General features: G+C 48.6%; 45 protein-coding genes, 2 tRNA genes, 5 rRNA genes and 2 pseudogenes (2 of these 54 cut by a window edge). 30 read left to right on the plus strand and 24 right to left on the minus strand.

From position 1 onward, the window contains the following. The 7 genes from R4537_RS06155 to R4537_RS06185 all read left to right on the plus strand — a co-directional run. A 23S ribosomal RNA gene (locus R4537_RS06155) occupies positions 1 to 1053 on the plus strand (it extends 1834 nt beyond the left edge of the window). 130 nt (positions 1054 to 1183) lie between these two features. Next, positions 1184 to 1299: ribosomal RNA gene (gene rrf / locus R4537_RS06160) — 5S ribosomal RNA — on the plus strand. Positions 1300 to 1658: 359 nt separating this feature from the next. Beyond that, positions 1659 to 3201, plus strand: a 16S ribosomal RNA gene (locus R4537_RS06165). A gap of 68 nt (positions 3202 to 3269) precedes the next feature. Continuing rightward, a tRNA-Glu gene (locus R4537_RS06170) sits at positions 3270 to 3345 on the plus strand. 287 nt (positions 3346 to 3632) lie between these two features. Then, a 23S ribosomal RNA gene (locus R4537_RS06175) occupies positions 3633 to 6519 on the plus strand. A 130-nt stretch (positions 6520 to 6649) separates the two neighbouring features. Further along, positions 6650 to 6765: ribosomal RNA gene (gene rrf, locus R4537_RS06180) — 5S ribosomal RNA — on the plus strand. The 16S, 23S and 5S rRNA genes sit together here with 2 tRNA genes alongside, the layout of an rRNA operon. Before the next feature lie 75 nt (positions 6766 to 6840). Next, positions 6841 to 6917 (plus strand) — tRNA-Asp (locus tag R4537_RS06185). Positions 6918 to 7128: 211 nt separating this feature from the next. On the opposite strand, the gene add is transcribed toward R4537_RS06185, so the two are convergent. The 6 genes from add to glnA all read right to left on the minus strand — a co-directional run bounded on the left by add (position 7129) and on the right by glnA (position 15598). Further along, entirely contained in the window at positions 7129 to 8133 is a 1005-nt protein-coding gene (add, locus tag R4537_RS06190) for an adenosine deaminase (RefSeq protein WP_071179356.1), read from the minus strand. Positions 8134 to 8224: 91 nt separating this feature from the next. Continuing rightward, positions 8225 to 10756 (minus strand): phosphodiesterase GepA, encoded by a 2532-nt coding sequence (gene gepA / locus R4537_RS06195; RefSeq protein WP_071179355.1) that lies wholly within the window; start codon positions 10754 to 10756, stop codon positions 8225 to 8227. 58 nt (positions 10757 to 10814) lie between these two features. Next, a complete protein-coding gene (glnG, locus tag R4537_RS06200; RefSeq protein WP_000086388.1) occupies positions 10815 to 12215 on the minus strand; it encodes a nitrogen regulation protein NR(I) in 1401 nt (466 codons plus the stop codon). A 9-nt stretch (positions 12216 to 12224) separates the two neighbouring features. Beyond that, positions 12225 to 13283, minus strand: a complete 1059-nt coding sequence (gene glnL / locus R4537_RS06205) for a nitrogen regulation protein NR(II) (protein ID WP_071179360.1) — start codon at positions 13281 to 13283, stop codon at positions 12225 to 12227. 138 nt (positions 13284 to 13421) lie between these two features. Further along, positions 13422 to 14012 carry a DUF4124 domain-containing protein gene (locus R4537_RS06210; RefSeq protein ID WP_071179354.1) on the minus strand — a complete coding sequence of 197 codons (591 nt, stop codon included), beginning with the start codon at positions 14010 to 14012 and terminating at the stop codon, positions 13422 to 13424. A 176-nt stretch (positions 14013 to 14188) separates the two neighbouring features. Continuing rightward, entirely contained in the window at positions 14189 to 15598 is a 1410-nt protein-coding gene (gene glnA / locus R4537_RS06215; RefSeq protein ID WP_000110149.1) for a glutamate--ammonia ligase, read from the minus strand. Between the two features lie 488 nt (positions 15599 to 16086). Here glnA and typA point away from each other — a divergent pair, with 488 nt between their 5' ends. The 5 genes from typA to R4537_RS06240 all read left to right on the plus strand — a co-directional run bounded on the left by typA (position 16087) and on the right by R4537_RS06240 (position 20915). Further along, a complete protein-coding gene (gene typA, locus R4537_RS06220) occupies positions 16087 to 17916 on the plus strand; it encodes a translational GTPase TypA (protein ID WP_000211149.1) in 1830 nt (609 codons plus the stop codon). Positions 17917 to 18023: 107 nt separating this feature from the next. After that, positions 18024 to 18554: an AAA family ATPase gene (locus R4537_RS06225; RefSeq protein ID WP_071179353.1), complete on the plus strand. Its 531-nt coding sequence runs from the start codon at positions 18024 to 18026 to the stop codon at positions 18552 to 18554. A 26-nt stretch (positions 18555 to 18580) separates the two neighbouring features. After that, a complete protein-coding gene (locus R4537_RS06230) occupies positions 18581 to 19510 on the plus strand; it encodes a virulence factor BrkB family protein (protein ID WP_071179352.1) in 930 nt (309 codons plus the stop codon). Further along, entirely contained in the window at positions 19482 to 19916 is a 435-nt protein-coding gene (gene dtd / locus R4537_RS06235) for a D-aminoacyl-tRNA deacylase (RefSeq protein WP_000560961.1), read from the plus strand. The genes R4537_RS06230 and dtd overlap by 29 nt, the downstream gene beginning before the upstream one ends. A gap of 72 nt (positions 19917 to 19988) precedes the next feature. Next, a complete protein-coding gene (locus tag R4537_RS06240; protein WP_000475468.1) occupies positions 19989 to 20915 on the plus strand; it encodes a bifunctional GNAT family N-acetyltransferase/hotdog fold thioesterase in 927 nt (308 codons plus the stop codon). Between the two features lie 41 nt (positions 20916 to 20956). On the opposite strand, the gene R4537_RS06245 is transcribed toward R4537_RS06240, so the two are convergent. The 4 genes from R4537_RS06245 to hslR all read right to left on the minus strand — a co-directional run bounded on the left by R4537_RS06245 (position 20957) and on the right by hslR (position 26281). Further along, on the minus strand, positions 20957 to 22843 hold the full coding sequence (locus R4537_RS06245) for an AsmA family protein (RefSeq protein ID WP_071179351.1): 1887 nt from the start codon (positions 22841 to 22843) through the stop codon (positions 20957 to 20959). A gap of 186 nt (positions 22844 to 23029) precedes the next feature. After that, entirely contained in the window at positions 23030 to 24658 is a 1629-nt protein-coding gene (gene pckA, locus R4537_RS06250) for a phosphoenolpyruvate carboxykinase (ATP) (RefSeq protein WP_071179350.1), read from the minus strand. Between the two features lie 336 nt (positions 24659 to 24994). Beyond that, the gene (gene hslO / locus R4537_RS06255; protein ID WP_071179359.1) at positions 24995 to 25870 is read right to left on the minus strand and encodes an Hsp33 family molecular chaperone HslO; all 876 of its coding nucleotides are present in this window, start codon (positions 25868 to 25870) and stop codon (positions 24995 to 24997) included. A gap of 33 nt (positions 25871 to 25903) precedes the next feature. Continuing rightward, positions 25904 to 26281 (minus strand): ribosome-associated heat shock protein Hsp15, encoded by a 378-nt coding sequence (gene hslR, locus R4537_RS06260; protein WP_071179349.1) that lies wholly within the window; start codon positions 26279 to 26281, stop codon positions 25904 to 25906. A 230-nt stretch (positions 26282 to 26511) separates the two neighbouring features. Here hslR and gspC point away from each other — a divergent pair, with 230 nt between their 5' ends. Genes gspC through R4537_RS06320 form a run of 12 tightly spaced genes read left to right on the plus strand, consistent with a single transcriptional unit; the run spans position 26512 to position 37771 of the window. After that, positions 26512 to 27429, plus strand: coding sequence for a type II secretion system protein GspC (gene gspC / locus R4537_RS06265; protein ID WP_000394686.1), 918 nt, complete (start codon positions 26512 to 26514; stop codon positions 27427 to 27429). 45 nt (positions 27430 to 27474) lie between these two features. Then, positions 27475 to 29502, plus strand: a complete 2028-nt coding sequence (gene gspD, locus R4537_RS06270) for a type II secretion system secretin GspD (protein ID WP_071179348.1) — start codon at positions 27475 to 27477, stop codon at positions 29500 to 29502. Continuing rightward, the gene (gspE, locus tag R4537_RS06275; RefSeq protein WP_071179347.1) at positions 29499 to 31010 is read left to right on the plus strand and encodes a type II secretion system ATPase GspE; all 1512 of its coding nucleotides are present in this window, start codon (positions 29499 to 29501) and stop codon (positions 31008 to 31010) included. The genes gspD and gspE overlap by 4 nt, the downstream gene beginning before the upstream one ends. Continuing rightward, a complete protein-coding gene (gene gspF, locus R4537_RS06280; protein WP_000718698.1) occupies positions 31010 to 32230 on the plus strand; it encodes a type II secretion system inner membrane protein GspF in 1221 nt (406 codons plus the stop codon). The genes gspE and gspF overlap by 1 nt, the downstream gene beginning before the upstream one ends. A 40-nt stretch (positions 32231 to 32270) precedes the next feature. Next, the gene (gspG, locus tag R4537_RS06285; RefSeq protein WP_000738784.1) at positions 32271 to 32711 is read left to right on the plus strand and encodes a type II secretion system major pseudopilin GspG; all 441 of its coding nucleotides are present in this window, start codon (positions 32271 to 32273) and stop codon (positions 32709 to 32711) included. A gap of 33 nt (positions 32712 to 32744) precedes the next feature. Continuing rightward, positions 32745 to 33329 carry a type II secretion system minor pseudopilin GspH gene (gene gspH / locus R4537_RS06290; protein WP_000127545.1) on the plus strand — a complete coding sequence of 195 codons (585 nt, stop codon included), beginning with the start codon at positions 32745 to 32747 and terminating at the stop codon, positions 33327 to 33329. Beyond that, positions 33319 to 33672, plus strand: a complete 354-nt coding sequence (gene gspI, locus R4537_RS06295; protein ID WP_000837699.1) for a type II secretion system minor pseudopilin GspI — start codon at positions 33319 to 33321, stop codon at positions 33670 to 33672. Before gspH ends, gspI begins: the two co-directional genes overlap by 11 nt. Beyond that, positions 33659 to 34324, plus strand: a complete 666-nt coding sequence (gene gspJ / locus R4537_RS06300; RefSeq protein ID WP_071179346.1) for a type II secretion system minor pseudopilin GspJ — start codon at positions 33659 to 33661, stop codon at positions 34322 to 34324. The genes gspI and gspJ overlap by 14 nt, the downstream gene beginning before the upstream one ends. After that, positions 34314 to 35324: a type II secretion system minor pseudopilin GspK gene (gspK, locus tag R4537_RS06305; RefSeq protein ID WP_071179345.1), complete on the plus strand. Its 1011-nt coding sequence runs from the start codon at positions 34314 to 34316 to the stop codon at positions 35322 to 35324. Before gspJ ends, gspK begins: the two co-directional genes overlap by 11 nt. Beyond that, a complete protein-coding gene (gene gspL, locus R4537_RS06310; RefSeq protein ID WP_071179344.1) occupies positions 35293 to 36504 on the plus strand; it encodes a type II secretion system protein GspL in 1212 nt (403 codons plus the stop codon). The genes gspK and gspL overlap by 32 nt, the downstream gene beginning before the upstream one ends. Positions 36505 to 36513: 9 nt before the next feature. Next, positions 36514 to 37011 (plus strand): type II secretion system protein M, encoded by a 498-nt coding sequence (locus tag R4537_RS06315; protein ID WP_071179343.1) that lies wholly within the window; start codon positions 36514 to 36516, stop codon positions 37009 to 37011. Position 37012: 1 nt separating this feature from the next. Beyond that, entirely contained in the window at positions 37013 to 37771 is a 759-nt protein-coding gene (locus R4537_RS06320) for a type II secretion system protein N (protein WP_057555112.1), read from the plus strand. A gap of 51 nt (positions 37772 to 37822) precedes the next feature. Here R4537_RS06320 and cysQ read toward each other — a convergent pair whose 3' ends face one another. From cysQ to R4537_RS06340, 4 genes are all read right to left on the minus strand, one after another. Next, on the minus strand, positions 37823 to 38650 hold the full coding sequence (gene cysQ, locus R4537_RS06325) for a 3'(2'),5'-bisphosphate nucleotidase CysQ (RefSeq protein WP_000106799.1): 828 nt from the start codon (positions 38648 to 38650) through the stop codon (positions 37823 to 37825). Between the two features lie 22 nt (positions 38651 to 38672). Continuing rightward, positions 38673 to 39221, minus strand: a complete 549-nt coding sequence (gene nudE, locus R4537_RS06330; RefSeq protein ID WP_000095816.1) for an ADP compounds hydrolase NudE — start codon at positions 39219 to 39221, stop codon at positions 38673 to 38675. A 138-nt stretch (positions 39222 to 39359) separates the two neighbouring features. Next, on the minus strand, positions 39360 to 39947 hold the full coding sequence (gene nfuA, locus R4537_RS06335) for a Fe-S biogenesis protein NfuA (RefSeq protein WP_000070178.1): 588 nt from the start codon (positions 39945 to 39947) through the stop codon (positions 39360 to 39362). 87 nt (positions 39948 to 40034) lie between these two features. Further along, positions 40035 to 40895 (minus strand): phosphoribosyltransferase family protein, encoded by an 861-nt coding sequence (locus tag R4537_RS06340; protein ID WP_080483554.1) that lies wholly within the window; start codon positions 40893 to 40895, stop codon positions 40035 to 40037. On the opposite strand from R4537_RS06340, the gene bioH reads away from it, so the two are divergent. Beyond that, entirely contained in the window at positions 40831 to 41592 is a 762-nt protein-coding gene (bioH, locus tag R4537_RS06345; RefSeq protein WP_071179342.1) for a pimeloyl-ACP methyl ester esterase BioH, read from the plus strand. The two genes, R4537_RS06340 and bioH, sit on opposite strands and share 65 nt — an antisense overlap. 161 nt (positions 41593 to 41753) lie before the next feature. Next, the gene (locus R4537_RS06350; RefSeq protein ID WP_000961396.1) at positions 41754 to 42224 is read left to right on the plus strand and encodes a hypothetical protein; all 471 of its coding nucleotides are present in this window, start codon (positions 41754 to 41756) and stop codon (positions 42222 to 42224) included. Positions 42225 to 42318: 94 nt separating this feature from the next. On the opposite strand, the gene R4537_RS06355 is transcribed toward R4537_RS06350, so the two are convergent. Further along, a complete protein-coding gene (locus tag R4537_RS06355) occupies positions 42319 to 44640 on the minus strand; it encodes a Tex family protein (protein WP_071179341.1) in 2322 nt (773 codons plus the stop codon). Positions 44641 to 44884: 244 nt separating this feature from the next. On the opposite strand from R4537_RS06355, the pseudogene R4537_RS06360 reads away from it, so the two are divergent. After that, a pseudogene (locus tag R4537_RS06360) lies at positions 44885 to 45025 on the plus strand (transcription elongation factor GreB); the annotation flags it as partial. Positions 45026 to 45739: 714 nt separating this feature from the next. On the opposite strand, the gene R4537_RS06365 reads toward R4537_RS06360, so the two are convergent. From R4537_RS06365 to R4537_RS06390, 6 genes and pseudogenes are all read right to left on the minus strand, one after another. Next, complete coding sequence (locus tag R4537_RS06365) at positions 45740 to 46525, minus strand: hypothetical protein (protein WP_000609952.1); 786 nt, start codon at positions 46523 to 46525, stop codon at positions 45740 to 45742. Beyond that, the gene (locus R4537_RS06370) at positions 46522 to 47031 is read right to left on the minus strand and encodes a hypothetical protein (protein ID WP_000849062.1); all 510 of its coding nucleotides are present in this window, start codon (positions 47029 to 47031) and stop codon (positions 46522 to 46524) included. Before R4537_RS06370 ends, R4537_RS06365 begins: the two co-directional genes overlap by 4 nt. After that, positions 47018 to 47446 carry a DCC1-like thiol-disulfide oxidoreductase family protein gene (locus R4537_RS06375; protein WP_001038665.1) on the minus strand — a complete coding sequence of 143 codons (429 nt, stop codon included), beginning with the start codon at positions 47444 to 47446 and terminating at the stop codon, positions 47018 to 47020. Before R4537_RS06375 ends, R4537_RS06370 begins: the two co-directional genes overlap by 14 nt. Next, a complete protein-coding gene (locus R4537_RS06380; RefSeq protein WP_000483409.1) occupies positions 47430 to 48626 on the minus strand; it encodes an MFS transporter in 1197 nt (398 codons plus the stop codon). The genes R4537_RS06375 and R4537_RS06380 overlap by 17 nt, the downstream gene beginning before the upstream one ends. Further along, entirely contained in the window at positions 48608 to 49654 is a 1047-nt protein-coding gene (locus R4537_RS06385) for a HesA/MoeB/ThiF family protein (RefSeq protein WP_057557102.1), read from the minus strand. The genes R4537_RS06380 and R4537_RS06385 overlap by 19 nt, the downstream gene beginning before the upstream one ends. 436 nt (positions 49655 to 50090) lie before the next feature. Beyond that, a pseudogene (locus tag R4537_RS06390) lies at positions 50091 to 50213 on the minus strand (IS5/IS1182 family transposase); the annotation flags it as partial. 271 nt (positions 50214 to 50484) lie between these two features. Here R4537_RS06390 and greB point away from each other — a divergent pair. From greB to envZ, 3 genes are all read left to right on the plus strand, one after another. Further along, positions 50485 to 50970, plus strand: coding sequence for a transcription elongation factor GreB (greB, locus tag R4537_RS06395; RefSeq protein WP_071179340.1), 486 nt, complete (start codon positions 50485 to 50487; stop codon positions 50968 to 50970). 318 nt (positions 50971 to 51288) lie between these two features. Continuing rightward, positions 51289 to 52011, plus strand: a complete 723-nt coding sequence (ompR, locus tag R4537_RS06400; protein ID WP_000230023.1) for an osmolarity response regulator transcription factor OmpR — start codon at positions 51289 to 51291, stop codon at positions 52009 to 52011. 68 nt (positions 52012 to 52079) lie between these two features. Beyond that, positions 52080 to 53396: a two-component system sensor histidine kinase EnvZ gene (gene envZ / locus R4537_RS06405; RefSeq protein ID WP_071179339.1), complete on the plus strand. Its 1317-nt coding sequence runs from the start codon at positions 52080 to 52082 to the stop codon at positions 53394 to 53396. Between the two features lie 24 nt (positions 53397 to 53420). Here envZ and R4537_RS06410 read toward each other — a convergent pair whose 3' ends face one another. The 3 genes from R4537_RS06410 to spoT all read right to left on the minus strand — a co-directional run. Then, positions 53421 to 54821, minus strand: a complete 1401-nt coding sequence (locus tag R4537_RS06410) for a uracil-xanthine permease family protein (RefSeq protein ID WP_000193491.1) — start codon at positions 54819 to 54821, stop codon at positions 53421 to 53423. 344 nt (positions 54822 to 55165) lie between these two features. Next, a complete protein-coding gene (recG, locus tag R4537_RS06415) occupies positions 55166 to 57244 on the minus strand; it encodes an ATP-dependent DNA helicase RecG (protein WP_071179338.1) in 2079 nt (692 codons plus the stop codon). A gap of 117 nt (positions 57245 to 57361) precedes the next feature. Beyond that, positions 57362 to 57671, minus strand: the 3' end of a protein-coding gene (gene spoT / locus R4537_RS06420; protein WP_029627710.1) for a bifunctional GTP diphosphokinase/guanosine-3',5'-bis pyrophosphate 3'-pyrophosphohydrolase. Its footprint extends 1808 nt past the window's final position; 310 of the gene's 2118 nt are visible here — the last part of the coding sequence; the start codon falls outside the window, past its right edge; its stop codon occupies positions 57362 to 57364.

Here is a 57671-nt window from a genome sequence, read left to right on the forward strand (position 1 = left end):
TAATTGATGGGGTTAGCGCAAGCGAAGCTCTTGATCGAAGCCCCGGTAAACGGCGGCCGTAACTATAACGGTCCTAAGGTAGCGAAATTCCTTGTCGGGTAAGTTCCGACCTGCACGAATGGCGTAATGATGGCCACGCTGTCTCCACCCGAGACTCAGTGAAATTGAAATCGCTGTGAAGATGCAGTGTACCCGCGGCTAGACGGAAAGACCCCGTGAACCTTTACTACAGCTTGGCACTGAACATTGAACCTACATGTGTAGGATAGGTGGGAGGCTATGAAGACGTGACGCTAGTTGCGTTGGAGCCGTCCTTGAAATACCACCCTTGTATGTTTGATGTTCTAACTTAGCCCCATTATCTGGGGTGAGGACAGTGCCTGGTGGGTAGTTTGACTGGGGCGGTCTCCTCCCAAAGAGTAACGGAGGAGCACGAAGGTGGGCTAATCACGGTTGGACATCGTGAGGTTAGTGCAATGGCATAAGCCCGCTTAACTGCGAGAATGACGGTTCGAGCAGGTGCGAAAGCAGGTCATAGTGATCCGGTGGTTCTGTATGGAAGGGCCATCGCTCAACGGATAAAAGGTACTCCGGGGATAACAGGCTGATACCGCCCAAGAGTTCATATCGACGGCGGTGTTTGGCACCTCGATGTCGGCTCATCACATCCTGGGGCTGAAGTCGGTCCCAAGGGTATGGCTGTTCGCCATTTAAAGTGGTACGCGAGCTGGGTTTAGAACGTCGTGAGACAGTTCGGTCCCTATCTGCCGTGGGCGTTGGAAGATTGAAGGGGGCTGCTCCTAGTACGAGAGGACCGGAGTGGACGAACCTCTGGTGTTCGGGTTGTGTCGCCAGACGCATTGCCCGGTAGCTAAGTTCGGAATTGATAAGCGCTGAAAGCATCTAAGCGCGAAGCGAGCCCTGAGATGAGTCTTCCCTGATACTTTAAGTATCCTAAAGGGTTGTTCGAGACTAGAACGTTGATAGGCAGGGTGTGTAAGCGTTGTGAGGCGTTGAGCTAACCTGTACTAATTGCCCGTGAGGCTTAACCATACAACACCCAAGGGGTTTTGTAGTGGACTCAAAGCTAAGCGCATAAGAATGTGTTGAGAGAACGAAAACAGCTTTCCAGAATTGTTGGTTATCACTTTTTAAGAAAAAGTGAAATCAAAAACAGAATTTGCTTGGCGACCATAGCGTTTTGGACCCACCTGACTCCATCCCGAACTCAGAAGTGAAACGAAACAGCGTCGATGGTAGTGTGGGGTCTCCCCATGTGAGAGTAGAGCATCGCCAGGCTCCTATTTATTTTCACTTTTTAAAAGTGAAGACAAAAGGTCCGACTGGTCTAGTAATAGACGAGTCACCATAAGGTTCTAAAAATTTTAGAGTTTTATGTTGACTTTCAAAGTGGGAAGCGTATTATACGCACCTCGCTGACGTGCTAAGGCACTGAAAGCCAAGCTCTTTAACAATGTAAACCAATCAATCTGTGTGGGCACTCGTTGATGATAATCAAAAAAGATTTATCAATGAACTGAGTGACCATTTGAATGAGCAATCATTCAGCACAGTCAATTCAACATTACTTCGCTTTTTATTAAGCAAAGAATGTAATCAGTATTCATTGAGCCGAAGCGAAAGCTTCACAAAACTTTTAATTGAAGAGTTTGATCATGGCTCAGATTGAACGCTGGCGGCAGGCCTAACACATGCAAGTCGAGCGGCAGCACAGAGGAACTTGTTCCTTGGGTGGCGAGCGGCGGACGGGTGAGTAATGCCTGGGAAATTGCCCGGTAGAGGGGGATAACCATTGGAAACGATGGCTAATACCGCATAACCTCGCAAGAGCAAAGCAGGGGACCTTCGGGCCTTGCGCTGCCGGATATGCCCAGGTGGGATTAGCTAGTTGGTGAGGTAAGGGCTCACCAAGGCGACGATCCCTAGCTGGTCTGAGAGGATGATCAGCCACACTGGAACTGAGACACGGTCCAGACTCCTACGGGAGGCAGCAGTGGGGAATATTGCACAATGGGCGCAAGCCTGATGCAGCCATGCCGCGTGTATGAAGAAGGCCTTCGGGTTGTAAAGTACTTTCAGTAGGGAGGAAGGTGGTTAAGTTAATACCTTAATCATTTGACGTTACCTACAGAAGAAGCACCGGCTAACTCCGTGCCAGCAGCCGCGGTAATACGGAGGGTGCAAGCGTTAATCGGAATTACTGGGCGTAAAGCGCATGCAGGTGGTTTGTTAAGTCAGATGTGAAAGCCCTGGGCTCAACCTAGGAGTTGCATTTGAAACTGACAAGCTAGAGTACTGTAGAGGGGGGTAGAATTTCAGGTGTAGCGGTGAAATGCGTAGAGATCTGAAGGAATACCGGTGGCGAAGGCGGCCCCCTGGACAGATACTGACACTCAGATGCGAAAGCGTGGGGAGCAAACAGGATTAGATACCCTGGTAGTCCACGCCGTAAACGATGTCTACTTGGAGGTTGTGCCCTAGAGGCGTGGCTTTCGGAGCTAACGCGTTAAGTAGACCGCCTGGGGAGTACGGTCGCAAGATTAAAACTCAAATGAATTGACGGGGGCCCGCACAAGCGGTGGAGCATGTGGTTTAATTCGATGCAACGCGAAGAACCTTACCTACTCTTGACTTCCAGAGAATCTAGCGGAGACGCTGGAGTGCCTTCGGGAACTCTGAGACAGGTGCTGCATGGCTGTCGTCAGCTCGTGTTGTGAAATGTTGGGTTAAGTCCCGCAACGAGCGCAACCCTTATCCTTGTTTGCCAGCACGTAATGGTGGGAACTCCAGGGAGACTGCCGGTGATAAACCGGAGGAAGGTGGGGACGACGTCAAGTCATCATGGCCCTTACGAGTAGGGCTACACACGTGCTACAATGGCGTATACAGAGGGCAGCGATACCGCGAGGTGGAGCGAATCTCACAAAGTACGTCGTAGTCCGGATTGGAGTCTGCAACTCGACTCCATGAAGTCGGAATCGCTAGTAATCGCAAATCAGAATGTTGCGGTGAATACGTTCCCGGGCCTTGTACACACCGCCCGTCACACCATGGGAGTGGGCTGCAAAAGAAGCAGGTAGTTTAACCTTCGGGAGGACGCTTGCCACTTTGTGGTTCATGACTGGGGTGAAGTCGTAACAAGGTAGCGCTAGGGGAACCTGGCGCTGGATCACCTCCTTACACGATGGTTATCGTGATGAGTGTCCACACAGATTGATTCGGTTTAGATTAGAGAAGAGTATCTTAGTGTCCCGTTCGTCTAGAGGCCTAGGACACCGCCCTTTCACGGCGGTAACAGGGGTTCGACTCCCCTACGGGATACCATCTTTAAGCGTTTTCGCTGAGAATGTTTAAAAATGGTTTTCATCAGAAAATCTTGCTCTTTAACAATTTGGAAAGCTGACAAAACAACAATTTATTGTTGTTTGTAAAGTTCTCAATGTTTATCGAAAGATAAACACCAACAACACATTCAAGTGTGCTTGGTATCGAATAAGACTTCGGTCTTGTTCAAATTTGAGTCCGGCAAAATCTGTCTCGCACTCATGTAAATTAAACGCGAGACAACTTAGGTTGTTTAAACAACAACCCGAAACTCCTTCGGGTTGTATGGTTAAGTGACTAAGCGTACACGGTGGATGCCTAGGCAGTCAGAGGCGATGAAGGACGTACTAACTTGCGATAAGCGCAGATAAGGCAGTAAGAGCCGTTTGAGTCTGCGATTTCCGAATGGGGAAACCCAACTGCATAAGCAGTTACTGTTAACTGAATACATAGGTTAACAGAGCAAACCGGGGGAACTGAAACATCTAAGTACCCCGAGGAGAAGAAATCAACCGAGATTCCGGTAGTAGCGGCGAGCGAACCTGGATTAGCCCTTAAGCACTCGGTGAAGTAGGTGAACAAGCTGGAAAGCTTGGCGATACAGGGTGATAGCCCCGTAACCGACGCTTCATCGAGCGTGAAATCGAGTAGGGCGGGACACGTGATATCCTGTCTGAATATGGGGGGACCATCCTCCAAGGCTAAATACTCCTGACTGACCGATAGTGAACCAGTACCGTGAGGGAAAGGCGAAAAGAACCCCTGTGAGGGGAGTGAAATAGAACCTGAAACCGTGTACGTACAAGCAGTAGGAGCACCTTCGTGGTGTGACTGCGTACCTTTTGTATAATGGGTCAGCGACTTATATTCAGTGGCAAGGTTAACCGTATAGGGGAGCCGTAGCGAAAGCGAGTCTTAACTGGGCGCTCAGTCTCTGGATATAGACCCGAAACCGGGTGATCTAGCCATGGGCAGGTTGAAGGTTGAGTAACATCAACTGGAGGACCGAACCGACTAATGTTGAAAAATTAGCGGATGACTTGTGGCTAGGGGTGAAAGGCCAATCAAACTCGGAGATAGCTGGTTCTCCCCGAAAGCTATTTAGGTAGCGCCTCGGACGAATACTACTGGGGGTAGAGCACTGTTAAGGCTAGGGGGTCATCCCGACTTACCAACCCTTTGCAAACTCCGAATACCAGTAAGTACTATCCGGGAGACACACGGCGGGTGCTAACGTCCGTCGTGGAGAGGGAAACAACCCAGACCGCCAGCTAAGGTCCCAAAGTATTGCTAAGTGGGAAACGATGTGGGAAGGCTCAGACAGCTAGGATGTTGGCTTAGAAGCAGCCATCATTTAAAGAAAGCGTAATAGCTCACTAGTCGAGTCGGCCTGCGCGGAAGATGTAACGGGGCTAAGCAATACACCGAAGCTGCGGCAATATCTTTTAGATATTGGGTAGGGGAGCGTTCTGTAAGCCGTTGAAGGTGGTCTGTAAGGGCTGCTGGAGGTATCAGAAGTGCGAATGCTGACATGAGTAACGACAAAGGGGGTGAAAAACCTCCTCGCCGGAAGACCAAGGGTTCCTGTCCAACGTTAATCGGGGCAGGGTGAGTCGACCCCTAAGGTGAGGCCGAAAGGCGTAATCGATGGGAAACGGGTTAATATTCCCGTACTTCTGACTATTGCGATGGGGGGACGGAGAAGGCTAGGTGGGCCAGGCGACGGTTGTCCTGGTTCAAGTGCGTAGGCTTAAGAGTTAGGTAAATCCGGCTCTTTCTAAGGCTGAGACACGACGTCGAGCTGCTACGGCAGTGAAGTCATTGATGCCATGCTTCCAGGAAAAGCCTCTAAGCTTCAGATAGTCAGGAATCGTACCCCAAACCGACACAGGTGGTCGGGTAGAGAATACCAAGGCGCTTGAGAGAACTCGGGTGAAGGAACTAGGCAAAATGGTACCGTAACTTCGGGAGAAGGTACGCTCTTGATGGTGAAGTCCCTTGCGGATGGAGCTGACGAGAGTCGCAGATACCAGGTGGCTGCAACTGTTTATTAAAAACACAGCACTGTGCAAAATCGCAAGATGACGTATACGGTGTGACGCCTGCCCGGTGCCGGAAGGTTAATTGATGGGGTTAGCGCAAGCGAAGCTCTTGATCGAAGCCCCGGTAAACGGCGGCCGTAACTATAACGGTCCTAAGGTAGCGAAATTCCTTGTCGGGTAAGTTCCGACCTGCACGAATGGCGTAATGATGGCCACGCTGTCTCCACCCGAGACTCAGTGAAATTGAAATCGCTGTGAAGATGCAGTGTACCCGCGGCTAGACGGAAAGACCCCGTGAACCTTTACTACAGCTTGGCACTGAACATTGAACCTACATGTGTAGGATAGGTGGGAGGCTATGAAGACGTGACGCTAGTTGCGTTGGAGCCGTCCTTGAAATACCACCCTTGTATGTTTGATGTTCTAACTTAGCCCCATTATCTGGGGTGAGGACAGTGCCTGGTGGGTAGTTTGACTGGGGCGGTCTCCTCCCAAAGAGTAACGGAGGAGCACGAAGGTGGGCTAATCACGGTTGGACATCGTGAGGTTAGTGCAATGGCATAAGCCCGCTTAACTGCGAGAATGACGGTTCGAGCAGGTGCGAAAGCAGGTCATAGTGATCCGGTGGTTCTGTATGGAAGGGCCATCGCTCAACGGATAAAAGGTACTCCGGGGATAACAGGCTGATACCGCCCAAGAGTTCATATCGACGGCGGTGTTTGGCACCTCGATGTCGGCTCATCACATCCTGGGGCTGAAGTCGGTCCCAAGGGTATGGCTGTTCGCCATTTAAAGTGGTACGCGAGCTGGGTTTAGAACGTCGTGAGACAGTTCGGTCCCTATCTGCCGTGGGCGTTGGAAGATTGAAGGGGGCTGCTCCTAGTACGAGAGGACCGGAGTGGACGAACCTCTGGTGTTCGGGTTGTGTCGCCAGACGCATTGCCCGGTAGCTAAGTTCGGAATTGATAAGCGCTGAAAGCATCTAAGCGCGAAGCGAGCCCTGAGATGAGTCTTCCCTGGCACTTTAAGTGTCCTAAAGGGTTGTTCGAGACTAGAACGTTGATAGGCAGGGTGTGTAAGCGTTGTGAGGCGTTGAGCTAACCTGTACTAATTGCCCGTGAGGCTTAACCATACAACACCCAAGGGGTTTTGTAGTGGACTCAAAGCTAAGCGCATAAGAATGTGTTGAGAGAACGAAAACAGCTTTCCAGAATTGTTGGTTATCACTTTTTAAGAAAAAGTGAAATCAAAAACAGAATTTGCTTGGCGACCATAGCGTTTTGGACCCACCTGACTCCATCCCGAACTCAGAAGTGAAACGAAACAGCGTCGATGGTAGTGTGGGGTCTCCCCATGTGAGAGTAGAACATCGCCAGGCTTTAACTTGTTGTTTTTAGATGTTAAAGAAAAATCTAAAGGCAAAAAAAGTAGACGAAATGTCTAACCAGACAGCGGAGCGGTAGTTCAGTCGGTTAGAATACCGGCCTGTCACGCCGGGGGTCGCGGGTTCGAGTCCCGTCCGCTCCGCCACTTATTACGAAACCCAGTCTTAGGACTGGGTTTTTTGCTTTCTGGAAGTTATTGAAAACCAGATTTAATTACCGCTTATCGTCTGTTCCTGTGTTCATCTTCTACGAAGTTCAACCATTCAAGACTGTCCGAACCTTATATAGCTATAGCCACATCGAGCAACAAAAAAGCCGATGCTTTGGCATCGGCTCGGATAGTGTTATGTGATTGATTAACCGCGTAGTGCCGCTTTGGCTAGAAGAGCTTTTTTCTCTGAATCAGAGAGGAAGGCCAATTCTAAACCGTTGAGCTGAGCTTGGCGGATCTGATCTTGGCTTAAGCCTGCTTGAGGTGCTGCGACTTCATATTCGTAAGGTAGTTCAATACCTTCTACAGCAGGGTCGTCGGTGTTAATGCAGGCTAAAATGCCATGCTCTAAGAAGCGCTTAAGTGGATGGGTAGCTAGGCTATCCACCGTGCTCGTCTGCAGGTTGGAAGTCAGGCATGATTCTATACCGATCCGATGTTGGGCGAGATAGTCCATCAGTTTTGGGTCATGGATGGCTTTGACGCCATGGCCAATCCTTGTTGCGCCCAGCTCTCTGATCGCTTGCCACATGCTTTCTGGCCCTGCCGCTTCACCTGCGTGAACTGTCACATGCAACCCTGCATCTCTGACTTGTTTAAAATGTTGGATAAAGCGGTCACCGGGTTGCCCCAATTCATCACCTGCGAGATCAACTGCCACAATGTGATTTTTCTGGCTTAGAATGGCGTCGAGCTCTTGTTGGCAAGCATCTGTACCAAAGGTGCGGCTCATGATGCCAATAAGGTTGGCTTGAATACCAAAATCACGCACACCAGCGCGGACTCCATCGACAACGGCTTCTACTACTCCTGCAACAGGTAAGCTGTGTTTCATGGCCATGTAATAAGGAGAGAAACGTAGCTCGGCATAGTCAATACGGGCGTTAAGCGCATCTTCGATGTTTTCGTAGGCAACACGACGGCAAGCATCAAGATCACCTAGTACCGCTACGCCCCAGTCTAGTTTGGATAAGAAGGCAACCAGAGAGGGTTCTGCTTCGACAATTTGTACATAAGGGGTAAGAGTTTCTACCGTGTTTGCAGGTAGCTTAACGCCAAATTTTTGTCCTAATTCCAAAATGGTTTGGGTGCGGATATTTCCATCAAGATGACGGTGCAAATCCGTTAAAGGGAGTGATGAAGTTATCATTATTGTTGTCCTTATCAGTATTTGCCGTTAAGTATAAAAACCAATCCACGGGCTGTCAGCTAAGCAAAAGAAAGAAAAGGACTTATTTTGTTTAGCTTTGCTTCATGTTAACCAGATCTGTTGGCCAATCCTGATAAGCCATTGGTTTACTGAATAGGAAGCCTTGCCCGCGTGGGCAACCGAGTTGGTTCAGTAAATCCACCTGCTCTTGAGTCTCTATGCCTTCAGCGACCAGCTCGACTTTAAAACCGCGAGTCATGTTAACGATCGCGGCTACCACGCTGTTTTCAATATTGTATGCATTGAGTTGAGAGACAAATTCTCTATCAATTTTTAGGGAATCGAAGGGCAGTTTGTGTAAGTAGGCGAGAGAGCTATAACCTGTACCAAAATCATCAATGGCAATGTGTATTCTTGCTTTTTTCAACTCAAGCATATTGTGCAATATGACGGGGTCATTATCGACAATTCGTGATTCGGTGATTTCAAGTGTAAGGTTGGCAGGTTGTAGGCCTGATTCGTCTAACACGCTGTGTAACTGGGCAATAAAATCGGGATGAGAGAGTTGATTAACCGATAGATTGACATGCATATGGAATGTCGATGGCCATTTATTTTCTGCAATACCACGAACGGTATCAGCACAGGCTTGACGTAAGATCTGCTCGCCAATCGCATTGATTAATCCGCTCTCTTCTGCAATCGGAATAAAATCCATCGGTGAGATTAAACCGAACTCTGGCGAGATCCAACGAGCAAGCGCCTCAGCACCTAATATTTCACCACTATTTAAATCGACGATTGGCTGATAAAAGGGAACGAACTCTTGATTATCGAGCGCCAGTTTTATCTGCGTGACCATGAGCATTCTTTTACGTGAAGCATTTGCCATTTCTGGTGAGTAAAAACTGATATGGGTATGCTCTGCCTTTGCGTTACTGAGGGCGATGCTGCCATTACGCAGCCAAACGGTCATATTCGGCTCTTTAAGGTTCACAATTCCGATAGAGACATTCACGGCAATATTGTCGCTTGGCATGCTAAATGGAGAGGCAAACAGCCTGAGAATATCGGTAGCCACACTTTTTAAATCATCTTGCTGATTCACATCTGGTAGGTAGATAGCAAATTCATCGCCACCAATCCGTGCAATCAGAGCGGGCTCGGGAAACGTTACTTTCAGTCTTTGAGCAATAGCAATCAGCAGTTGATCGGCCTGATGATGACCTAAACTGTCGTTAATATCGCGAAATTTATCAATCCCGATCAGTATCAGGCCGCCGTTCAGCTGCGGAATTTGATTACAGTGCTCAACTAACCCCTCTCGGCTTAGGAGTTGGGTTAGAGAATCGTAGACCAACTGTGAGCGCAATGCTTTAAATGAGGCTTTGAGGCTATTGGTCATCTCGATAAAGGCTTGTACAAGCAAGCTGGTCTCATAGATTTTACCTGGTTTGGGCATCTTGGCCGTCCAGTCACCATTAGCGAGTTGTCGAGCTGCTGAAGCGGTAGAAATGATCGGATTGGCGACTCGGTTTAATGCCATTAAGCCGAGCCCTAAACCTACTAAGCTCACTAATAATCCTATCGCCCAACTGTTTTTTTGATTTTCAGGTAAGCTGCCTAGGAGATCCCCTTCCGCGATGGAAACACTGATATACCAAGTAAGTCCATATTGATCGGTAAAGGCTGAGGCTTGATTGAAATAGCGCTGTTGATTGACGTAGGTAGTAAAAGTACCCACATTTAGGCCTTGCAGATCAAGTTGTGCGGCGCTGCTGCGAATGATGGGATTATGATTCTCGCTTGCAAGCAACCTTTCACCTTTAGGGCTTAACGGTGTCCCCCAAGAAACCACACTGCCATCACCAGAATGGGCAATCAAACGGTGCTGTTTGTCCATCACATAAACGTCAGCATTCATACGTTGTTTGAGTTCGGAGAGAAACAGGTTGAAAGTATTGAGTTTGACATCGGAAACCATGACGCCAATAAATGTTTTATCCTGAAAAACCGGGCTGAGTGCGGAGAGAGTTATCTCTTGCTTTTCATCCATATTGGTATAAACCGAAGACCATTGTGGTGATGGCTTCTGCGCGACGGGTGCAAACCAAGGTCGCACGCGAGGATCGTAGTTATCAATCACCGTACGCAATTGATCATTCATCACAGCAGTTTGATAAATCACCAGTTTATCGTCAGTGCGTGCATCTTTGAGCATTAAGCTGTATTGCTCTGGTGCATCTCGACGCAGCCCCACATATTCACCATTCACTCCACCAAAACCGACCACGTCGATTTGCTGGATATTGTTACCTATGGGATTGGCTGCCGAACGAATGAAGTCTTCAATTCGACTTACGTCATTGAGCTGATAAAGATGATGAAAGCCCACATTATAGGCAATCATCTGATTAGCAAAAAAGGGTCGATTAAGAAAGTCAGATAGGCGCTGTGAGATGCTATCGGTCAGGTAAGATAATTTCTTGGAACTAAGTTCTTTTACCGTTTGTTCATAACGATAGGTTTGCACCGCCGCCATCGCTAAAATCATGAACAGAAAGGTCAAGACAAACGGCAGTATGATGGCGGTTTTTAAGCGAATTTGGCGTTTTAAAGGCATACCCTTCTCTAATCTCACTTCCTGTGCAATAAAGTTGGGTAGGCCGTTAAGCTGACACTTAATATAACTCTTTGAGTTTACGTGTTAGCGTATTCCGTCCCCAGCCCAATACTTTGGCGGCTTCTTGTTTATGTCCATTGGTGTGGTGAAGTGCCGCTTCTAAAAGTATACGTTCAAATTCTGGGAGTGCGTAGGCAAGCAACTCGGTTTCACCGGAGGCCAGTGCAGATTTTGCCCATGTTTCTAACTGTTTCTGCCAACTTATATCATTATCAAAATGGCTGGCTTTCCTTTCTGATAATAATTCGGAAGGAAGATCACTTGGCAGCACTTCACTTCCACTTGCCATCACCGTGAGCCAGCGACACATGTTTTCGAGTTGGCGCACGTTGCCCGGCCAATCGAGCTTAGTCAGAATATCCACGGTGCGCGGGTTGAGTGTTTTCATCTCTACCCCGAGCTCTTTGGCTGCCAAGGCTAAAAAGTGCTTAGTGAGCTTTTCGATATCTTGTCGGCGTTCACGCAGCGACGGGATATGAATCCGAATAACGTTCAGACGATGGAATAAGTCTTCACGAAATTTGCCTTGATGGACCAGTTTTTCAAGATTTTGGTGAGTAGCCGCGACGATTCGCACATCAACTTTAATCGCGATATGGCCGCCAACGCGATAAAACTGACCATCCGCCAACACGCGCAATAACCGTGTTTGAATATCGAGCGGCATATCGCCAATTTCATCAAGAAATAAAGTGCCGCCATTGGCTTGTTCGAAGCGACCTTGGCGCACGGTATTGGCACCAGTAAACGCACCTTTTTCATGGCCAAACAGTTCAGATTCGATGAGATCTTTAGGAATCGCCGCCATGTTGAGGGCAATAAACGGCTTTTGCGCGCGTGGGCTGTGTCGATGCAGAGCATGAGCGACCAATTCCTTACCGGTTCCCGATTCTCCGTTGATCAATACCGAAATCGAAGAGCGTGATAAGCGACCAATCGCGCGAAATACTTCTTGCATAGCCGGCGCTTCGCCAATGATTTCAGGGGCGGAATAGTTTTCACTGGGACGATGAGATGTTTTGCGCTGCTCTTGACCATGAGCGATGGCGCGTTCGACTAAGGTGAGGGTTTCATCGACATCAAAAGGCTTGGGAAGATATTCAAAGGCACCTTGTTGGTAGGCATTGACGGCGGCATCCAGATCCGAATGCGCGGTCATAATGATCACCGGAAGTTCAGGAGTGCGTTGGTGCACTTGATTGAGCAGAGCAATGCCATCCATCCCTGGCATGCGAATGTCTGAGACGAGAACGTCGGGGGTTTCACGCTCCAGTGCCAGCAGTACGCTTTCCGCATCTGCGAAGGTTTCGCATTTTATATGGGCTGAAGAGAGCGTTTTCTCCATTACCCAGCGAATGGAACTATCATCATCGACAACCCAGACGTATCCTCTACTCATAGACAATCCTTAACAGCAATTCAAAATTGGCAAATAAATGGTAAACACGGTGCGTCCTGGCCAGCTTTGCACCTCTATTTTTCCCTGATGTTGATCGATCAGGTTTTGTGAAATGGATAACCCCAAGCCTGTGCCTCCTTCGCGGCCACTCACCATGGGATAAAACAGCGTATCTTGCAGCTCGGGAGGTATGCCGGGGCCGTTATCGATAATCTCGATGCTGGCGACGAGCTTATGACGTTGACCATGGATATTGGCTTGATGCACTGTTCTGGTGCGCAAGGTGATCACGCTGTGCGTTTGGTTAGCCAAAATTTGCGCCGCATTACTGACAATGTTCAGTAAGGCTTGTTCGATTTGATCTGTGTCCATCAAAATATTCGGCAGACTCGGGTCATAATCGCGCTCAAAGACCAAATTCGCGCCCGCTTCTAGCTCGACCAACTGACGCACCTTCTCCAAAATCAGGTGAAGGTTTTCCCATTTTTTCTCACCCGGCCGTTGTGGGCCGAGTAAGCGATCAACCAATCCCCGCAAGCGATCTGCCTGTTCGATGATGATTTGGGTATATTCCATCAGGGCCGGATCGGGAAGCATACGCTCTAAAAGCTGGGCCGCACCTCTTAAACCGCCCAAGGGATTTTTGATTTCATGAGCCAAGCCTCTGACCAATAACTTAGCTGCTTGTTGCTGAGCGTGTTGGTTGAGTTCTTGGGTTAGCCGGCGTTGTTGACCAATCGTGCGCATTTCGGCCAGTAACAGCAGCTCTTTGTGCCACGAAATCGGGCTGACAGTGACTTCGAGCATTAAGGGTTTGCTATCGATCACCAAGGTAACATCGCTGTCAGTAATGCTTTGTCCGCTCTGGAGTGGCTGCGTGAGCAGTTGTAAATCGAGAGAGGAGTGTTGTACTAAATGATTTAAGCTTTGATGCATCAAGCGTTTAGCACTTTGTGAAAACAATTGTTCAGCGGCAGGGTTAGCGTAGCGAATCATCAGCGACTCATCCAAAATGAGCACTGATGTGACCTGATTATTAATGATGGTTTGGCTTAATTCTGCACTCACACTCATTCTCGCTCGATGAACTTTAGGCTTGTTGGGTGATGCACAAAATTGGTGCATCGCCCAACAAGTATGGCGCAAGGGAGTGCAAACCAAAAGAGCAATCCCCTAGGCAATCGAGCTAATAGTCACATCTTGCGGTTATTTCACTGTAGCTCGATGCAAATGCACCGTGATAATCGAGGAAGATGCAATAATCTTGCCGCTTTCAATCGCTTGAATGGTAAAGGTGTGAGTGCCGCGATCGACATTTTTTAATTCCCAAACTGATTGGGTGGTGGGGGCACCATAGGGGCGGCCATCCATCATCAATTGCAATTGCTCACCGATTGAAAGTTTTCGATTGAGCTCAGAGCGAATGAAGAGAGTGCCACTGTTATTGCGTACCGTATCGTCATGCTTAGGTGAGATTAAACTGATTTTTAGCGGCTCAAGAGTTTCTGGTGCGCGAGACACGGTCGAATCGTTTGACTCTGTTTCAGAGGAGGTAACATTGCTAAGCCCTGTTTCAGCCTCCGTTTCTGTTGTGACCGGCTCCGTTGAGTCAAAACTTGGCGCAGGGGCTTGCGCTTGGTAATCCGGTAAATGGATGGATTTTGCTTTGTCACTTTGTGGCGTGTCGCTAAAGTGCAGAACCCCTTTTTCATCAACCCAAGTGTAAACATTTTGCGCGGCGAGCTGCGGCACCCAAAGCAGATTAATGAGTAGCCATAGCAGACGAGACGATGACATATATCACCCCAATGACCTTAGTGATTTACTTTATGGTTCATGAGCTTATGCTCATGGTAGAGTTGTAAGCTGCATGTTAAAACGAATACTCAAAGGACTGAATATGCAAAAGGCCCGCCTGCGAGGCGAGCCTTAATATTGATGTAACCTAAGTTACTTTTTACACAGACTGAGAATTACACTGAGTAGTACAGTTCAAACTCAAGTGGGTGAACGGCAACGTTCACGCGCTCAACATCTTTGGTTTTCAGCTCGATGTAAGAGTCGATGAAATCGTCAGAGAATACGCCACCAGCAGTGAGGAACTCACGATCTGCATCAAGGTACTGCAGAGCTTGTTGTAGCGATTCCGCTACTTTTGGAATCTCTGCTGCTTCTTCTGCTGGTAGATCGTACAGATCTTTATCCATAGCTTCTCCTGGATGGATCTTGTTCTTGATACCGTCAAGACCAGCCATCAGCAGTGCTGCAAACGCCAAGTATGGGTTAGCCGCAGGATCTGGGAAGCGAACTTCGATACGGCGTGCTTTCGGGCTCGGCACCACTGGGATACGGATAGACGCTGAACGGTTACGCGCAGAGTAAGCCAGCATTACTGGTGCTTCATAGTGAGGAACCAGACGCTTGTATGAGTTAGTGGATGGGTTAGTGATCGCATTCAGCGCACGAGCATGCTTGATAACACCACCGATGTAGTAAAGCGCCATTTCAGACAGACCGCCATACTTATCACCCGCAAACAGGTTTACACCGTCTTTCGCGAGAGATTGGTGAACGTGCATACCTGAGCCGTTATCACCAACCAGTGGCTTAGGCATAAAGGTGGCAGTTTTACCAAAAGCGTGTGCAACGTTGTGTACAACGTACTTGTAGATTTGGATCTCGTCTGCTTTCGTGGTTAGCGTGTTAAAGCGAGTTGCGATTTCGTTCTGACCCGCAGTGGCCACTTCATGGTGGTGCGCTTCAACGACAAGGCCCATTTCTTCCATGATCAAACACATCGCTGAGCGGATGTCTTGTGATGAGTCAACAGGAGCAACTGGGAAGTAACCACCTTTTACGCCTGGACGGTGACCTTTGTTACCATCTTCGTATTCAGTACCCGTGTTCCATGCCGCTTCTACGTCGTCAATTTTGAAGAATGAACCAGACATGTTGGTGGCGAATTTTACATCGTCAAACAGGAAGAATTCTGGCTCTGGACCCACAAGAACCGTGTCTGCGATACCCGTAGAGCGCATGTATTCTTCTGCGCGTTTTGCGATAGAACGTGGGTCACGGTCGTAACCTTGCATAGTCGCAGGTTCTAAGATGTCACAACGAATGTTCAGGGTAGCATCTTCAGTGAATGGGTCGAGCACAGCGGAAGATGGATCTGGCATCATTACCATGTCGGATTCGTTGATACCTTTCCAGCCAGCCACAGAAGAACCATCGAACATTTTACCGTCTTCAAAGAAGTCAGCATCAATTTGGTGAGCAGGGATAGAGATATGTTGTTCTTTACCCTTAGTGTCTGTGAAGCGTAGGTCAACAAACTTAACTTCGTTTTCTTGGATCAGCGATAAAACATTTTCTACTGACATCTTGGATAACCTCCGGTGTTAATAAGCGGTATGTGCTCGAGTCTTAAATAAAGTCGGCAAAGATTACTGCGTTGTACTATGGGTAACCGATGCTGAAATTAATAAAGCGAAAAGCGTGCCATGTTTATAAATCCAATATAATTCATGGTTTTGGTGCTGGGATATCTGATTTTTGATGGATTGATGCACCAAAAAGATCCCAGATTGCACTGTTGTGGTGCGGATGCTTATGCTCATGCACCATGTTCTACCAAAACGTTTGCTATTTCGCGCTCAATCACTGGTGATGTCAATGGCTCTTAAGCCAGAAACGTTAGAGATAAGTAAACATGGCGAGCGAAATGAAGAAAAAGTCGACGATTTCAGCGCGACAGATCACATATTTCTAGGTTTTCCGCTAAAATCTGGTACATTATTGGCCGTTTTTGAACCATGTTCGGCGACTGCTTTAAGCAGCCAGCCTCAATGAAAAAGTGAAGCAAACCCCGATGACCACTCCGCAAATTGAAAAATTAAGAAACATCGCGATTATCGCGCACGTTGACCACGGTAAGACGACCTTGGTTGACAAACTGCTCCAGCAATCCGGCACGTTAGAGTCTCGCGGTGATGTTGAAGAGCGAGTCATGGACTCGAACGACATTGAAAAAGAGCGTGGTATCACCATTTTGGCGAAAAACACCGCCATCAACTGGAATGATTACCGTATCAACATCGTAGACACCCCGGGACACGCGGACTTCGGTGGCGAAGTTGAGCGTATTATGTCGATGGTAGACTCAGTGCTGCTGATCGTTGACGCGGTAGATGGCCCGATGCCACAAACTCGTTTTGTAACCCAAAAAGCGTTTGCGCACGGTTTGAAGCCAATCGTTGTTATTAACAAAATTGACCGTCCGGGCGCACGTCCTGATTGGGTTATGGATCAGGTATTTGACCTGTTCGACAACCTAGGTGCGACGGATGAACAGCTCGACTTCCAAGTGGTATATGCTTCGGCTCTGAACGGTTGGGCAACCCTAGTGGAAGGCGAAACGGGCGAAAACATGGAGCCTCTGTTCCAAGCCATCGTGGATAACGTTGCGGCGCCACAAGTTGACCTTGATGGTCCACTGCAAATGCAAATTTCTCAGCTCGATTACAGCTCTTACGTAGGTGTTATCGGTGTTGGTCGTATCAAGCGCGGTAAAGTAAAACCAAACCAACAAGTGACCGTTATCGGTGCGGATGGTAAGAAGCGTAACGGCAAAATCGGTACGGTTCTGGGCTACCTTGGTCTGCAACGTTCAGAAACTGACCAAGCCACCGCAGGCGACATCGTTGCAGTAACGGGGCTGGGTGAGCTGAAAATCTCTGACACTATCTGTGATGTGAATGCTCTAGAAGCGCTGCCACCACTGAGCGTAGATGAGCCAACCGTAACCATGACCTTCCAGGTGAACACCTCTCCATTCGCGGGTAAAGAAGGTAAGTTCGTGACTTCACGTAACATCCTTGAACGTCTGGAAAAAGAACTGGTGCACAACGTTGCTCTACGTGTTGAAGCGACGGAAGACCCAGACAAATTCCGCGTTTCAGGTCGTGGTGAACTTCACCTATCGATCCTTATCGAAAACATGCGTCGTGAAGGCTTTGAACTGGCGGTATCTCGTCCAGAAGTTATCCTCAAGCATGAAGATGGTCAGTTGATGGAACCGTTTGAAACGGTCACTATCGACGTGCAAGAAGAGCATCAAGGCGGCATCATGGAGAAAATCGGCATGCGTAAAGGCGAGCTGAAAGATATGTCTCCAGATGGTAAAGGCCGTGTTCGTTTGGACTTTATGATGCCATCGCGTGGTCTGATTGGTTTCCAAACTGAGTTCATGACCCTGACTTCAGGCTCTGGTCTGCTATACCATACGTTTGATCATTATGGTCCACACAAAGGTGGTAATATCGGTCAACGTAATAACGGTGTACTGATTGCTAACGCAGCAGGTAAAGCGCTAACTAACGCACTATTTAACCTGCAAGAGCGTGGCCGCCTATTCATTGGTCACGGTGTTGAAGTCTACGAAGGTATGGTGATTGGTATCCACAGCCGTGATAACGATCTAACCGTTAACGCTCTGAAAGGTAAGCAGCTGACCAACGTTCGTGCTTCAGGTACCGATGATGCGCAGGTTCTGACACCACCTATCATCATGACACTAGAGCAAGCTCTGGAATTTATTGATGACGATGAACTGGTAGAAGTAACACCTGTGAGCATCCGTATCCGTAAACGCTTCCTGACCGAAAACGATCGTAAGCGTGCTTCTCGTGATGCGAAGTAATCACTGACTTTCGTTTGTTAAGATAAGTCAACTAAGCCCTTAGCTGTCGCCAGTTAGGGGCTTTATTTTTACCGCGAGAGAATGTACTGCGGGAGAGAAAGAATCGTATGTCGATCGTGATTATTTCTGGTGGTCCAGGTGCAGGGAAAACCACTTTATTAGATGCGCTGGCAGAGCGTGGCTATGCCACCTATCCAGAAATACCTCGCCAGTTGATTGAACAAGAAAGCTTAAAAAAAGATGGCATTTTACCTTGGTATGATTTGCCCGCCTTTGCTGAGCTCTGCTATGACGCCATGTTGGTGCAAAAGCAGTTTGCACAAAGCGAGTCGATGGCGTTTTTGGATCGGGCGATTCCCGATATTTGTGCATACTTATTGGGCGCAGAGTTGGCGGTACCTGCCAAATATTGGTCAGCGAGCTCGGGCTATCATCGCCAAGTATTGATGTGTGAACCCAACGCAATCACTTATCAACAAGATGAAGTACGTCCATACTCACTCGAAGAGGCAGTGCAAATCCACCATGGGTTAGTGAAGACTTACTCAGAGTTAGGCTATGAATGCATTGATGTACCAATGGCAAGTGTTGAGTATCGCGTGGCATTTGTGTTAACCACCTTATCCATGGCAGGATAATTCCAATTAACTGACAAGGATGAGCTATGAAATTGACTCACTCTTTTATTAAGCAGCAGGCCCTAGTAGGGTTGCACTTTGCCCGCTATTTATTGGCAAGGATGAACCATGACCGAGTCAATGTGAATGCCGGCTATCTGGCCTATATCACCTTGCTGTCTATGGTGCCCATGTTGACTGTTTTGCTGTCGATCCTCTCTTCTTTCTCTCTTTTTGCCAGTGCCGGAGATGTGATTCAAAATTTCGTGATCACCCATTTTGTGCCAACAGCCGGTGAAGTGGTCAAAACCGCCTTAATCGAGTTTGTTGCAAATACCGGCAAGATGACCGCAGTAGGCGGCGCATTTTTGTTTGTTGCCGCCATCATGCTGATTTCCAATATCGATAAAAATTTGAACTATATCTGGCGGGTTCAGCAAAAACGTCGCGTGGTGTTTTCATTTTCCATGTACTGGATGATTTTGACGCTTGGGCCAATTTTAGTTGGTGCAAGTATTGCTGCGACCTCGTATATCACGTCGCTCAAGATCTTGGACCATGAGGCACTTTCTGGGGCTTACCATCTACTGTTGCGTTGGCTGCCTTTTGTGCTCTCATTTTGTGCATTTGTTGGTTTGTATGTGCTCGTCCCTAACAAAAAGGTTTATGTGCGACATGCGATGATTGGTGCTTTGATTGCTGCTGTCTTATTTGAGTTGAGCAAAAAAGGCTTTGCGGCCTACATTACTCAGTTTCCTTCTTATCAGTTGATATACGGCGCTCTTGCTGCAATTCCCATCCTCTTTGTTTGGGTGTATTTATGTTGGCTAATTGTGTTGGTGGGCGCTGAGGTGACGGCTGCTTTGGGGGAGCGTGAACACTGGAGTGACTCACAAGACATGCTACACTTTGCGCCATTACCAAAGAATGAAGTAGAGGAAAAACAGAGTGATAGCACTGATCCAACGAGTAAGTGAAGCCGCAGTACGGGTTGATGGTGAAGTGGTCGGCGCAATTGATAAGGGACTTTTAGTGCTACTCGGTGTCGAACGTGAAGATGATGAAGCAAAAGCCAAGCGATTGGTTGAGCGAGTGACCAGCTATCGAGTGTTTGAAGATAGCGAAGGTAAGATGAATCTGAGCGTGAAAGATGTGGGTGGCAGTGTGTTAGTGGTGTCGCAATTTACGCTGCCAGCTGACACCAAAAAAGGGACTCGTGCTGGATTTTCGCGCGGCGCTGCCCCACAAGAGGCTGAGCGGTTATATGATTATTTCTCTGACCTGTGTGCCCAGATTTTGCCAACCGAGCGCGGCCGTTTTGCGGCAGATATGAAAGTGTCACTGATCAATGATGGGCCAGTGACGTTTTGGCTACAGGCTTAATTTGCCTCGTGTTACCAAATGAATAACCAAGCGTGTCTTGCGTAAGGCAAGGCACCTGTTCAGGGATTGAGTATGTTCAAACTTATTACGCCGACCACGGATAATCAGCTCAATAAGTACTTCCATTTTCGTTGGCAAATGTTGCGCGAGCCGTGGCGGATGCCGATCGGCTCTGAGCGTGATGAATACGATTCGATGAGTCACCACCGAATGATAGTCGACAGCCGTGGCTATCCGATGGCGATTGGTCGTCTCTACATTACCCCCGATTGTGAAGGGCAGATCCGCTATATGGCGGTGAAAGCCAATCGTCGCTCTAAAGGTATGGGGTCTTTGATTTTGGTCGCTTTGGAGTCCTTAGCGCGTCAAGAAGGCGCCAAGCGTTTAGTGTGTAATGCCCGTGAAGATGCGATTCCGTTTTATGCTAAAAATGGTTTTGAGCGTCGGGGTGAATTAACTGATGAACGTGGCCCGGTGCGCCATCAACAAATGGTGAAAACTCTCGACCCGATGGCCAATGTGCTGCGTAAGCCGGAATTGTGTACGGAACTGCAAGATCGCTGGGGCAAGCATATTCCGATCAGCGATAAGATGGGGATCAAGATCCAGCAATATACGGGCTACCAATTTCAGTGCTGCGCGCAGCTTAATCCGAATCTCAACCCACATAACACCTTATTTGCTGGCTCAGCCTTTACCCTCGCCACCTTGACTGGTTGGGGAATGGCGTGGCTATTAATGCGCGAGCGCGATCTGCAGGGGGATATTGTGCTGGTGGATAGTCATATTCGTTATCGCCACCCTGTGGTGCAAAATCCGGTGGCATCGACGTCGCTAGATGGGATCAGTGGCGATTTAGATCGCTTAGAGTCAGGGCGCAAAGCGCGTATTGTCGTGCGGGTTATCATCTCCAGTGGAGAGGTCGAAGCGATTGAGTTTATCGGGACCTATATGCTGATCCCGAACTACAAAGCGTTGGTGGCGCAAAAATCGTCATAGCTTCATCGTGTTCATCGCTTCCACTGCAAGTTCGCAGCGCATTATGGCGCGCTGCGACAATCTTGACTGACTAATTCCGCTTGTTGGAAGTCCCAGCTTAACCCCAAACACTGATCTGCCCATGCTTGTTGGATCGTCAACTGCCATTGGCCTTGCTCTGGTTCTAATAGGTCGGTACTTCCCCCTAACTGAGCGTTTAAATTTGGCCCTCTAAGCGGCGTTGGTGTGATGGTTATGCGTCCTCTATCGGCGCTTACCGCGAGATCGTCTAGCTCGAAAGGCTGGATGATCAGCGTGTTATCACTGCGCAGTGAGAGTAAGCCTTGACGCAGATTCAGTTGTAGTTGGCCATCAAGCGAATGAGCCAGCATGGTGCGATCTCCTGCCATGCCTTGCGCGGTCAAGCTAATGTCGGCCAGCGCTTCCAAACCAAACGGCAGTTTGAACCAAGATTGTAGCGGACCTATCGGCAAAGAATCGGCATCAAGAGAGAGCTGCCACGGGGCGCTGAGCGAGGTTAAGTCCCATTTTGCATGTGCTTCTACATAGCCTCGCTCAAGTGGCAGAAAGGCGCGGGTAAGCTGCCATACGCCTTGCTCACTGCGCATATTGAGCACTCCTTGTGTACTTAGAACGCCTGCATAGCTGGCGCTGTTGGCGGTCACTGAGAGTTGGCCTTGCCAAAAGCCCCATTGACCCTCTTTCACCCATTGTAGATTTTTGCCATCGGCATTCAGCCCTGAAGCTTGCCAAAATGGCCGATTAACGGTTTGGATCATCTGTAGGTTATTGATATCCAAAAGCTCAATCTGCAAGTTTTGCCAAGTGGGGAGCGGTTGAGAGAAAGGTAAGAGATCTTGCGGCTGTTCAGCAATCCATTTCACTCCAGTGATGGTTAATTGGGCAAGGTTGAGGCTCGTTTCCGTGATATGGCCTTTGACCTGCACATCGCCCTGCCAGACTTGACTGTGTCCATCTAACTCTATTCCTTGTGGGGTGAGGGTCAGTTCAGCACTCGGTTCGACCCATTGCGTAGCAAGCCACTGCGCTGAATCCGCATTCAAGGAGAGGTAAGCTTGCTGCTGTTGCCAGACACTGTGTCGCAAATCGTAGTCTTCCACAGAGAGATTGAGGTTCTCCCACGCCACACCATTGAGAGTGAGCTGGCTATTGAGCAGATCTAAACTGTTGATGTGATAAATGCTGGGCGCAATTTTTTGCCATAACGAGTGATGACGCCACTCATCGAGATTGAGGTTAAGACGACTGAGAGTGACATTGATCAGCGACCAGCCTTGCGGGTATTGTTCGGCTTGTCCTGAAATGGGGCCATTGTGCCAGTTGAACGAAAATCCATAAACAGTACTGTCTTGGGCTTGGTAATTAGCATCAATCAGCACTTGGTTAAATGCTTCACCATCGATAGTGATTTGGTCGGCAGCGAGCTGAATTTTTCCGTACGGTAACCGTTGCTGTGGCGAGTCCCAAACCGGCTGCTTGATCTGTAAGCTGACACCACGCGCGATAATCCCTTGATCAGCCCAGTCAATATTGTGCAGTGCCAGTTGGTTGAGATGGACAGATTCCGGCAGAGTAAAATCGGGTAAACCGTGAGCGAGGTTGGATCCATCAATCAATACGCTATCGATCTGTAATTTTTGTTCTAGTATCCCGTATGGATTGAGCCACAAATCCATTTGCTGTAATTCAATGGGAGGCTCGCTGGCGATTTGCACCCCGCTCAAGCGCAGTTTAAACGGATAAAGGTATTCGATTTTGGCAAAGCGCAGTGTCTCCGGCCACAACTGCTGCACAATCCATTGTGCGGAGGGGGTGAAGTAGCGAGTATGCATAATGCCAAACCCTGCCAAGACCAAAATCAGTAGTAGTGCGATGCCTGCGACACCAATCGCCAGTATTTTTCTCATAGTCCCTGCGTTGCCATCATCAAAATATTGCCAGCACAGAGGATACAGAGTGGCTGGCGGCCTGAGTTGCTAAATTGTACCGTATTCTTATCTTCAGCTTGGAGTAAAGCATGAGAGACAGCAACAAAAAAAGCCCCTCGAAAGAGGGGCTTGCTACTCAGTTATCACTTTTCGGTCAATTTGCCTTTAGTCGAGCTTTGGACCTGCGGCGACCAGTGTTTTACCTTCGGCGTTATCTGTGTACTTGTCGAAGTTGTTGATGAAGCGCGTTGCCAAGTCTTTGGCTTTGCTTTCCCACTGCAGTGGATCAACATAAGTATCACGTGGGTCGAGAATCATAGGGTCCACATCGTGCAGTGCGGTGGGCACTTGCAGATTAAAGATTGGGATCTGTTTGGTTTCCGCTTTTTCGATCGAACCATCCAAAATCGCATCTATGATGGCACGCGTATCTTTAATTGAGATACGCTTACCGCTGCCGTTCCAACCTGTGTTAACCAGATAGGCTTCGGCGCCCGCTGCTTCCATACGTTTTACTAGCACTTCTGCATACTGAGTTGGGTGCAGAGTGAGGAACGCTGCGCCAAAACAGGCGGAGAAGGTTGGGGTAGGTTCAGTAATGCCACGTTCAGTCCCCGCCAGTTTGGCCGTAAAGCCAGACAAGAAATGGTACTTAGTTTGCTCAGGCGTGAGCTTGGATACGGGAGGCAATACGCCAAACGCATCGGCAGACAGGAAGATAACCTTAGTCGCATGACCGCCTTTGGAAACTGGTTTTACGATGTTGTCGATGTGATAAATAGGGTAAGAAACGCGTGTGTTCTCAGTTTTTGAACCATCATCAAAATCAATCGAACCATCACTACGAACCGTGACGTTTTCCAGTAGAGCGTCACGGCGGATCGCGTTATAGATATCCGGCTCTGCTTCTTTAGACAGCTTGATGGTTTTCGCGTAGCAGCCGCCTTCAAAGTTGAACACGCCATCATCATCCCAGCCGTGCTCATCGTCACCAATTAACGCACGTTTTGGATCGGTGGATAGGGTGGTTTTACCCGTACCAGAAAGACCGAAGAAGATGGCGACATCGCCCGCGTTACCCATGTTGGCAGAGCAGTGCATAGAAGCAATGCCTTGTAGCGGCAGGAAGTAGTTCATCATCGCGAACATGCCTTTTTTCATCTCGCCGCCGTACCAAGTACCGCCGATGAGCTGCATGCGCTCGGTCAGGTTAAACACAGTGAAGTTTTCTGAGTTCAGGCCGTGCTCTTTCCACTTCGCATTGGTACATTTTGCGCCGTTCATTACGACAAAGTCTGGTTTAAAGTGCGCCAGCTCTTCTTCGCTTGGACGAATGAACATGTTTTTCACAAAGTGTGCTTGCCATGCTACTTCGGTGATGAAGCGAACACTTAAGCGAGTATCGGCGTTGGCACCACAGTAGCCATCGAGCACGAATACGCGTTTACCAGAAAGCTGCTTGGTCACCAAGGCTTTCAGGTCATTCCACACTTCTTGATTGATCGGTTTGTTGTCGTTTTTCGCTTTGTCTGACGTCCACCACAGCGTATCGCGAGTGGTATCATCTTTAACGATAAACTTATCTTTTGGTGAGCGGCCAGTGAAGATGCCAGTATCAACCGCAACAGCACCCAATTCAGTCACCACACCACGTTCATAACCTTCGAGATCTGAACGGGTTTCTTCGGCAAATAACATTTCATAGCTCGGGTTACGAACCAGTTCCGTTACGCCGGTGATCCCATATTGGGCTAGGTCGATTTGTGCAGCCTTAGTATGTTCCATAACGGTCATAGGTGCTCCTTGTAGGATTTTGTAGGGATTTTGTAAGAATTTATGTAATTGTTATCTATAGACCATGCTAGCAACGGACCAGAGATAAAACAGGGAGGCAGCTCAAATATTGCCCACCAAGTTTCTGTGGTTTTAGGTAACTCGTCACATATATTGGCATCGATATTTTATCGCGTGCGCAAACCTTTGCGCCAGTAGCGCAAGATTAATACTTTACAGAAATTAAGTACGGCGTACTGTCGTGGGGTTCTTTGATTTTATTGATTTTTTAGCATAAAAAAGCCAGCGGAAAGCTGGCTTTTTGGCGGTTTTTACGTGCTTGTTAAACGTAGCGAATTAATGCAAGGTTGAACCATTCACCGATGAGGGTGCATACAATTCAGCAACTTGCGCTGAGTCAAACGAGTAGGTCGTACCGCAATAATCACAATGCAGAGCAACGGCGCCTTCTTGAGCAAGAATGTCGTTAATCTCTTCACGTGCGACGGTCACAATGGCGGCAGCGCTGCGCTCACGTGAACAGCCACAACGGAAACTGATTGGCTGTGGTGTAAAGAGTTGCACCGTCTCTTGGTTGTAAAGACGATACAGCAACTCTTCTGCTGGCAGCGCAAAAAGCTCTTCATCCTTGATGGTGTTAGTTAATTGTTCTAAATGCTCGAAATCTTCAGCTGAACCTTTACCATCGGGTACGATTTGCAGCAGCATGCCCGCGGCACAAGCTTTACCATCGTGTTCGCCAACGCGGATCCACAAACGGGTCTTAAGCTGCTCCGAACGTTCAAAGTAACCTTCCAGCACTTGTGCTAAGGTGTCGCCTTCCAAACCGACCACACCTTGATAGCGCTCGCCTTGCTTAGGTTCAATAGTGATGACTAGATGACCTTTGCCAAGCAGGTCATGTAGATTCGCATTCTCCGCAATATCGCCTTTCCAGCGAGCCACGCCACGCACTTGTTGGTTGTTATCGCCGTTGATAACCACAAGAGAGACAGGTCCATTACCTTGCAGTTGCAGGGTGATTGAGCCTTCAAACTTCAGCGTCGCTGTGAGCAGTGAGGTGGCGACCAGTAGTTCACCGATGAGGTGTTGTACGGCAGCAGGGTATTCCTGACTGGAAATCATCTGTTGGTAAGTGTCGTCCAGCTGAACCAACTCACCACGTACAGAAAGGTCTTTAAATAGATAGCGATGTAGCATGTTGTTCGCCATTGATTGTGTCGTCATAAGGAATAATCCGGCTATTTACTGATGGATGAATTTGAGTAGATCTCGGCGCTGTTTCTTGTCAGGACGTCGATCAGGACTCGGGTTGAGTTGGCGCATCATGGCATTGCGTTCACGCTTGGTGATGCTTTCGGCTGTTTCGCGGTAGAGCTGTTGTGCTTCAGATGCTCCACGGCGTTGATCAGAGATCTTTTCGATAATGATCGTTTTCTCATCATGGCCTTGACGCAATGTGATCTGTGCTCCAAGTTCAACCGATTTACTGGGTTTGGCGCGCTGGCCATTATAGTGGACTTTGCCCCCTTCGACCATATTCCGCGCGAGCGAGCGTGTTTTGTAAAATCTTGCTGCCCACAGCCATTTATCCAGTCTTACCTCTTCTGCGCTGGAACTCATTGCCACATTGCCTCTCTAAGCTTATTGCGTTTGACTATTATTCATGCTTAACAATGGTGTTTGCAGGGCGGTTTTTCAAGCAAGTCGACAATTTAACGTTTGAGACACTTCGCTCCATTATGCTTGTGTTATATTGCGATGCCTGCATAAAGTCTTGAAAAACATCTGTACAGACAGATTTGCGCAATATGAAGCGTAAAAAGTACAGAAAGGAATTAACGTGGAAATTTATGGAATTTAAACAACTTCCTCCGTTGGCAACGTGGCCGCGTTTATTGAGCCAGAATGTACTGCGGTGGCAAAAACCGATCAGCGAAGGATTAACACTACTGTTATTAGTTGCTTCGGCGTGGACGCTGGGCAAGATGGTGTGGGTCGTCTCGGCTGAACAAACACCAGTGCCAACTTGGAGCCCCACATTATCAGGGCTTAAGGCCGAACGTCAGCCACTCGATATCAGTGTATTGCAAAAAGGTGAGCTGTTTGGCGTGTTTACTGAGCCGAAAGAAGCTCCGGTTGTGGAGCAACCTGTGGTGGTGGATGCTCCGAAAACGCGCTTGAGCCTTGTGCTGTCTGGTGTGGTGGCGAGTAATGATGTGCAAAAAAGTTTGGCTGTTATCGCCAATCGTGGCGTGCAAGCCACGTATGGCATTAATGAAGTGATTGAAGGGACTCAGGCCAAGCTAAAAGCGGTGATGCCGGATCGGGTTATCATCAGCAACTCCGGGCGTGATGAAACTTTGATGCTTGAAGGGTTAGACTACACCGCGCCTGCGACGGCTTCGGTATCCAACCCGCCGCGTCCGCGACCCAATCAACCTAATGCTGTGCCGCAGTTTGAGGATAAAGTGGATGCAATTCGTGAAGCAATCGCACGAAATCCGCAGGAAATTTTTCAATATGTGCGCCTATCTCAGGTAAAACGCGATGACAAAGTACTCGGCTATCGCGTCAGTCCCGGTAAAGATCCGGCACTGTTTGAATCAATAGGTTTACAAGATGGCGATATGGCAGTGGCACTGAATGGCCTAGATCTGACCGATCCTAATGTAATGAACACGTTATTTCAGTCGATGAATGAGATGACTGAAATGAGTCTGACCGTTGAGCGTGATGGTCAACAACATGATGTATATATTCAATTTTAACGCTAAGGCGAGTAACGACGCCTTAGTGAGGCAAGGGAGTTCCCAGTGAAATATTGGCTGAAAAAAAGTTCATGGCTGTTGGCGGGCAGTTTGCTGTCTACCCCTCTAGCGATGGCAAACGAGTTTAGCGCCAGCTTTAAAGGCACCGACATTCAAGAATTTATCAATATTGTGGGACGCAATCTTGAGAAAACCATCATTGTCGACCCTTCGGTACGCGGCAAAGTCGATGTGCGCAGTTTTGATACCTTAAACGAAGAGCAATATTACAGTTTCTTCCTCAGTGTGCTCGAAGTGTACGGTTTCGCCGTCGTTGAAATGGATAATGGCGTACTGAAAGTTATCAAATCGAAAGATGCAAAGACCTCTGCCATTCCGGTGTTGAGTGGTGAAGAGCGCGCCAATGGCGATGAAGTCATTACCCAAGTGGTCGCGGTAAAAAACGTTTCCGTACGTGAGTTGTCCCCTTTGCTGCGCCAACTGATTGATAACGCAGGGGCGGGGAACGTAGTGCACTACGATCCAGCGAACATCATTTTGATCACGGGGCGAGCTGCGGTAGTGAACCGTTTAGCGGAAATTATTCGTCGCGTTGACCAAGCCGGTGACAAAGAGATTGAAGTGGTTGAGCTTAATAATGCATCGGCAGCTGAAATGGTGCGGATTGTCGAAGCGCTCAACAAAACGACAGACGCGCAAAACACACCTGAATTCTTAAAGCCCAAGTTTGTAGCAGATGAGCGTACCAACTCGATTTTGATTTCTGGCGATCCGAAAGTGCGCGAGCGCCTCAAGCGTCTGATCAAGCAGTTGGATGTCGAGATGGCGGCCAAAGGTAATAACCGCGTGGTGTATTTGAAATACGCCAAAGCCGAAGATCTGGTCGAAGTACTGAAAGGGGTGTCTGAGAACCTGCAATCGGAAAAAGGCACCGGACAGCCGACCACTTCAAAACGTAATGAAGTGATGATTGCCGCGCACGTCGATACCAACTCGTTAGTACTTACTGCGCCGCAAGACATTATGAATGCGATGTTGGACGTGATTGGCCAATTAGATATTCGCCGCGCGCAAGTGTTGATTGAAGCGCTGATTGTCGAAATGGCCGAAGGGGATGGTATTAACCTTGGAGTGCAATGGGGCTCGCTGGATAGTGGTTCAGTCATCCAATATGGCAACACTGGCGCGTCGATTGGCAATGTGATGATCGGCCTTGAAGAAGCCAAAGACACCACGACGAAAAAACCGATCCGTAACAGTGAAACGGGTGAGATTAAATACTACGAAGAGACGACGACCAAAGGCGATTACTCGAAGTTGGCATCAGCACTGTCGGGTTTGCAAGGTGCTGCGGTCAGTATCGCGATGGGCGACTGGACGGCCTTAATCAACGCGGTTTCTAATGATTCCAGCTCGAATATCCTGTCATCACCCAGCATTACGGTGATGGATAATGGTGAAGCCTCCTTTATCGTGGGTGAAGAAGTGCCGGTTATCACGGGTTCTTCTGCTGGCTCCAATAACGACAACCCATTCCAAACTGTGGATCGTAAAGAAGTCGGTATCAAACTCAAAGTGGTGCCGCAGATCAACGAAGGTAACTCAGTCCAGCTCAAGATTGAGCAAGAAGTCTCAAACGTGTTGGGCGCCAATGGTGCAGTAGACGTGCGTTTTGCTAAGCGTCAGCTCAACACATCTGTGATGGTGCAAGATGGGCAGATGTTGGTGCTCGGCGGTTTGATTGATGAGCGTGCTCTTGAGAGCGAGTCGAAAGTCCCGCTCCTTGGGGATATTCCTCTGCTGGGTCAACTGTTCCGCTCAACCAGCTCGCAAGTGGAAAAGAAAAACTTGATGGTGTTTATCAAGCCGACCATTATTCGTGATGGTGTGACGGCCGATGGCATCACCCAACGTAAATACAACTACATCCGCGCCGAGCAACTGTTCCGCGCCGAAAAAGGCTTACGTCTGCTGGATGATGCTAGCGTGCCTGTGTTGCCGAAATTTGGCGATGACCGCCGCCATTCACCTGAAATTCAAGCCTTTATTGAGCAGATGGAAGCCAAGCAATGACCGAAATGGTGATCTCTCCAGCTGAGCGACAGTCGATTCGCCGTCTGCCCTTTAGCTTCGCCAATCGCTTTAAGTTGGTGCTGGATTGGAATGAGGATTTCTCCCAAGCCAGCATTTATTACTTAGCGCCGTTGTCGATGGAGGCGCTCGTCGAAACCAAGCGGGTGGTCAAGCACGCTTTCCAACTGATTGAGCTCTCTCAAGCGGAGTTTGAAAGCAAGCTAACCCAAGTCTATCAGCGTGATTCTTCAGAAGCGCGTCAATTGATGGAAGACATTGGTGCCGACAGTGATGACTTCTTCTCACTGGCGGAAGAGCTGCCTCAAAACGAAGATTTGCTAGAAAGTGAAGATGATGCGCCTATCATCAAACTGATCAACGCCATGTTGGGCGAAGCGATCAAAGAAGGCGCGTCAGATATTCATATTGAAACTTTTGAAAAAACGCTGTCGATCCGTTTTCGAGTCGATGGCGTGCTGCGCGAAGTACTGGCACCCAGCCGCAAACTCTCATCGCTGCTCGTTTCACGGGTCAAGGTGATGGCCAAGCTCGACATTGCCGAAAAACGTGTGCCGCAAGATGGCCGTATTTCGCTGCGTATCGGTGGCCGCGCGGTCGATGTGCGGGTTTCAACCATGCCTTCATCACATGGTGAGCGAGTGGTAATGCGTTTGCTGGATAAAAACGCGACGCGCCTTGATCTGCACAGTTTGGGTATGACGGCGCATAACCATGATAACTTCCGCCGTTTGATTAAGCGGCCGCATGGGATCATTCTGGTGACTGGCCCAACCGGCTCGGGTAAATCGACCACCTTGTACGCCGGTTTGCAAGAGCTCAACAGCAGCGAGCGCAACATTTTAACCGTAGAAGATCCGATCGAATTTGATATTGATGGTATCGGTCAGACCCAGGTCAACCCAAGGGTAGACATGACCTTCGCGCGGGGGCTACGCGCTATTTTGCGTCAAGACCCCGATGTGGTGATGGTGGGGGAAATTCGTGATTTGGAAACGGCGCAAATTGCAGTGCAAGCCTCGCTGACCGGTCACTTAGTGATGTCGACTCTGCACACCAACACGGCCGTTGGGGCGGTGACTCGCCTGCGCGATATGGGCATCGAGCCTTTTTTGATCTCCTCTTCGCTGCTCGGTGTTCTGGCACAGCGCTTGGTGCGCACCTTATGCCCAGATTGCAAAGAGCCTTACGAGGCAGACAAAGAGCAGCGCAAACTGTTTGATAGCAAGAAAAAAGAACCGCTGATCCTTTATCGCGCCACGGGCTGCCCCAAATGTAACCACAAAGGTTACCGTGGCCGAACCGGTATCCACGAGCTGCTGCTGGTGGATGACGCGTTGCAGGAGCTGATCCATAGCGAGGCGGGCGAACTGGCGATGGAGAAACACATTCGCGCGACCACGCCGAGCATTCGTGATGATGGTTTAGATAAGGTGCGCCAAGGCATTACTTCGCTAGAAGAAGTGCTGCGGGTGACTAAGGAGTCCTAATGGCGGCGTTTGAATACAAAGCGCTGGATGCCAAGGGACGCCATAAAAAAGGCGTGATTGAGGGCGATAATGCACGTCAGGTGCGTCAGCGCTTGAAAGAACAAGGCCTAGTGCCAATGGAAGTGGTGGAGACTCAAGTCAAAGCCGCGCGCAGTCGCAGTCAAGGTTTTGCGTTTAAGCGCGGGATCAGTACGCCGGATCTGGCACTGATCACTCGCCAGTTATCGACCTTGGTGCAATCTGGCATGCCACTGGAAGAGTGTTTACGCGCGGTTGCCGAGCAGTCGGAAAAACCGCGGATTCGCACCATGTTGGTGGCGGTGCGCGCTAAAGTGACCGAAGGTTACACCCTCTCTGATAGTCTTGGCGATTATCCGCACGTGTTTGATGAGCTGTTTCGCTCTATGGTTGCGGCGGGCGAAAAGTCTGGCCACCTCGATTCCGTTCTCGAACGTTTAGCGGATTACGCCGAAAACCGCCAGAAAATGCGCTCTAAACTGCAACAGGCCATGATTTACCCTGTGGTGCTGGTGGTGTTTGCGGTCGGTATCGTGGCGTTTTTGTTGGCAGCGGTAGTACCGAAAATCGTGGGTCAGTTTGTGCAAATGGGGCAAGCCTTGCCGGCATCGACTCAGTTTCTGCTTGATGCCAGCGATTTCCTGCAACATTGGGGGATTTCGCTGTTGGTCGGTCTCTTGATGCTGATTTATCTGGTGCGCTGGTTGCTGACCAAGCCAGATATTCGTTTGCGTTGGGATCGCCGTGTGATTTCCTTGCCTGTGATTGGCAAGATTGCGCGCGGTCTGAATACTGCGCGCTTTGCGCGTACGCTGTCGATCTGTACCTCAAGTGCAATCCCGATTCTGGATGGTATGCGCGTTGCGGTGGATGTGATGACCAATCAGTTTGTGAAACAGCAAGTGTTGGCTGCGGCCGAAAACGTACGCGAAGGCTCTAGCCTGCGCAAAGCGCTAGAGCAGACCAAGCTCTTTCCTCCCATGATGCTGCACATGATTGCCAGTGGTGAGCAGAGTGGAGAATTGGAAGGCATGTTGACGCGCGCTGCGGATAACCAAGACAACAGTTTTGAATCAACGGTCAACATCGCGCTTGGCATTTTTACCCCGGCCTTGATTGCCTTGATGGCGGGGATGGTGCTGTTTATTGTGATGGCGACCCTAATGCCGATTTTGGAAATGAATAACTTAATGAGTCGTTAAGTCGTCACGCGCGGCGAAAACGACATAGTGTGGAGTAACTATGAAAAAAATGCGTAAACAAACGGGCTTTACCCTGCTCGAAGTAATGGTGGTTGTGGTGATTTTGGGCATTCTGGCCAGCTTTGTTGTCCCCAACCTCTTAGGTAACAAAGAGAAGGCGGATCAACAGAAAGCGGTGACCGATATCGTTGCGCTGGAAAATGCGTTGGATATGTACAAGCTCGACAACAGTGTTTACCCGACGACCGATCAAGGTTTGGAAGCGTTAGTGAGTAAGCCAACTAACCCCGAACCACGCAACTACCGTGACGGTGGTTACATCAAGCGTCTACCTAAAGATCCTTGGGGTAACGACTACCAATACTTGAGCCCAGGCGATAAAGGCACGATTGACGTGTTCACCTTAGGTGCGGACGGTCAAGAAGGTGGCGAAGGTACCGGTGCCGATATCGGCAACTGGAATATCCAAGATTTTCAATAAGTTTGGCTAATTAGCGGTAACAGACGAAACCTTATGACAGCGACACGCGGTTTTACTTTGTTGGAAATTTTGCTGGTGCTGGTGCTGGTTTCGGTCAGTGCGGTGGCGGTCATCGCCACCTTTCCGGTTTCCGTCAAAGATGAAGCCAAAATCAGTGCGCAGAGTTTTTATCAGCGTCTGTTGCTGCTCAATGAGGAAGCGATTCTCAGCGGGCAAGATTTTGGCGTGCGGATCGATGTCGATACGCGCCGTCTCACTTTTTTGCAACTCACCGCCGACAAAGGCTGGCAAAAGTGGCAAAACGACAAGATGACCAACCAAACCACTCTTAAAGAAGGGTTACAGCTCGACTTTGAACTCGGTGGTGGCGCTTGGCAAAAAGACGATCGTCTGTTTAATCCCGGCTCTCTGTTTGATGAAGAGATGTTTGCCGATGAGAAAAAAGAGCAAAAACAGGAACCGGCTCCGCAACTGTTTGTGCTATCGAGTGGCGAAGTGACCCCATTTACGCTGAGCATTTTCCCTAAAGGGCAGGAGCCCGATGAGCAGTGGCGAGTGACCGCACAAGAAAATGGCACTCTGCGTCTACTGGCTCCGGGAGAAAGTGATGAAGAGTAAACGCGGTTTTACCTTGCTTGAAGTGCTGGTCGCGCTGGCAATTTTTGCTACCGCGGCGATCAGTGTGATCCGCTCGGTCAGTCAACACATCAATACGGTCAATTATCTTGAAGAGAAGATGTTTGCGGCCATGGTCGTGGATAACCAAATGGCGCAAGTGATGCTCAATCCGCAATCTTTAGCGGCGCGTGAGGGCAGTGAGCAGATGGCCGGACGGACTTGGTACTGGAAGCTGAGTCCAGTCAAAACTGCCGACAATCTGCTCAAAGCCTTTGATGTCAGTGTCGCCACAGAAAAAGGTGCGACCCCAGTCGTGACGGTGCGCAGCTATGTGGCGAACTAACCAAGTATCCTCTCGCCAGAATATGGCGGGCTTTACTTTGATTGAAGTGTTGGTGGCGATTGCGATTTTCGCGAGCTTGAGTGTGGGCGCGTATCAGGTGCTCAATCAAGTCCAACGCAGCAATGAAATTTCCGCCGAGCGCACCGCGCGTTTGGCCGAATTGCAACGCGCCATGGTGATCATGGATGCCGATTTTCGGCAGATGGCTCTGCGCCAATTTCGTACCGATGGCGAAGCGCCGAGCGAGCAAATCCTACAATGGAAAGAATCGCTGCTCGATTCGGATCAGCACGGTTTGTTGTTTGTACGCTTGGGTTGGCATAACCCACAGCAACAATTTCCACGCGGTGAAGTGGCGAAAGTCGGTTACCGCCTGTTTGAAAACCGCTTAGAGCGGGTCTGGTGGCGCTATCCAGATACTCCAGCGGGGCAGCAAGGGCTGATCTCTCCGCTGTTAGCTGGGGTGGAAGATTGGACAGTACAGTTTTATTTGCAAGGTGAATGGAGTAAGGAGTGGGTGCCCACTAACGCCTTGCCTGAAGCCGTGAAAGTGACCTTGCGCCTAAAAGATTACGGTGAGATTGAGCGGATATACCTTACAGGGGGCGGCTCACTCAATATGACGCAAGAGAGTGTTGAAAATGCGGGCTAAACAGCGCGGCGTGGCGTTAATTGTGATTCTGCTCCTGCTGGCGGTGATGGTCTCGATTGCTGCGACCATGGCCGAACGTCTGTTTAGTCAGTTTCAGCGTGCCACGCATCAGCTCAACTATCAACAGGCTTATTGGTACAGTCTTGGCGTCGAAGCGCTAGCGAAAAAAGGCATTGAGCAGAGCTACCAAGACAGTGAAACCATCAATTTGAGTCAGCCTTGGGCTTTGAAAGAGCAAACCTATCCGCTCGATTACGGACAGGTGCGCGGCAAAATCCGCGATATGCAAGCTTGCTTTAATCTCAATGCACTCGCGGGGGTAAAGCTCACGCCAGACAGCGTGAAAAAACCGTATTTGCTGACGGTGCTGAAAGCGCTGCTTGAAGGGCTAGAAGTGGAGAGTTATCAAGCGGAAGTGATTGCCGATTCGACGTTAGAGTTTATTGATAAAGATGACTCTGTACGCACCGCTTATGGGGTGGAAGACAGTTACTATGAATCGATGACCCCAGCCTATATGGCGGCGGATACTTGGTTAGCCGATGCGAGCGAGTGGCGCGCGGTACAACAGGTGGGGGGAGAAACGATGAATAAAGCCTTACCTTATGTGTGTGCGTTGCCAACCGATCAATGGCGCTTGAATGTGAACACCTTACCCGCTGAGCAAGCGACACTGCTGGCGGCCATGTTTAGCCCAACATTGAGTCCGGAAAGCGCGAAAACCTTGCTCGAAGGGCGACCTTTTGATGGCTGGGCAAGTGTGGATGATTTTCTGGCCCAATCGGCACTCACCGGAGTGGATAACGCGGTGCGTGAGGAAGCGAAGAAATACCTCAGTGTAGATAGCCATTATTTTGAATTAGATGCACAGGTGCTGGTCGATACGTCTCGCGTGCGGATCCGCAGCCTGTTTTACAGTAACGATAAGAAAACTGCGACGGTGATACGCCGCCGCTTTGGAGGGATCAGTGAGCGAGTTTCTGACCGTTCGACTGAGTAGTCAAAAAGAGGCCGATATCCCTTGGCTGGTTTGGTCTGCCGATCAGCAAGAAGTGATTGCCAGCGGCCAAGTGGCTGGTTGGGAAGCCTTGCATGAAATTGAGTCTTATGCCGATCAGCGCAGCGTAGTGGTATTACTGGCGGCGAGTGATTTGATTTTAACGTCAGTGGAGATCCCGCCCGGCGCTTCTCGTCAGCTTGAAAATATGCTGCCGTATTTGTTAGAAGATGAAATCGCCCAAGATGTGGAAGATGTGCACTTTTGTGTGCTGAGTAAAGGACGAGAAACCGCGGATGTGGTCGGTGTCGATCGTCTTTGGCTGCGTGCTTGCCTAGATCATCTCAAAGCGTGCGGTTTTGACGTGAAGCGCGTATTGCCTGATGTGCTGGCAATTCCTCGCCCAGAGCACGGTTTAGCCGCCCTGCAATTGGGTGATGAGTGGTTAGTGCGTAAAAGCACTACGCAAGGGATAGCAGTGGACGCGCAGTGGCTAAGCTTACTGGCCGTTTCCGATTGGGTGCAGAATGAGGGTGAGTATTTGCCTTTACAAGCGCTCACGCCGCTTCCTGAGCTGAGCTTAGCCGAAACCCAAGCGTGGCGTTATGAGCCGAGTGGTTTAGTGATGCAACTGCTGACTCAGGAGGCGTTAACCAGCAAGTTCAACTTGCTGACGGGGAGTTTTAAACTCAAATCTTCTTGGCTGCGGTATTGGCAAATATGGCGCAAAGTGGCGATCGCTGCTGGGCTATTTGTGGCGGTATCCATCAGTTATTCGCTGTTTCAGGCGCATCAATACGAAGCACAAGCGGACGCTTACCGCGCGGAAAGTGAGCGGATTTTCCGCAGCATCTTCCCTGATAAACAGAAAATCCCGACCGTGACTTATTTGAAAAGACAGATGAGTGATGAGATGGCGCGTTTATCTGGCGGTGCCAGTGTGGGCAGCGTTTTGAAGTGGCTAAGCCCGTTGCCTGAGGCTTTGAAAGGGGTCAATCTACAACTGCAAAGCATCAAATTTGACAGTAACCGCAGTGAGATTCGCCTAGAAGCGACCAGTCGTGATTTCCAAAGTTTTGAACAAGCTCGCACTCAGCTTGAGCAGTATTTTGCTGTTGAACAGGGGCAGCTCAATAAAAATGGCGAGCAAGTGTTTGGCGTGTTTGTGGTGAAGCCCAAGTAAGGAGAAATGATGAAAGAATTATTGGCTCCTGTGCAGGCTAGGTGGCGAAGTGTCACCCCTCGTGAGCAAAAGATGGTAATGGGCATGGGCGTGCTGACGGTACTCGCTATCGCTTATTGGGGCATATGGCAGCCTTTGAGTGAGCGTACCGCCCAAGCTCAAGCACGATTACAAACCGAAAAACAGCTACTGAGTTGGGTGAGTGAAAACGCCAACGACATCGTAACGCTCCGTGCGCAAGGGGGCAGTGATGCGCCAAGCGATCAACCACTCAATCAGGTGATCACTAACTCGACGCGTCAGTTCAATATTGAGCTGATCCGCGTGCAGCCGCGCGGCGAAATGATGCAGGTCTGGATCCAACCGCTCCCGTTTTCGCAATTGGTCTCATGGATTGCGTATTTGCAAGAGCGCCAAGGGGTGAGCGTGGATGCGATTGATATTGACCGTGGTAAAGTGAACGGCGTTGTGGAAGTCAAACGTCTGCAACTGAAGCGTGGAGGCTGATATGAAGCGTGCTGTTGGCTATGGTCTGTTATTTTCCACAGTGTTAATGACCAGCGTGGTCGTGCATTTGCCTGCCCAAGTGGCGTTTAGCCCGCTACCGCTGCCTGAAGGTTTAGAGCTCACTGGCATAGAGGGTACTCTGTGGCAAGGTCAAGCCGCGCAAGTTCGTTGGCAAGGCATGAGCCTAGGCGATCTCAACTGGGATCTCCACCTCTCGGCGTTACTGTTGGGGCAGTTGGAGGCGGATATCCGCTTTGGCCGCGGCAGCAGCACACAACTAAGAGGGAAAGGTGTTGTGGGGATCGGTTTGAGTGGTCCCTATGCCGATGATTTTTTACTCTCCTTACCGGCTGCGCAAGCCATTACTTGGCTACCGTTACCCGTACCACTGATGGCGCAAGGGCAGTTGGAGATGGCTGTCAAACAGTACCGCTTTGGTGAGCCTTACTGCCAGCAAGCCGAAGGCAGCTTAGCTTGGTCAGCCGCGCAGCTAGAATCGCCGCTTGGTGCGCTGCAGCTTGGTACTGTCGTGTCGGATTTTACCTGCCAAGAGAGCGTTGTGACCCTGAAAGGTGGCCAAAAAACCGCGCAGGTGAGCAGTGAATTTAACCTCAGTTTACAGCCGGATAATCGCTATCAAGCACAAGCGTGGTTTAAACCAGAAGCGGAATTTCCTGAGAGTTTAAAGGAGCAGTTGAGCTGGCTACCGCAGCCTGATGGGCAAGGTCGCTATCCGTTCAATCAGCAAGGTCAGCTCTAGGATGTGTTATCCCATTCATTTCACGCCCAACTGGGCGTGAAATTTTATCGGCTAGTCTTTGATTTTTAAGATCTCATTCCAAGGTAAATCCGCATCACCAAGCACGATGAAGTTCGGGTTTTCTAAGGTTTCCCGCTCATTGTAAGAGAGGGGGGATAATTGAGTGCTCAGAATGCGCCCACCCGCCTCTTCGACAATACACTGGGTTGCGGCGGTATCCCATTCGCCAGTTGGACCAAGACGCAGATAGCAATCTACTGCACCTTCTGCTACTAAGCAGGCTTTCAGTGCCGCAGAGCCCAGTGGCACTAAGTCATAATTCCAAGCACTGCTTAAACGGCGCGTGATTTTGTTGATGTCTTGGCGACGGCTGATGGCAATCGCGATCGAGCTGCTCGGCAGCTCATGTTTGTGAGTCTGAATTTTGAGGCTCTGCGCCATGTCGGGGATCTTCCATGCCCCTTTACCTGCGTAAGCGTAGTAAGTCACACCAGAAACGGGGCCATACACCACCCCCATCACCGGATGGTTATTTTCCACGAGCGCAATGATGGTCGCGAAGTCGCCGCTACGTGCGATGAACTCTTGAGTGCCATCAAGCGGATCCACCAGCCAATAGCGCTGCCATGTTTCGCGAGTGGCAAGGTCGATATTGGCCTCTTCTTCTGAGAGGATCGGAATATCAGGGGTCAGCTCGCGCAGCTGCTCACACAGAAACTTATGTGCGGCTAAATCGGCGCTGGTGACGGGTGTTGAATCACTTTTGGTGAAGGCTTCATAAGATTTATTTTGATAGATATCGAGGATGAGTTGCCCTGCCGCTCGCGCGATGTTAATGACATCGGGCAGTAAGTGCGAGAGATCCTGTGGTGTAGACATAGTGACTCCGAAGGCGTGCGATTCACGCCTGAAGAAAACGCAGAGCCAACAGCAAGGCTGTGATGCTGCGCGCTTCACAAAAATCGAGATGGGTCAGCAGATCTTCTGCTTGTGCTAAAGGCCAGCGAATGATCTCCAACGGCTCTGGCTCATCCCCCTCTAACTGTTCTGAGTATAGATCCTGAGCAACAAAAAGAACCATTTTGCTCGAGAAGTAAGAGGGAGCCAGCACCACCTCTTTGAGCGGGGTTAACTGGCGCGCGCCAAAACCAATTTCTTCTTTTAACTCACGATTAGCCGCTTGTTCAGCGCTTTCACCATGATCGACTAAGCCCTTTGGAAAGCCTAATTCATAACGCTCCGTTCCCGCGGCGTATTCGCGCACGAGGAGTAGATCTCCTTGCGCGGTGACCGGCACCATCATTACCGCATGACGACCACTCGGCTTCATGCGTTCATAGGTTCTTTGTTCACCATTTGAGAAACGCAGATCCAAAGCTTCAATAGTAAACAGACGCGATTTGGCGACCGTTTCGCGATCCAGAATTTCTGGTAAAGATTTGGATGACATACGCAGACTCCTGAGCAAAAAATTTTTCTTAATATATGAGAAATAAACGCAGTTTGAAACGCTCAATATGCCGACACCAATAAAAAAGCTGATGTGAATACATCAGCTTCGAATTGGAGTGATAAGCAGGCTGAACGCTTAGTAGTAAGAGTGCTCACCGCGATCGTGCTCGGTGGAGTCACGTACCGCAGTCAGTTCACCGGCAAATTGAGCTAGCAGCTCTTTCTCAATGCCTTCTTTTAGTGTCACATCGACCATAGAGCAGCCGTTACAGCCACCGCCAAATTGCACCAGAGCCACACCATCATCCGAAATGCTGATCAGACGAACGTGGCCACCATGGCCGGCCAATTGAGGGTTGACTTGGGTTTGCAGGGCGTATTCTACGCGCTCCATCAGCGAGGCATCGTCAGAAACTTTGCGCATTTTCGCGTTAGGGGCTTTCAGAGTCAGTTGTGAACCCATTTTGTCGGTGACAAAATCAATCACCGCTTCTTCCAAAAAGGGCAAGCTAAGTTCATCAACATAGGCAGAAAAGCCACTGAAAGGGTATTCCGTATCAGTCGCTTCTACGGCTTCCGGTGGGCAATAAGAGACGCCACACTCGGCATTTTGGGTGCCAGGGTTAACCACAAACACACGAATATTGGTGCCTTCAGGCTGCTGAGCCAGCAGCTTAGCGAAGTGAGATTGGGCAGATTCAGTAATAGTAATTGGATTTGACACGACGAATACCTGAGTAAAAGAATAGGTTATTGCTCACCATTCTACTCCTGAGTTAGCGATGATCCAGCCCTTTTGCGTTAAAAAACGTCAACCGTGGCTATCTTTCGGCTCGGGAGTACGGCATATGCAGTAAATATCAATGCTTTGCACACCGACATCAAGCAGTAAATCGCATAAATGTCGGATTGTACTGCCTGTGGTCACCACATCGTCCACAATTGCAACATGTGGTTGGTTTGGCGGATGATTGAGCACAAACGCATCACGTAGGTTGTGGATTCGCTGCGCCTTGCTGAGTCCTTGTTGATGCGGTGTGGCTCGGCGGCGTGCAAAGAGTTGGTGGTCATATTCAATGTTCAGCACATTGGCTAATTCGCGTGCCAGCAGATCGCTTTGATTAAAGCCGCGTAGCCAACGTCGCCGCCAATGCAGCGGTACACTGCACAGCAACGGGGCTGGCTCGTTAATCTGGGTGGCGAGTAGCTTAGCCAAGCGCGGCGCTTGCCAAAACTGGCGTTGGTATTTGAGTTGATGCACCGCATCACTAAGTGGAAAGCGGTAATCGCCGACACACATCAGTTTTCGCCACGGCGGAGGCTGACTCAAACACTGCCCGCACTGTTCAACTGGGGTGAGGGTCGGTAAACCGCAGCGTGCGCAGCGATAACCGTGCTCAAGCCAAAATTGGCAGGCAGAGCAGACGCCAAACGGCGAATTTGTATCAAGCGCCAGTCGACAAAGATGGCACTCAGGAATGAGCAGTGGTGCGGTGGTTTTTCTGAGCGAATTGGTTAACATAGCGAGCCAAGAATCTGGGTAATGTGCTTCATCTTGCCGATTGGCAGAGTGGATGAAGATGGAAATAGACGGAGAAACTGTGACCATGGCGTTGTATTGGCAAGTCAGTGGACAAGGGCAAGATCTGATATTGGTACACGGCTGGGGCATGAATGGTGCGGTGTGGCAGCAAACCGCACAAGCCTTGAGTGACCATTTTCGAGTGCATGTGGTGGACTTACCCGGTTATGGTCATAGTACCGAGCAACATGCCGCGAGCTTAGAAGAGATTGCTCAAGCCTTGTTAGAGCATGCACCGCGCAACGCCATTTGGGTCGGCTGGTCGCTGGGCGGCTTAGTCGCCACGCACATGGCGCTGCACCATTCAGACTATGTCAGCAAATTGGTGACGGTCGCTTCCTCGCCCAAATTTGCGGCGCAGGGCAGCTGGCGTGGTATTCAACCGGATGTGCTGACCGCGTTTACCGATCAGTTGGTGGCCGATTTTCAGCTGACTATTGAGCGTTTTATGGCGCTGCAAGCCATGGGTAGCCCAAGTGCACGCCAAGATGTGAAAGCCCTTAAACAGGCTGTGCTGTCGCGCCCCATGCCTAATCCCCAATCATTGCTCGCGGGGCTGACGATGCTCGCCGAAGTCGATTTGCGTGATGAGCTGCAACACATCAGCGTGCCCATGCTGCGTTTGTATGGTCGGTTGGATGGGTTAGTCCCCGCGAAAGTTGCCCGTGATTTGAACCATTTAGCGCCTTACAGTGAAGCGTTCATGTTCGACCAATCTTCCCATGCGCCATTTATGACCGAGGCGGAGGCGTTTTGTCAGCAACTTATCGAGTTTGCGGCTCGTTAGATCCCCCTTCCGACTTTAAGCTGTCACTTCAAGTCGTTTGGGAGGAGTGTGAATTTTGTCGCGCTGACCAAAATTTGACTCAATCATTTTCGGAACAGGTCGATAAATAGACTAACCCGGAGTGAAAGCCGAGGGTGGGCGAAGCTGAGGAGGTTTCGGCTATGCTAGTGTCACCGACCAATGTCAGTGTGCCGCTGATCGCCCCATCAGTGAACGTGCAAACGGAGCAGGCCGCACGCGACAATCGCGTTCGCGAGCCAGTGACGCCAACTGTACAACTGGCCAAATCGAACGCTGAACGTAAGATCAAAGAGGATGATAAACGCCGCAAACAGCCGTCGTGGGATCCTGCTGAGCACCCGAGTTATGATGTGGGTGGTGAAACAGAGGCAGAGGCCTCTTATCACGATGAGCCGAAACGCGAGCTAGAGCGATTGTTTGAATTACTCGCGATCGCTTCGTACAGCCAAGATCAAGGCAAAGGTTATGCGATGCGTTTTCGCTTACCTAAGCACATCATTGATGCGGCGATAACAGAAGGCAAAATGGCGCGCCGGCGTGTCGTGATCAAATACTATTATGGTCACGCAGTGGCACCCAACACACCTTCAGAGGTGATTGCAGTTTTGTAGGTGAGTTATCTCGCGCAATAAAAATCCCCACTTCGGTGGGGATTTTTTTATGCGGCCTAACGGCTACGTCATGATGAAATGCGTTTATCGTTGGCTATTTCTTCGCTTTAGCGAAAGCGGCGGCAAACGCACCGCCCATCGCGCCACCCAGGGCATTACCTTGCGGTTCATCACGGCGCGGAGCGCGGCGCTCTTGCCCTGCGCGTGGCGCAGCGCTGCGTTGGCTACGGTTATCTTGTCCCGGCTCATCGTTTAAGCGCATCGAAAGAGCTATACGCTTACGCTGCACATCCACTTCCATCACTTTGACTTTGACGATGTCACCGGCTTTAACCACTTCACGCGGATCTGAGATAAAGCGATCGGTCAGCGCAGAAATATGCACTAAGCCATCTTGATGGACGCCGATATCCACGAACGCGCCAAAGTTGGCGACGTTAGAGACCACGCCTTCCAACACCATGCCCACTTCCAGATCTGACACCTCATGGATGCCTTCAGCAAAGGTCGCGGTTTTGAATTCCGGACGCGGGTCACGCCCCGGTTTATCCAGCTCCTTGATGATGTCGGTCACGGTGGGTACACCAAAGTTTTCATCGGTGTAATCGACCGCGCGCAGAGTGCGCAGGAACTCGGTATTGCCAATCAGCGCTTTCAGATCTTTGCTGTTTTTCTCGGCGATAGTTTTCACTACCGGATACGCTTCTGGGTGCACTGCTGAGGCATCGAGCGGGTTTTTGCCATCCATAATGCGCAGGAAGCCAGCACACTGTTCAAACGCTTTAGGCCCCAAACGTGGCACTTTTTTGAGGGCACTACGCGACTCAAAACGGCCATTTTCATCACGATAATCCACAATGTTTTGCGCGAGTGCCGCAGACAAGCCTGCAACACGAGTCAGTAGCGCTGCCGAGGCGGTATTCACATCCACACCTACGGCGTTTACACAGTCCTCAACAATCGCATCCAGACGTTTCGCAAGCAGGGTTTGGCTCACATCGTGTTGATACTGGCCAACCCCGATTGATTTCGGGTCGATCTTCACTAATTCTGCGAGTGGGTCTTGCAGACGACGCGCGATAGAGACTGCGCCGCGCAGTGAAACATCCAGATTCGGGAACTCTTTCGCCGCCAGCTCTGAAGCGGAATACACCGATGCACCCGCTTCGCTGACCATGATTTTTTGCACTTTGAGGTTGCCGCGCTTGATTAAATCCGCCGCAAAAGCATCGGTTTCACGCGACGCCGTACCGTTACCAATCGCAATCAGGTCTACGTTGAATTTTTTCACCAGCAGAGCGATAGATTGCATGGCGCGATCGTACTGATGCTGTGGTGCGTGTGGGTAAATGGTATCGGTTGCCAGCACTTTACCGGTTGCGTCAACCACGGCGACTTTACAGCCAGTGCGCAGACCCGGATCGAGGCCCAGTGTCGCACGAGGGCCCGCCGGTGCCGCCATCAGCAGATCTTTTAAGTTGGTGGCGAATACTTCAATCGCTTCGATTTCCGCGCGCTCTTTCATCGCGCTCATCAGTTCAGTTTCCATGTGCATGGAGATTTTGATCTTCCATGCCCAATTGATCACCTGCTTGCGCCACGCATCGGCCGTCGCTTGGCTCAAATGAATACCGTAATGTTCGGCAATCAGAGTTTCGCAGTAAGATTGGCGCGCACTCTCTTCCAATTCAGGATCGGCATTCAACGTCAGGGTTAAGAAACCCTCATTACGGCCACGCAGCATAGCCAATGCGCGATGCGAAGGTGCTTTGCTGATCGGCTCGCGGTGATCAAAGTAATCTTTAAATTTCTCGCCCGCTTGCTCCTTGCCTTCGACCACGCGCGATACAATTTCCGCGTTGCGATTGAGGTGCTGACGGATTTTTTCCAGTAGGTTGGCATCTTCCGCGATGCGTTCCATCACGATAGCGCGTGCGCCATCCAGTGCGGCTTTGCTGTCAGCGACGCCATTCTCGGCATTAATGTATTTTGCCGCTTCGCTTTCAGGGTCAGTATTAGGCTGCGTCCACAGCGTATCGGCCAGTGGCTCAAGACCCGCTTCAATCGCGATTTGGCCTTTGGTGCGGCGTTTCGGTTTGTAAGGCAGATAGAGATCTTCAAGGCGGTTTTTGCTGTCGGCACTTAAAATCGCCTGCTCCAGCTCAGGGGTGAGTTTGCCTTGTTCTTGAATCGATTTGAGGATGGTTTGGCGACGGTCATCCATCTCACGCAGATAGGCAAGACGGCTATCTAAGTTGCGCAGTTGGGTATCATCCAATCCTCCCGTCACCTCTTTACGGTAACGGGCGATAAAAGGAACGGTATTGCCATCGTCGATCAGGGTGACGGCAGCGATAACTTGCTCAGGGCGAACATTCAGTTCTTGAGCAATCTGGTGGCAGATAGCTTTGCTCATCCGTGGTGGTCTCTTTTTGACATTTTCGGTTTATATGGGGGCAGTTACGCCTGACTCCAGCTCAACGTTTGAATGGAAGAGGAGTTTGAGCCTGCCCTCTAGACAGTTACTGATAATAGGCGGCTATTAATAACACGTCTGCTGCTCGCTTTTGAGAGCTTTCAGTCAAATCTTTTGCCCTGACTGGCAAAGCGCGCGAAAAATCGGTACTTTTCGCGCAACCCTATTTTGTTGAGAATCCCGTGTGAAAACTAAGCTGATTACCCGAGCTGGCTACAACAAGCTCAAGCAAGAGCTCGACTATTTATGGAAAGAACAACGTCCCGAGATCACTCAAAAAGTCTCTTGGGCGGCGAGCCTTGGCGATCGCTCAGAGAACGCTGATTAGGCTGTAGTACCTCATCCCCCATACTAATTGGTGTTACCTATTGAAATTAATGAATAATATAATAGTACTGTACCTATGGTGGTGTACTATTTTTCTTGCTCTAAAAGCTTCTTAACACCCAAGGTTAATTCTTGTGTAATACACTGATTAATCGATGAGTTTCGAGGAGCATTTATCCTAAAATTTTAGAAAGGTTTCGTTGTTGTGCCTAGAGTGATTACTTGTAGCATAAGTGATAGTAAGCGTTCGCGAGAATAACTACCTAGTTTTCTGAGAGCACGATCATATGAGCTTAAAGTGGTTCGATCTGCTCTCTTAAATCGAAAAGGTTAAGTTATTGAACTAAAAATAAAAAATGAAGATAAAGATAAAGATAAAGAAGAAGTTTATAAATTAGCAGGGAAAAGACTTGGGTATTTTTGAAAAACCAAAGCATGCAACGGAGATGTTATATATTAAACTATAACCATAAGGCCTTTAGAGATATAAGGCTCACTTGCTTAACTCATTTTTGCCCATCTTCAAACATACCTGTCACGTGAGTTCATGGAGTGGATACAATTGGCGAGTGTGAGGGCTATGTAATTGCAAAATAAAAGGCTCTAAATTTCGATATTTAGAGCCTTTATAAGTTACCTATAAGAACGTTCAACCTTCTAACTGAACAGAATTATGCCTTTACCTTAATTAAATAAAACGCTCCAGTTTTAGTTAAGATAGAACTATCATTTTTGGCGATTTACGGTCTCTTTTTATCCAACTCCTAATATAATCAGATAGCTCACGGTAGAAGAGTGCAGGGAAAATCATCCACATGTGCCAAAAGGCAATATTCATGATTATAAATACACTCATATGAAGCATAAACGCACCTATGACTAACTTTTCTACATGAAATCTGATCAAGTAAAGAGGGAGGAACATCACTTCAAACAGAACAATAGCAATTGAGCCAATTGCGAATAGCTCCGGGTAGTTTGTCATATACTTTCCAAGCGGTGTTCCCATCTCCATCGAGAAAACCCATGCTGTGCGACCATCAAACCATTCAAACCCTGCGTGGATTATTTTGGTTATACCCGATTGAAAGTAGAAAACAGCAACATAAAATCTTGAGAAAGAAAAGACATATCGCTCCACATCTCTATGCATCGCCATAAAAATGTCTCCGATGGCAATAGCAATTAAAAAAATATTTAAGTGGGTATTGTAGTTATACATCTCCGAGGGTGAGCTATTAGCGGCATACCAGTTGAACACAAGGAATATCACTGCGGCCAAACTTGAAAACAATGGGCATAGTTTTTTGTTTGCAAATTGTGCTAGTAGTAAAGTAATAATTATGTACTTTGACGGAAGGAAAATCGCTGAAATAGCTGAGTTTCCATTGAATAATTCGAACGAGTAAACCGAGAATTCATTGTAAGGACCTCTTATGATTAAAATGATAATTGCAAGACTTACTAAAAACCGAAATAAAAATAGTTGATTAATCATTGTGTAACCTCATATACAAAGGCGGTCTCTCTACTTAATTCCTCAATAAATGAACCATTTTCATTTAGTCCGTAGTTCTTGGAAATTATATCGAATGAGATTGACTTAAGTTCAAAGTCATCGCGTAAAGAAACACTCTGAAAGGTTTCATCAAAGCTATCCCAAGGTTCTTTCTTGATACGCTCCACTATAAACCTCATAAAGTCGGATTTCTGAGCATTGCTAAACTCACCACTCATGAACAGCTTTGCTATGATGCGGTTGGCTTTAAAAAACTCAATTTCCATAAAATGGGCAGGGTGTGCAGCGACTTCGTTTCCGAATTTGTCGCGCAATATCAATTCGGTTTTAACAACAACATCAGGTACGTTGTAGGCAAAGAAGTTATGGCTTGAGAATGGGAATAAGTTTTTGTTTTGCAATGAGTTATAAAACTGGAATACAAAAAATACGCCCAAAAACAGCCCCCACAACAAATTCTGTTTATTTGGTTTAATAGTTTTCAAGGTCAAATATCTCCAATAGTTCCTTATCTGGAATGACTTGAATTGGAGTGATAAGGCAGCTATCACTAACAAAAAGCTTATGTCGATTTTTTTGAATCAGGTCATATACTAAGTCAGCACCGAAGTGCTGCAAAAATCCTACCCACCCAACTACCTTGTATGGATAACTCATTTTGCCTAATAGATAGAAGAAGCATTCACTCTTCGCTAAGAATCTATCACCATTCCACAAGTAAGATGTATCTACATCCGGTTTAATCTCAATACTATGTTTCTTAAACAACTTGTAGGCTGCTGGAGAAAAAATTGAGTGAAATTCAATCCCCTCAAGCCGTTTTGCTAAAAACTGACAAAATCTATTACACATGATGCATTTGTCATCTAAGAAGAAAATCAATCTATGGTTCTTGTTCATAGACCTTCCTGACTTCATTTTTGGGAAGCATTGTATAGGCTGTAAACGCCATGACATAGCTACCTACAAATAAGGCTGTCATAACTTCCCAACCAATAGTATCGATAGCATTACCAGATAAAGGAAGGCTTATGATCAACACAATTCTCATCATTGTTGAGAATAAGGAATCAATTGTTGAACGAAATGATGGGCTAATTAGTGCCTGAAACTTAATCGAGAAGAAGTTTCGCATCATCAAGTTTGCGCAGAATATGACTATTACCGCCACCATAGTAGTCCATGAACCTCCATTAATCAGGAGTATAGTGGAAGTCGCACTTAATGCCATTCCGAAGATAAAAACTAGATTTATATTCTTTAATTTCTCAATAAACCAGGATGTAATTGACTGTGATAGTTGAATAATTAAGAATAATACTCCAAACAGAATGCCCTCGTTTGACAAGCTCCCAAACCCACTTACTACATATGGCTGCCATATTTGAATTAATATTTGGTAATAGAGGGATACAAATAGCAGTCCCGAGATTAAAATCACAATGACAGTCCCTTCTGAACATATCTCAATATATATAGCGCGTATATCTTGGAATAGTGAGGTTCTATTTTTTTTACCTGCGTTTGAGTGATTTTTGTCACTTGGGAGTAGGAAAGAACAGAAGAATAAAACCAAGCACAACGCAGCGGCTAATGCCCACAGATATGCACCAATATAGTTGTATAATATACCGCCAGCAAACCCACTAAATCCTACAAAGAAGAAGTGGTACTTACTGTAGCTAGCTGTTATCTTTTTGATATCAGCCTCACTTGAAGATTCTGAGTTGTCGATAAGGTATGCTAAATACGCGCCACCAATAAGAGACAGAGAAAGTGCGTTAAAAACTTCTGCAATTAAGAAGGAATTAAAGTCCGATCCAATCCACATAAAAGTGAGCCATACTGATCCTAGCAATGTGGACAGAGCAATAGAAAATTTTCGACTGAACTTATCTGCCACATATGAAAGCGGGATGTCGACAAAGAGTATGACCATGGCTTGAATCGATTTAATTATCCCAACCTCATATATCGATAAGCCTTGATTGATCATATAGATTGCGGCTATTGCACCAACCAACATCCTAAATGAATTGAAGGCAACACCATAGCCGACTATTATTCTACTATTGAACATTTTTTGCACGTTTCATTCTTATTGATTATTTGAGTCTCAATTTCCACACGCTGAGTGTGAATCCCGATCCGCTTATTCACTGAAAGTATCTCACCATAGCCACCAAGAAACTTCATAATGTCGTTGAAGGCGTATGACGCCGATATGCCATTAGTTGAAGAAAAAGTCGAAGCTTTAAAGTCAGAGTTAATTATCTTGATTTTGTCCGCTAATGCACCAGACATCGAAAAATCAGACACGATATCGTCACACTGAATACAAGATGTTTGTCCCGGTATATAAAATGGCCCAACTACTGCAATATCATTTATGTAACCTACATTAATATATGGCTGTTTATTGGAGACACAGTATTCATTTATCAAAAAAATTAGGTTAGCAGGATGATCTGCTGAAACAACGAATAGGTCGCTAGGTGGGATCTTAGATATGTCGGAAAGACAGCTAATATGAAGCTTCAGTTTCTCAATTTCAACCGTTGAGTTTCTTCGACACAATTCACGCTCAAGCACATCAATTTTGTCACGCCCACAGTCATCCTCTCCGAAAAGAACTTGCCGTGTAAGATTACTCGCTTCTATATAGTCGCCATCGACAATTGTGATTTTCTTTATTCCAGAAGTAGCAAGCTTGTAAGAAATGTAATTCCCGATTCCTCCACAACCTATTATGGTTACATGGCTCGCTTCAATTTTTGCCTGAACTTCACTCGGTTTTCCTCCAAGGAGATTGTAGTAAAGCTTATTTCGGCTGTAACGATCTTCGTTATTAAATTCACCATCTTCGATTAACGATTGTGTATTTTTCAAAAAATTAACGGCATAGTCTAGCTCTGATTCATTAAGTTCTTTCATACATAGAGCTCTCAAAGACTGCTCATCAAGAGGTTTTTTCCATGTGCTTGAAACAATCATAAGTGCACGCCATTCAGCATGGGAGTCAATTCTGTGTTGATTTCCGCCAGCACCAAAATATCCACCGATACTACAGGGTGCAACTTGAACATAGTTAGCCAACTTTAAAATCAATTTTATAGTCCTTTACAATAAATAGAGAGCACAGTGGCTCTCTACAGAAAAAATGATATTTTAGTTATTTAACTCACTAATTAGTTTGCTACTGCAAAAGCATTCATGGCGAACTCCTTTTCTGTGTTATGATTGATAATTTGGCAGACAGAAACTTCAATAATAAGCTCAATGAAACCTCTGATGTTGCCCATGTGTTATTTTTTATGGCAATTTATGCTCAGAAAGCCACTTGTGGCAACATAAAAATAGTAGAATATTTAAAAATAAAGCATGGATCAAAATATTTGGTTCATATATTGAACCTTTTGATAATAATAGGGTTTGTTGAGTTTTTAATTTTGTTGCCAATTATTAGTAATAGGATTGAATAATGAGTATCGGCTTTGTTGCGTAATTCGGTCAGAGAACCAAAATACCTTCAATTGAGTGATTCTTATACAACACACTGTGTTTCAGGAATACCAAGCACTGTAAGCTTGTTCAGTGCTTTAATCATGGCGTAAGTTTCACCAACCTTAGCATTGTAGTTTCTCAGACTTAATTTTCCATCTAGTATGCTTCATCCAATGAATAAGGGAGAACGCTGTAAGCGCGTCATAAACGCCGCATTCTAATCAGGTGAAAAGTGAATGTAGCTGAATCAGAGCGTAGAATCGAGACTGAGTTCCATCGATTTACACAACAATGCCAGTATAAAAATAGGCGGTTATTAATAACACGTCTGCCGCTCGCTTTTGAGAGCTTTCAGTCAAATCTTTTGTCCTGACTGGCAAAGCGCGCGAAAAATCGGTACTTTTCGCGCAACCCTATTTTGTTGAGAATCCCGTGTGAAAACTAAGCTGATTACCCGAGCTGGCTACAACAAGCTCAAGCAAGAGCTCGACTATTTATGGAAAGAACAACGTCCCGAGATCACTCAAAAAGTCTCTTGGGCGGCGAGCCTTGGCGATCGCTCAGAGAACGCTGATTACACTTACAACAAGCGTCTGCTGCGCCAGATTGATCGTCGTGTACGCTTCCTGAGTAAGTTGCTGCCAGAGCTGAAAATCGTTGATTATTCACCGCAGCAAGAAGGCAAAGTGTTTTTCGGTGCTTGGGTGGAAATTGAAAACGAAGCCGGAGACGTGAAGAAGTTTCGCATTGTCGGCCCCGAAGAGATTTACGGCGATGCCAAAGATTACATCTCGATTGATTCCCCGATGGCGCGCGCGCTACTCAAAAAGCAAGTGGATGAAGAGTTTCAGGTGCAAACCCCCACGGGCATGAAAGAGTGGTTTATCAATTCGATTGAGTACGAGAAAGGGGAGTCGTGAGCCATTTATCTCTTTCCTACTTGAAATGGCAGGGGGCTACGTTCGTTCACCCCAATTACATAGTCTATCTATGCTCATGGGGATTTACTTACTGCCGCCTACCTGCAACTCCAAGTTGTTTGGGTATAGAGAATATTACGACTATTGATTGCGAATTATGAGCAGTTCCGTTATACCCTTTGGATGAGGCGCGAAATCGAAGTCGTCTGATTATACAAAGACATAAAGATTAACAATTCTTTACGCGCGGTGAGCGGTAACGATGTTACATTTTACTCGCCCGAAGAGTCGGGAATTGAACAACAGTTAGGTGGGATCATGGTGGAAAATCATAAAGTTTTAGTGGTAGATGATGATGCGCGTTTGCGTGCGCTGCTTGAGCGTTACCTGTCCGAGCAGGGGTTTCAAGTTCGCAGCGTTGCTAACGGTGAGCAGATGGATCGTCTGCTGACGCGTGAAAACTTCCATTTGATGGTGCTGGATTTGATGTTGCCGGGTGAAGATGGTTTGTCTATCTGTCGTCGTCTGCGCAATTCCAACAACATGATCCCGATTCTGATGCTCACTGCTAAAGGTGATGAGATTGATCGCATTGTCGGCCTAGAAGTCGGTGCCGATGATTATCTGCCTAAGCCATTTAACCCGCGTGAGTTGCTGGCGCGTATCAAAGCGGTGCTGCGCCGCCAAGTGATTGAAGCGCCGGGAGCGCCCAGTGCGGAAGAGACCATTATTGAATTTGGTGAGTTTCGCTTAAATCTTGGTACGCGAGAAATGTTCCGTGGTGAAGAGGCAATGCCGCTCACTTCCGGTGAATTTGCTGTGTTGAAAGCGCTGGTGACCAATGCCCGTGAACCGCTTTCGCGCGATAAACTGATGAACATGGCGCGTGGCCGTGAATATTCTGCGATGGAGCGTTCGATTGACGTACAGATTTCTCGTCTACGTCGTATGCTCGAAGTTGACCCTAGCAAACCGCGCTATATTCAAACCGTATGGGGACTCGGTTACGTGTTTGTTCCTGATGGTAAAGCCGCCAACTAACTTCTTTTAGGCACGCCGGGCAAGGGCGTCCTCGCTCCGCGCGTGCCCTTGCTACATTTAGGTGCCTTATGCGAATTCGCAGTTCATTTACCCAATCGATCCTGCTGTTTTTCTCCCTATTGATCGCTAGCCAAATCTATTCTTACTACGCCGTCTTTAACTATGCGTTGCTGCCAAGTTTGCAGCAATTCAACAAAATTCTTGCCCATGAAATCAGCTTGATGCTGGATGACACCAGTAATCCCAATGTCAGTTCCGAAATGGATGCGTTGCTCAAAAGGCGTGTGCTTGAGCAATTAGGGGTGACGATTCATAGTAACGACAGCCCCGAAGCGGTTGAATATCAACACGCGATCAGTTTGGATTTGATGAGCGAAGAGATGAGTGGTGAGCTGGGTTCACCCACAGAAGTGCGCATGGCGTTGGGCGAAGAGAGCTACATCTTGTGGATGAAGATCGATTCTCTGCCCGGCCAGTTGCTGCGTATTCCACTCTCAGAGCTGCAGGAAGAAGATTTCGCGCCGCTATTTCGTAACAGCATTATTATGGCGCTATTGATTGTGATTGGTGGTTGGTTGTTTATTCGTCTGCAAAACCGTCCACTGATTGCCTTGGAAAAAGCCGCCAAAATGGTAGGTCGCGGAGAAACGCCCCCGAATTTGCCAGAGCAAGGTACATTGGAAATCCGCTCGGTAACGCGCGCGTTTAATCGAATGTCGAAAGGTATTCAAGCTCTTGAAGAGGATCGCGCTTTGCTGATGGCGGGGATCAGTCATGATATCCGCACGCCCTTGACTCGAATTCGCTTAGCAACCGAGATGATGTCGCCAGAAGATAGCTATCTTGCTGAGAGCATCATCAGTGATACCGAAGAGTGCAACCAGATCATCAGCCAATTTATGGATTACCTGAAACCTGTCAATCGTGAAGCGTTTGAAGCGGTGGATCTGAATGATATTGCGAGCGATGTGGCAAGCTCTGAAGGGGGCTACGAAGTGCAGATTGAAACCGAGTTACAAGCAGATCTCACACCTGCTTTTGGTAACCCGATTGCGATTAAACGCTCGCTGAGTAACTTAGTGGTGAATGCGCTTCGCTACGGTAACGGTTGGGTGAAAGTGAGTAGCGGTATGACGGCCGATAAGAAGCTGGTCTGGTTGTCTGTCGAAGACAATGGGCCGGGTATCGACCCAAGCCAAGTAAATAAAGTGTTTGAGCCTTTTACTCGTGGGGATACCGCGCGGGGTAGTGAAGGGACGGGCTTAGGCCTCGCGATTGTGAAACGGATTGTCAGCCAGCATCATGGTGCGGTGTCGGTTAGCAATCGCAGCCAAGGGGGGCTGCGTGCTCAAATCAGTTTCCCGACTAAGCCGCAAAAGGGCTAACCTAAGTTAGCCCTGATTGAACCGTTAGTTTGATTCTTGCGCCGTTTCGGTAACCGAAGCGGCGTTTTCATCTCGGCGTACTTCGGGCAGCAGCAGGTTAAGCACGATGGCGGTAATACCACCTGCGGCTACACCAGAAGAGAACAGATTCTTAATAAATTCAGGCATAAACTGCAAAATTTCTGGCTTTTGCGCAATTCCCAAACCCATCGAGAAGGAGAGCGCCATGATCAGAATCGCGCGGCGATCCAAATCGACGCGAGAGATAATGCGCACGCCTGCCGCAGCAATCGTACCAAACATCACAATCGTTGCACCGCCAAGCACAGGCTCCGGAATCAACTGTACAAAGCTCGCAACGCCGGGGAAGAGGCCAAGCAGCACTAACATACCCGCGATAAAGTAACCCACATAACGGCTGGCAACGCCGGTTAATAGAATCACGCCGTTGTTTTGGCTAAAGGTGGAGTTTGGAAAGCTGTTAAAGACTGCGGCTAATGCGGAGTTGAGGCCATCAGCCAATACGCCGCCTTTGATGCGCTTCATGTACACAGGGCCTTTCACGGGTTCACCAGAAACTTCGGAGGTCGCCGTGATATCACCAATCGCTTCTAGTGCAGTGATGAGGAAAATCAGCAGCAGAGGAATAAACAGCGACCAGTCAAAACCTAAACCATATTGCATCGGGATAGGCAGCGCGATGAGTTGAGTCTGTGCCAAATTATCGGTATTGACCATGCCCATCAGGTACGCCATTACATAACCTACCAGCATCGCAATCACAATCGAAGCCACTCGCACGTAAGGGTTGTGCGCTCGGTTAAGCAGCACAATGATCGCCAATACGGTGCCTGCTAGTGCAAGCTTATCAAGGCTACCAAAGCTGCCGTCAGCCATTGCTGCATAACCGCCACCCATCGAAATCAAGCCAACTTGTACCAGTGTCAGGCCAATCAAGGTCACCACAATGCCAGAGACTAATGGAGTGATAATGCGCTGGGCAAATTGCAGCACGCGGGACAGTAAAATTTCAGCGCTTGAGGCGACCAAAATCGTGCCAAAAATCGCGGCCATCATGGTCTCTATATCTGCACCGCCTGCTTTGAGTGCGAGTCCTGCACCGATAATCGGGCCTAAAAAGTTAAAGCTGGTGCCTTGAATGGAAAGCAAACCTGAGCCAATTGGGCCAAAGGTACGGATTTGAATGAAGGATGACAAACCCGAAGCAAACAGTGACATGCTGATAATGGTGTTGGTTTGATCGGCAGGTACACCAAGGGATTGGCAAATGATCAGCGATGGGGTGATCACGGCGACAAACATCGCCAGCAGATGTTGCAAGGCTGCGAAGAGAGTTTGAGGCAAAGGGGGACGATCATTGAGTTGATAGACCAGATCTGCCTTACGTGAAGTCGGTTGTGTCATAGCGATTTTCCTGATGGTCAATAATACCTTGCGCACGCTGAATGGGTGGTCAAGGTGGAGCAGAAGCCGCTTCTGTGATTGCTGTTATCCCCTTCCTACTTGAAGCTGCAGCGGTGTTGGCTACGTTCGTTCACCCCAATCACATAGTTTGTCTATGCTCATGGGGATGAATTCACTTGCCGCTTACCTGCAACTCCAAGTAGTTTGGGTATAATCAGACTCTGCTCTGGGTAGAGAGGTAAACGTTTGCGCTTACCGGAAAATGGCGGCGATTATAGAGGTTTTACTCAGGAAAGCAAACGTTTGCCTTGTCGATTCAGCGGTGAATTGATGAGGATCAACTGTTACGCTTTGGCGTAGATGTCACGCTCGCCTAACCAGCGGTCGATGATGGCTTGTGCATTTTGTGGGTAGCGTTCATGGATATGTCGCGCGATGCGTTGCACTTGCGGAACCAGTTGCTGATCGCGTACCAGATCGGCAATTTTGAAATCGGCTAAGCCGGTTTGTTTGGTGCCTAATAGCTCTCCGGGGCCGCGAATTTCCAAGTCGCGCTGCGCGATGACGAAGCCATCGTTGCTTTCACGCAAAACGCCTAAACGCTTTTGCGCGGTTTTGGAGAGTGGTGCATGAAACAGCAGCACACAATGGCTGGCTACGGTACCACGCCCAACACGGCCGCGTAGCTGGTGTAGTTGAGCTAGCCCCAAACGCTCGGGGTTTTCAATGATCATCAAGCTGGCATTGGGCACATCCACGCCCACTTCAATCACTGTGGTGGCGATGAGCAGATGCAGCTCATTGTTTTTAAACGCTTGCATTACCGCTTGCTTCTCAGCCGGTTTCATCCGGCCATGCACTAAGCCGATTTTGACTTCGGGCAGTTTGCGTTGCAGCTCTTCTGCCGTTTCTGCGGCCGCTTGTGCTTCCAGCACTTCGGATTCATCAATCAAAGTACACACCCAATACGCTTGCTTGCCTTCGTTGAGGCAGGCGTGGCGAATACGCTCGACAATCTCATCGCGTTTGGTATCCGGAATTGCCACAGTTTGGATGGGAGTGCGTCCGGGTGGCAATTCATCAATCACCGAGGTTTCCAAATCGGCATAAGCCGTCATCGCTAATGTGCGCGGAATAGGAGTGGCGGTCATGATGAGCTGATGCGGATACGCACCTTGTTTTGCGCCTTTCTCGCGCAGCTCTAAACGCTGATGTACCCCGAAGCGATGCTGCTCATCAATAATGACCAAGGCTAGATGGTCAAACGACACTTGCTCTTGAAACAGTGCATGGGTGCCGACGACCATTTTCACTTCGCCACTGGCGATGCGTGCCAGCTGCGTTTCTCGCGCTTTGCCTTTGAGCTTACCCGCGAGCCATCCCACTTGAATGCCCATCGGCTCTAGCCACTGCGCAAAATTGAGCGCGTGCTGCTCGGCCAATAGCTCGGTGGGGGCCATCAAGGCTACTTGATAGCCATGCTCAATCGCCCGCACTGCCGCAAGCGCTGCGACTAAGGTTTTGCCTGAGCCGACATCGCCTTGCACTAAGCGCATCATAGGATGTGGTTTTTCTAAATCCGCTTCGATTTCGGCAACCACACGCTGCTGCGCCTTAGTCGGTGAAAAGGGCAGTTGCGCTAAAAGTTGCTGTTTAAGCTGGTGAACAGGAGCCAGAGGCAAGGCCACATCTTGCTGGCCTTGACTGCGAATCGCAAGCATCGAGAGATTCTGCGCCAGCAGCTCTTCCATGATTAGCCGAACTTGCGCCGGATGTCGCCCTTGTTCAAACAGGCGCAGATCGATATCCGCCGATGGACGATGAATGATTTTCAGCGCTTGGGCCAAGGTCATCTGCTGATCGTAAAGTCCGGATGGCAGTAACTCTTGCACCGCGGATTTGTCCAGTAGCGCTAACGCTTGGTCGGTCAAATTACGCAGGGTGAGTTGGCGTAAACCTTCAGTGGTTGGGTAAACCGGAGTGAGGTTCGGCTCAACGTCTGGCGTTTGTGCAGGAGCAAAGAATTTGTAGTCAGGATGGATGATCTCTAAGCCTTGATTACCGCGTTTGATCTCCCCATAGGCATGCACAAACTTGCCTTCCGCAAAATTGTTTTTCATCGCCGCGGTGAAGTTAAAAAAGCGCAGCGTCAGTGTACCGTTGCCATCACTGATTTTTACGGTGAGCATTTTGCGTTTACCAAACAGGGTATCCACCGCCATCACTTTGCCTTGTACCGCGGCCCATAAACCGTGGTGCAGTTGCGCTATCGGATAAACGCGAGTGCGATCCTCATAACGCAGCGGAAGATGAAACAGCAGATCCTGCACCGTGTGCAAACCGACTTTCTCCAGTTTTTCGGCGACTTTGGCCCCGACACCGGAGAGTTCACAGAGAGGAATGGCTGAGAGGAGTTGTGACATGCGCGTTTGATCTAACCATTTGACTTAATGGCTATTCAAACATCGAGCTGTGTTTTTGTACAGGAAAAATTGCCCAAGAGAGGGGTGAAACGCAGGTTTCCCCCTCGCTGGTGTTGATCAGTTCTTACGGCGGCGCACTTTAAGCGCGTGAGGCATGGTGCGAATTTTGCGCATGATGCCAGCTAAATGTACCCGATCTTTGGTGGTGAGCAGAACCGTGACCGTGTACAAGCGACCATCGCGCTCTTCCGTTGACAGGCCATGAATATTCGAGCCCGTTTTGGAGATTACATTGGTCAGTTCTGCCAGTGCACCTTGGCGGTTTTGCATATCCACTTTCAGCTCAGTAATGAACTCTTGATCGTAATCTTTGGTCCATTCCACTGCCATGTACTTGTCTGGCTCTTTTTGATAGCCGCGTACGTTT

It is taken from the genome of Vibrio paracholerae (genome assembly GCF_037672085.1).
In the GTDB taxonomy this organism is placed as follows: Bacteria; Pseudomonadota; Gammaproteobacteria; order Enterobacterales; family Vibrionaceae; genus Vibrio; species Vibrio cholerae.

What these genes read in the sequence shown, in the direction of transcription:
- add (WP_071179356.1), bottom strand. Translation starts at nt 8,133, where the DNA reads ATGATAACTTCATCACTCCCTTTAACGGATTTGCACCGTCATCTTGAT.
- gepA (WP_071179355.1), bottom strand. Translation starts at nt 10,756, where the DNA reads ATGCCTTTAAAACGCCAAATTCGCTTAAAAACCGCCATCATACTGCCG.
- glnG (WP_000086388.1), bottom strand. Translation starts at nt 12,215, where the DNA reads ATGAGTAGAGGATACGTCTGGGTTGTCGATGATGATAGTTCCATTCGC.
- R4537_RS06210 (WP_071179354.1), bottom strand. Translation starts at nt 14,012, where the DNA reads ATGTCATCGTCTCGTCTGCTATGGCTACTCATTAATCTGCTTTGGGTG.
- glnA (WP_000110149.1), bottom strand. Translation starts at nt 15,598, where the DNA reads ATGTCAGTAGAAAATGTTTTATCGCTGATCCAAGAAAACGAAGTTAAG.
- typA (WP_000211149.1), top strand. Translation starts at nt 16,087, where the DNA reads ATGACCACTCCGCAAATTGAAAAATTAAGAAACATCGCGATTATCGCG.
- R4537_RS06225 (WP_071179353.1), top strand. Translation starts at nt 18,024, where the DNA reads ATGTCGATCGTGATTATTTCTGGTGGTCCAGGTGCAGGGAAAACCACT.
- R4537_RS06230 (WP_071179352.1), top strand. Translation starts at nt 18,581, where the DNA reads ATGAAATTGACTCACTCTTTTATTAAGCAGCAGGCCCTAGTAGGGTTG.
- R4537_RS06240 (WP_000475468.1), top strand. Translation starts at nt 19,989, where the DNA reads ATGTTCAAACTTATTACGCCGACCACGGATAATCAGCTCAATAAGTAC.
- R4537_RS06245 (WP_071179351.1), bottom strand. Translation starts at nt 22,843, where the DNA reads ATGAGAAAAATACTGGCGATTGGTGTCGCAGGCATCGCACTACTACTG.
- pckA (WP_071179350.1), bottom strand. Translation starts at nt 24,658, where the DNA reads ATGACCGTTATGGAACATACTAAGGCTGCACAAATCGACCTAGCCCAA.
- hslO (WP_071179359.1), bottom strand. Translation starts at nt 25,870, where the DNA reads ATGGCGAACAACATGCTACATCGCTATCTATTTAAAGACCTTTCTGTA.
- hslR (WP_071179349.1), bottom strand. Translation starts at nt 26,281, where the DNA reads ATGAGTTCCAGCGCAGAAGAGGTAAGACTGGATAAATGGCTGTGGGCA.
- gspC (WP_000394686.1), top strand. Translation starts at nt 26,512, where the DNA reads ATGGAATTTAAACAACTTCCTCCGTTGGCAACGTGGCCGCGTTTATTG.
- gspE (WP_071179347.1), top strand. Translation starts at nt 29,499, where the DNA reads ATGACCGAAATGGTGATCTCTCCAGCTGAGCGACAGTCGATTCGCCGT.
- gspF (WP_000718698.1), top strand. Translation starts at nt 31,010, where the DNA reads ATGGCGGCGTTTGAATACAAAGCGCTGGATGCCAAGGGACGCCATAAA.
- gspG (WP_000738784.1), top strand. Translation starts at nt 32,271, where the DNA reads ATGAAAAAAATGCGTAAACAAACGGGCTTTACCCTGCTCGAAGTAATG.
- gspH (WP_000127545.1), top strand. Translation starts at nt 32,745, where the DNA reads ATGACAGCGACACGCGGTTTTACTTTGTTGGAAATTTTGCTGGTGCTG.
- gspI (WP_000837699.1), top strand. Translation starts at nt 33,319, where the DNA reads ATGAAGAGTAAACGCGGTTTTACCTTGCTTGAAGTGCTGGTCGCGCTG.
- gspJ (WP_071179346.1), top strand. Translation starts at nt 33,659, where the DNA reads ATGTGGCGAACTAACCAAGTATCCTCTCGCCAGAATATGGCGGGCTTT.
- gspK (WP_071179345.1), top strand. Translation starts at nt 34,314, where the DNA reads ATGCGGGCTAAACAGCGCGGCGTGGCGTTAATTGTGATTCTGCTCCTG.
- R4537_RS06315 (WP_071179343.1), top strand. Translation starts at nt 36,514, where the DNA reads ATGAAAGAATTATTGGCTCCTGTGCAGGCTAGGTGGCGAAGTGTCACC.
- R4537_RS06320 (WP_057555112.1), top strand. Translation starts at nt 37,013, where the DNA reads ATGAAGCGTGCTGTTGGCTATGGTCTGTTATTTTCCACAGTGTTAATG.
- cysQ (WP_000106799.1), bottom strand. Translation starts at nt 38,650, where the DNA reads ATGTCTACACCACAGGATCTCTCGCACTTACTGCCCGATGTCATTAAC.
- nudE (WP_000095816.1), bottom strand. Translation starts at nt 39,221, where the DNA reads ATGTCATCCAAATCTTTACCAGAAATTCTGGATCGCGAAACGGTCGCC.
- bioH (WP_071179342.1), top strand. Translation starts at nt 40,831, where the DNA reads ATGGCGTTGTATTGGCAAGTCAGTGGACAAGGGCAAGATCTGATATTG.
- R4537_RS06340 (WP_080483554.1), bottom strand. Translation starts at nt 40,895, where the DNA reads ATGCCCCAGCCGTGTACCAATATCAGATCTTGCCCTTGTCCACTGACT.
- R4537_RS06350 (WP_000961396.1), top strand. Translation starts at nt 41,754, where the DNA reads ATGCTAGTGTCACCGACCAATGTCAGTGTGCCGCTGATCGCCCCATCA.
- R4537_RS06355 (WP_071179341.1), bottom strand. Translation starts at nt 44,640, where the DNA reads ATGAGCAAAGCTATCTGCCACCAGATTGCTCAAGAACTGAATGTTCGC.
- R4537_RS06365 (WP_000609952.1), bottom strand. Translation starts at nt 46,525, where the DNA reads ATGATTAATCAACTATTTTTATTTCGGTTTTTAGTAAGTCTTGCAATT.
- R4537_RS06375 (WP_001038665.1), bottom strand. Translation starts at nt 47,446, where the DNA reads ATGAACAAGAACCATAGATTGATTTTCTTCTTAGATGACAAATGCATC.
- R4537_RS06380 (WP_000483409.1), bottom strand. Translation starts at nt 48,626, where the DNA reads ATGTTCAATAGTAGAATAATAGTCGGCTATGGTGTTGCCTTCAATTCA.
- ompR (WP_000230023.1), top strand. Translation starts at nt 51,289, where the DNA reads ATGGTGGAAAATCATAAAGTTTTAGTGGTAGATGATGATGCGCGTTTG.
- envZ (WP_071179339.1), top strand. Translation starts at nt 52,080, where the DNA reads ATGCGAATTCGCAGTTCATTTACCCAATCGATCCTGCTGTTTTTCTCC.
- R4537_RS06410 (WP_000193491.1), bottom strand. Translation starts at nt 54,821, where the DNA reads ATGACACAACCGACTTCACGTAAGGCAGATCTGGTCTATCAACTCAAT.
- recG (WP_071179338.1), bottom strand. Translation starts at nt 57,244, where the DNA reads ATGTCACAACTCCTCTCAGCCATTCCTCTCTGTGAACTCTCCGGTGTC.